Source organism: Lichenibacterium ramalinae (genome assembly GCF_004137085.1).
GTDB lineage: Bacteria > Pseudomonadota > Alphaproteobacteria > Rhizobiales > Beijerinckiaceae > Lichenihabitans > Lichenihabitans ramalinae.
In genome coordinates, this window is record NZ_QYBC01000027.1 from 1 (window position 1) to 56,212 (window position 56,212).

Below are 56,212 nucleotides of genomic sequence, written 5' to 3' on the forward strand. Positions count from 1 at the left end.
GCGGGGTGGAGCAGCCCGGTAGCTCGTCAGGCTCATAACCTGAAGGCCGCAGGTTCAAATCCTGCCCCCGCAACCACATCACCGAACCGACCCTTCAGCCCCGCGCCCGACAGCGCGGGGCTGAAGGCGTTCGGGACACGGCATGTGGGGGAGGGCGCTCGCACCCGCGGCGGCGCGGTCTCCATGGGAGGGACGGCCGAAGGCCTGCGGCTGATCCGCCGGCCAGCTCTCGTTTCCCGCCAAACGTCCCGCGCGCCGGACGGGCGGCCCCACCCCCCGAACCGCGGCAGTCACCGCGGACACGCTCACCGTCGGACATCATGGGTCTTGCAGGACACCGCCCGGACTGCTACGCAAAACTAGTCAACAAGTTCGCAGGACCCAGAGCATGGTGTCGATCGTCGTCGACGAGCCTCTTCACCTCCGCGTCGCGCCCGGCACGGATCCGACCGGCGCGCCGGCATCGGGGCACGTGATCCTGCGCGTCCTCCGCGCGGGCATCTGCGGGTCCGACCTCCACATCCTGCACGGGTCGAACCCGTTCGCCCGCTACCCTCGCGTCATCGGGCACGAGTTCGCCGGCGTGATCGAGGAGGTCGGCGCGGGCGTCGAAGCCCTGCGGGCCGGGCAGCGGGTCGTGGTGGATCCCGTCGTCGCCTGCGGCCACTGCTACCCGTGCCGCATCGGGCGCTCCAACGTTTGTGGCAACCTCGAGGTCTTCGGCGTTCACCGGGACGGGGGCTTCCGCGATCGCCTCGCCGTCCCGGCGGCCAACTGCGTCCCGGTTCCGGACGGCGTCTCCACCGAGGTGGCGACGCTGGCCGAACCCCTGTCCATCGCCGCCAACGTCCTGGCGCGGACCGGCATCGACGCGATCGACACCGTGCTGATCTACGGCGCCGGCACGGTCGGGCTGACGGTGCTGCAGGTGGCCAAGCTGCATGGCGCCCGTTGCCTTGTGGCCGACATCGACGCGGCGCGTCTCGAGCGGGCGCGCGGCTTCGGGGCCGACGTGGTGATCGATTCGTCCCGCGACGACGTCCCGGCCCGTGTCGCGGCCGAGAACGACGGCCTCGGCCCGACCCTGGTCATCGACGGGGCGGGCGTGCCGGCGCTGCTCGCGGAAGCCTGCCGCGTGGCCAGCCCGGCCGGGCGGATCGGCATCCTGGGCTTCTCGCCGGCACCCAGCCCGGTCAGCCAGCAGGAGATCGTCAAGAAGGAACTGGCGCTGTTCGGCTCGCGCCTCAACAGGAAGCTCCTACCGCGGGTCATGGACTGGTTGGCGTCGGGGCGGCTCGCGCCGGGTGCCATGATCACCCAGACATTCGCGGCCCGGGACGCGCGCGAGGCCTTCGACCTCGTCGAGCGCCACCCGGAGCGCACCGTCAAGGTGCATCTCGACTTCGCCGGCTGAGCGGAGCCGCCGCCGATGCGTTCGCGCGCCTCCCGGAATGCCTGACGACATGGCGTCGTCCCCTCCTCCCGCCCTCGGGCCGGCGCCCGGCACGGCGCCGACCTCCCCATCGCGCCCCGGCGTGCTCGGGTCCTCGCCCCCGCCGACGACGCGCGCCATCTACGCGGCCCTTCGCCGCGAGATCGTCACACTGGCCCTGATGCCGGGCACGAAGCTGTCGGAAAACGAACTCTCCCTGCGCTTCGGCACGAGCCGCGGCCCCGTGCGCGAGGCCTTGATCCGGCTCGGCGAGGACGGGCTGATCGAGGTCCTGCCCCAGCGCGGCAGCTTCGTCGGTCGGCTGTCCCTGCCCGCCATCGAGCGGGCCCGCTTCGTGCGGGAGGCGCTCGAGATCGCGGTCGTGCGCCGCGCCGCCGAACTGGGCCTGTCGCCCGGACAGGGCCGGCGGGCCGAGGCTTCCCTCGACGCCCAGGGCGAGGCAGGCATCGATGCCGAGCACTTCATCGACCTCGACGACGCCTTCCACGCGGGCTTCGCCGAGGGGATCGGCCTCGGCGGCGTTTGGGCCATCATCGAACGCGAGAAGACCCAGTTCGACCGGATCCGCTTCCTCAGCCTGCCGGCCGCGACACCGATCGACGTCCTCATCGACCAACACCGCGCCATCCTGCGCGCCGTGCTCGACCGCGACCCCGCGGCGGGCGAGCGGGCCGTGCGCGACCACATGGCGGAAGTGCTGAAGATCGTCAGCGACCTGCCGACGCGCCACCCCGACCTGTTCTGAACCCCGCACCGAGACGGAGACCCCCCATGGAGCAGACGTGGCGCTGGTTCGGACCACGGGACGGCGTGACCCTGGCCGAGGCCAGGCAGGCAGGCGCCACCGGCATCGTCACGGCCCTGCACGACATCCCCTACGGGGTCGTGTGGAGCGTCGAGGAGATCCGGGCCCGTCAGGCCGAGATCGCGCGCGACCCCGCGCTCGGGCTCACCTGGAGCGTCGCCGAGAGCCTGCCGGTGCACGAGGCGATCAAGATCGGCGACGGCGACCTCGAACCCCTCTTCGAGGCCTACCGCACCTCGCTGCGCAACCTCGCCACCTGCGGCGTCCGCACCATCTGCTACAACTTCATGCCGGTGCTCGACTGGGCCCGGACGGAGCTTCGGCACCGCCTGCCGCACGGCGGGCTCGCCCTGCGGTTCAATGCCCACGAATTCGCGGCCTTCGACTGCTTCATGCTGGAGCGGCCCGGTGCAGGCGACGACCATCCGCCGGAGGTGGTGGACCGCGCGCGGGCGTGGTTCGACCGGAGCACGGCGGCCGACCGGGACCAGCTGCTCGCCACCGTGATGGCCGGCCTGCCGGGTGCCTTCGACCGTTACGACATCGAGGGGCTCCGGCGCATGCTGGCGCTCTACAGCGGCGTGACGTCGGACCGCCTGCGCGAGAACCTCGTGCGCTTCCTCGAAGCCGTGATCCCGGCCGCGGAGGACGCCGGGATGCGCATGGCGATCCACCCCGACGATCCGCCGCGCCCGCTCCTCGGCCTGCCCCGCATCGTGTCGAGCGCCGAGGACCTCGCCTTCATCACCGGCGCGGTCGACAGCGTCGCCAACGGCATCACGCTGTGCAGCGGATCGCTCGGGGCCGGGCCGGACAACGACGTCGTGGCGATCGCCCGCCGGTTCGCGCCGCGCATCCACTTCGCCCACCTGCGCAACGTCTCGAACGAGCCGGACGGCTCGTTCATGGAGGCCGACCACCTCGAGGGCGACACCGACATGGTCGCCCTCGTCGAGGTGCTGCTCGACGAGCAGGGTCGCCGGCATGCGGCGGGAGACACGCGCTGGCGTATCCCGATGCGTCCCGACCATGGCCACGAACTCCTCGGCGACATCGGCCGGACGGGACATCACCCGGGCTACTCGGCGACCGGTCGCCTGAAGGGTCTGGCGGAACTTCGGGGGGCCATGCGCGCGCTGTCGCGCCTGCGCGGCCTGCCGCTGTGAGACGAGGCCCGACCGCGGACAAGCGCGGCGGGTGACGGAACGACAACAGGGAGGATCAGACCATGGCACAGCTACGGACTTCGGTGGGGAGCACCGCGCTCGGCGCCCTTCTCCTCGCCGGCACCGCGATGATGCCGGCCGGCGCGCGCGCGGCCGACGGGCTCGCCAAGGGCGACACCAGCGACAAGACCATCGCGTTCAGCAACTCCTATGCGGGCAACTCCTTCCGCCAGGTGATGATCAAGAGCTTCGAAGAGGCTGGCGCTCAGGCGGCCAAGGACCACGTCATCAAGGGCACGACGGTGGTCAGCGCCAACAACTCGGTCACCGAGCAGGCCGCCCAGATGCAGAACCTGATCCTGCAGGGCTACAGCGCCATCATCGTGCTGGCGGGCTCGGACACGGCGCTCAACGGCGTCGTCAAGGATGCCTGCGATGCCGGCATCGTCGTGGTGGCCTTCGCCAGCGGCGTGACCGAGCCCTGCGCGTATCGCGTCGACTACGACCTCGACAGCTACGGCAAGGCGGAGCTCGACTATCTCGCGGGCCGCATCGGCGACAAGAGCGCGAACCTGCTCGAGATCCGCGGTGCGGCGGGCGACGGCTTCGACAAGCGGCTGCATGCCGGCGTCGAGAAGGCCATGAAGGACCACCCGAGCTACAAGATCGCCAACGAGGTCTACGGCGCCTGGACGGCCGCGGTCGCCCAGAAGGAAGTTTCGGGCGTGCTTCCGTCCCTCCCCAAGATCGATGGCGTTCTGACCCAGGGGGGCGACGGCTACGGGGCCGCCATGGCCTTCGAAAGCGCCGGCCGGCCGCTGCCCGTCATCATCATGGGCAATCGCCAGGACGAGTTGGCGCTCTGGAAGAAGCAGCACCAGGCGAACGGCTACGAGACCATGTCGCTCGGCGCGACCCCGAGCGTGTCACAGGTCGCCTTCTGGGTCGCCCAGCAGATCCTGGCCGGCAAGAAGGTCCCCAAGTTCGTCGAGGTGCCCCTGCTCCGCATCGATCAGCCGGACCTCGATGCTTGGCTCGCCAAGGTCCCGGAGGGCGGCGTCGTCAACGCGACCTACGATCAGAAGCTCGCCGGCGACATCATCGACGCCAACATCGACCACAAGCCGCTGCCCGGCGTGCCGGCCCCGAAATGAGCGCGGCGGCCCTCCTCTCGGCTGGTGCTGCTGCCCGGGCGGAAGGGTCCGGGCCGCCCTTCGTGCAGGTCCGCGCCCTGCACAAGCACTACGGCGCCGTCCAGGCCCTGCGCGGCGTGGACTTCGCGGTCGGGCCCGGCGAGGTCGTCGGCCTCGTCGGCCACAACGGCGCCGGCAAGTCGACGCTCATGAACGTGCTCGCCGGCACCGTTCAGCGCACCGGCGGCGACTTCTCCGTCGCCGGGGCCCCGGTGGAGGCCTGGAGCCCGCACCGGGCCCAGGCACAGGGCCTGCGCTGCGTCTTCCAGGAACTCTCGCTGTGCGCCAACCTGACCCTGGCCGAGAACACGCGCGTGATGCACCGCGCGCTCCGCGGCTTCGGCTGGCGCCGGCGGGCCGAGCGGGTGATCGGCCAAACGCTCGACGCGATCTTCCCGGGCCACGGCATCCCGGCCGGGGCGCGCGTCGCCGACCTGCCGATCGGGGCGCGGCAGATGGCGGAGATCGCCCGCGCCTTCAGCGTCACCGACGAGCCTTTGCGCTGCGTCATCCTCGACGAGCCCACCTCGGCGCTCGGACACGAGGCGGCCGAACAGCTCCTGGCCTACATCCGCAAGGTGTCGACCGAGGGCGTCGCCTGCATCCTCATCACCCATCGCCTCGACGAGATCATGGCGGTCTGCCACCGGGCCGTGGTGATGGTCGACGGTCTCGTCACGGCCGAGCGGCCGATCGTCGACCTGTCGCGCGCCACCCTGGTGAGCCTGATGGGGACCATCGAGGCCCCACGGGAGCGGGAGCGCGCCGCCAAGTCCGACCTGACATCGACCGGCCTGACATCGATCGGCCTCGTCGTCGACGATCCGGGGCGAGGCGCCGGAGACCTGCCGATCAGGGCCGCGGCGGGGGACATCATCGGGTTCGCGGGGCTCGACGGCCACGGCCAGCGCGAGCGCCTGCGCGCCCTGTACGCCAAGGGCCGCGGCGGGCCCCATCCCGTCGCCTACGTGGCGGGCGACCGCGGCACCGAGGGCGTCTTCGCACTCTGGTCCATCGCCGACAACCTGACGATCCGCAGCCTCGACGCGCTTCGCCGCGGCGGCCTCCTGTCGCGGTCGGCCGAGCGTGCGCTGGCCCAGACCTGGGCGGAGCGCCTCAAGGTCAAGGCGCCTTCGGTCGACACGCCGATCCTGAGCCTCAGTGGCGGCAACCAGCAGAAGGTGCTCTTCGCCCGGGCGCTGGCCTCCGACGCCGTCGTCATCTTCCTCGACGACCCCATGCGGGGCGTCGACGTCAACACCAAGCAGGACGTCTACCGCCTGATCCGGAGCGAGGCCGCCAAGGGCCGATGCTTCGTCTGGTACACCACCGAACTCGAGGAGCTGAACAATTGCGAGCGCCTCTACGTGTTCCGCGAGGGCCGTGCCGAAACGATGTTGTCGGGCGCCGAGATCGAACCGTCCCGCGTCCTCGAAGCCTCGTTCGGAGGCGGCCATGAGTGACGCCGTCGACGTCGGCCGGGCCTCCGCGGCGCGGCGCGGCGCGCCGGCGCGCCCGGCCTGGCTGCGGGATGCGATCGGGGTGGGCCTGCCGGCCCTGGCACTCGCCGCCATGCTGGCCGTCATCCTCCACATCCGCCCCTCGGCCATGAGCTACTTCGGCTTCACGCTGCTGTTCAAGCTCGCGACGCCGCTCGTCTTCGCCGCCCTGTCGCAGATGCTCGTCATCATGCTGGGCGACATCGACCTCTCGAATGGCAGCTTCGTCGGCCTCGTCACCTGCGTGACGGCCCTCTACCTTTCCGACGCGCCGGGCGAAGCCGTGCTGATCTACGCCCTGGCGATCGCCGCCTATGCGGGTTTCGGCCTGCTCATCTACGTGCAGCGCCTGCCCTCGATCATCGTGACGCTGGGCATGTCGTTCATCTGGCTCGGCACGGCGGTGATCCTGTTGCCGGCTCCGGGCGGCGCGGCGCCGGACTGGCTGCATGGGTTCATGAACTGGAAGCCGCCGCTCGTGCCGCTGCCGATCTGGATCGCCGCCCTGGCGGCGGGGGCGGGGCACCTGATCGTGACGCGCTCGTCCTACGGTGCCGTGCTGCGGGGTGCCGGCGCCAACCCCCGGGCCGTCGAGCGGGCCGGCTGGTCCCTGCTCGGCATCCGGGCCGCGGTCTACGCGGCTGCCGGTCTCCTGGCGGTGCTCAGCGGCCTCGCCCTGACGGGACTCACGACCTCCGGCGACGCCAACATCGCACCCGCCTACACGCTGCTCGGCGTCGGTGCCGTGATCCTCGGCGGAGGCTCGTTCACCGGCGGGATGGTGTCGCCTGTCGGGACCGTCGTGGGCACCCTCACCCTGTCGTTGGCCGGCTCGCTGCTGAGCTTCCTCCAGGTCCCGCCGACCTGGCAGATCGGCGCGCAGGGCGTGATCCTGTTCCTGGTGCTGGCGGGTCGCGTCGTCGTCGCGGAGAAGACCCCATGAGCCCGCTCGCCGGTCGCCGCTCCCTCGGCCGCCTGTCCCTCGCGCCCTGGACCTACGGGTTCGTCGTCGCCCTGGCCATGTGGATCGCCACCACGGCCTATGCGGGCCTCGGCAGCGCCGGTGCCACCGCCGCCTCGGCCCTGGCCTTCGGGGCCTTCAGCGTCGTGGTGGGCACCGGCCAGATGCTGGTGATCGCGTCGGGCCCCGGCAACATCGACCTGTCGGTGCCCTCCGTCCTGACGCTCGCCGCCTATGTCGCCATGGCGGTGATGCACGGCAGCGACGGGCTGATCCTGCCCGGCCTGGCCGCCGCGCTCGCCGTCGGGGCGGTGGCGGGCGCCCTCAACTACCTCGCCATCACGGCGCTGCGCCTGCCCCCCATCATCGCGACGCTCGCCTGGAGCTTCGTCTTCCAATCGTTCGCCTACAACTTCGGCGGCGACGCCACCCTGAAGCCGCCTGCCGTCCTGTCGTCCTTCACGGCGCTTCGGATCGGCGACGTCCAGGTGATGCCGCTCGCCGTCATGGTGTTGACGGGAGTCGCCGTCGTGCTGCTGCGGCGGACCCTGTTCGGCCGTCGCCTGCTCGCCACCGGGCAGAGCGAGCGCGCCGCGAACCTCGCCGGGGTCCGGGTCGGCCGCGTCCGCCTTCTGGCCTACATGCTCTGCGGCACCGCCGCGGCGTTGACGGGCTTCCTCCTGTCGGGCTTCACCGGGGGGGCGTCGCTCAACATGGGTGACGCCTACCTCATGGAATCCATCGCCGTCGTCGTGCTGGGCGGCACCAGCGTGGCCGGCGGGCAGGCCAATGCGGTGGGGATCTGGGGCGCCGCGCTGTTCTTCAACCTGATGGCGACGATGCTGAACACGTTCCACTTCCAGGCAGGCGTGCGGTTCCTGCTCACCGGGACGCTGATCATCCTCATCGTCGCCATCGTCCCTCGCCCTCGCGCCGTCTGAGGTTGCCATGACCATGCCGCCGGACCGGCCCGAGCCGGTCGACCTGCTCCTCGACGCCGTCGGGCGCTCCGACCTCGTCGACCTCACTCACCCGCTCGTTTCCGGCATGCCGGTGTGGCCGGGGCACCCCGACTTCTGTCAGACCGCCATGTCGTCGCTGGCGCGGGGCGACGCCAGTTGCTGGCATGCGCTCTCGCTCGGCGAGCATACGGGCACGCACTTCGATGCGCCGTCCCACTTCGTGGAAGGCGGCTGGTCGATCGCGCAGGCGCCGCTCGGGCGGTTCTTCGGTCGCATGGTCACCATCCCGGCCAACGGCCTCGCACCCTGCTCGGCCGTGCCGGCCGACGCCATCGTCGCCTGGGAGGCAGAGCACGGGCCGATCGCGCCGGGCGACGCGGTCTTCTTCCACTTCGGGTGGGATCGGTTCTGGACGGCCGAGCCCGAGGCCTTCCTGGCCGGCTGGCCGGGCCTGTCGCGCGGCGCGGCCGAGCTTCTCGTCGAGCGCGCGGCTCGCATCGTCGGCTCCGACTGCCTGTCCGTCGATCCCTTCGGCAGTCCCGACTTTCCGGCCCACCTGACCCTGCTCGGAGCCGGCATCCTGATCGGCGAGAACTTCGCCCGGCTCGGCACCCTGCCGCCGGTCTGCTCGCTGGCGGCGCTGCCGTTGCCCATCGTGGACGGCTCCGGTTCCCCGCTCCGCGCCATCGCCTTCGTGCCTCGACGGGAGTGACCGGAGGATCCGGTGACGCGCAGCGGGGACCGCTGCCGGAGCCGGCGGGGCACGGCACGAAAACCACAAGACAGTCAGGGGAGAAGGCCATGAAGAAACGCCATCAGGTGCTGCTGCTGCTCTTCGTGGCCGGCATCATCAACTACCTCGACAGGTCGGCCCTGTCGGTGGCGGCACCGCTGCTGCAGAAGGATCTCGGCCTCTCGTCGGCCGACCTCGGCTTCGTGTTCTCGAGCTTCTTCGTCGGCTACGCGGTCTTCAACTTCGTGGGAGGCTGGGCGGCGGACCGGTTCGGCGGCAAGCGCGTCTACGTCGCGTCGATGGCCGGCTGGTCGCTCTTCTGTGCGCTCACGGCCGCGGCGACCGGCCTCGCCTCGCTCCTCGTCATCCGCGTCCTGTTCGGGATGGGCGAAGGACCGCTGTCGGCGACCAACAACAAGATCGTGTTCACCTGGTTCCCCAAACGCGAGGCGGCGAGCGCGGTGGGCATCGCCAATTGCGGGACGCCGCTCGGGGGCGCCATCGCGGGCCCGATCGTCGGCTTCGCGGCCCTGGCCTATGGCTGGCAAGCCGCCTTCGTGGCGGCGGGCCTGCTCGGCCTTCTCTGGCTCGTCGCCTGGCAGCTCGTCTCGTCCGAGACGCCGGCGACCCATCCCACCATCTCGGACGGCGAGCGTCACGCCATCGCGGTGGACCGTGTCGAACCGAGCGCCGCGAGCGACGCCGTGCCGCTCGGCTACTACCTGCGCCAGCCGACCGTGCTGGCGACCGCCATGGCCTTCTTCGGCTACAACTACATCCTGTTCTTCTTCCTGACGTGGTTCCCGAGCTACCTGACGCAGGCGCGTCACCTCAGCATCAAGGACATGAGCCTCGCCAGCGTGCTGCCCTGGGTTCTCGGGTTCGTCGGCCTCGCCCTCAGCGGGATCCTGTCCGACGCGATCTTCCGCCGGACCGGCCGGGCGCTGCAGGCGCGCAAGCTCGTCCTGTGCGTCTGCCTCGGCATCGCGGGCGTGTCGGTGGCGCTCGCCGGGCTCGTCGAGACGACCGGAAGCGCGCTGGCCCTGATGTCCTGCGCGGTGTTCTTCCTCTACCTCACCGGCGGAACATACTGGGCCATCATCCAGGACACGGTGCCGGGAGCCCGCATCGGCAGCGTGGGGGGCTTCGTCCACGCTTTGGCCAATTGTGCCGGGATCATCGGCCCGACCGTCACGGGCCTCCTGGTGCAGGGCACGGGCGCCTTCACCAGCGCGTTCGTGCTCGCCGGCGGGGTCGCGGCAGTGGGGGTCGCGGCAGTCGTCGTGTGCGTTCATCCGATCGCGGGCTCGGGAGGGCTCGAACCGGCGGCGTCCTATCGGCGTGCGACCGTCTGATGGACGCGCGGCGCTCGCGTCGGCCCCGCGACCGGCGAGGGCCGCCGAGCCTTTCCGGAAAAGACCTGTGGCGTGCCCGGACCTTGCGCGGCCGACGGCCCGGCACGATCGGCGTCGGGGCTCGTGTCGAGCCGTCCCTGGACTGGCACCGGCCTTCTCGGAACCGCCTCGGCGGTTCCAAGCCGTGAACTGCTCTCGACGCGCGTCGGCAAAGCGAAAACAGCCTCGCCGCCCATCACGGCGCGAGCGGTCGCGCCTATCAGACGGGTTCGTCGCCGGCGCTTGCCGGTCCCAGCCGCGTCCATGATCCTCCCGCGGTCGAGGAGCGAACGGCAGCGTCGATGAACGCGAGGCCGGCGACGCCGTCCGTCACGGACGGAAACGGCGGCTCGCCCGGGGCCGACGACCCGGTCCGCGCCGCCACGATCGCGTCCGCGGCATCGGAGTAGATGGTGGCGAAACCTTCGAGATAGCCTTCCGGGTGGCCGGCCGGCACGCGGGAGGCCCGCCGATTGGCCTCGCCGGCCCCTGCGCCGTTGCGGGTGAGGATCTGCCGGACGCCGCCGAGCGGCGTGTAGGCGAGCCGGTTCGCGTCGCTCTGGCACCAGTCGAGCCCGCCCGCCGTGCCGTAGACGCGCAGTCGGACCTCGTTCTCCTCGCCCACCGCGACCTGGCTGGCCCAGAGCGCCCCGCGCGCGCCGCCGGCGTAGCGCAGCATGGCCCTGACGTCATCGTCGAGCCGTCGCCCCGGCACGAAGGTGGTCAGCTCGGCGCTGACCTCCTCGGCGGCAAGGCCCGTCACGAAGGCGGCGAGGTTGAAGGCATGGGTCCCGATATCTCCGATGCAGCCGCCGGCCCCGGCCCTGGCGGGATCGGTGCGCCAGCCCGCCTGCTTGTTGCCGGTGTCCTCGAAGGGCTCGGCGAGCCAGTCCTGGGCATATTCGACCTGCACGACCCGAAGGGTGCCGAGCTTCCCCGCGCGGACCATCTCACGGGCCTGCCGCACCATCGGGTAGCCGGTGTAGTTGTGGGTGAGGGCGAAGACGAGGCCGGAGCGGCGGGCGTGGTCGGCGAGGGCGCGGGCCTCCTCCAGCGTCGTCGTCAGCGGCTTGTCGCAGATGACGTGGATGCCGGCGTCGAGGAAGGCGTGGGAGGCGGCGGCATGGAGGTGGTTCGGCGTGACGATCGACACCGCCTCGATGCCGTCGGGGTGGGCGGCCTCCTCCCGTGCCATGCTGGCGAAGTCGGGATAGGAACGGGCGAGTCCGAGCGCCGCGGCCGAGCGGGCGGATTTGTCCGGAGTGGAGGACAGCGCGCCTGCCACGAGGTCGTAGCGGTCGTCGAGCCGCGCCGCGATGCGGTGCACGGCGCCGATGAAGGCGCCCTCGCCGCCGCCCACCATGCCGAGCCGGATGCGCCGGCCGTCGTGCTTGACTGTCATGGTCGTATGTCGCTTCCGGTTCGGGTCAATCGAGGCCCAGCATGCGGCGGTTCCGCCCCTCGTCGGGAGCCGACCCGGCGAAGTCGTCGAAGGCGCGCTCCGTCACCCGAATGATGTGGGCCGCGATGAAGGCCGCGCCCTCTCGCGCGCCGTCCTCCGGGTGCTTCAGGCAGCACTCCCATTCGAGCACAGCCCAGGACGCGTAGCCATGCTGCGCGAGCTTCGCGAAGATGCCGCCGAAGTCGACCTGCCCGTCGCCGAGCGAGCGGAACCGCGCCGCGCGCTCGATCCAGGGCCGGAAGCCCGAATAGAAGCCCTGCCGTCCCGTCGGGTTGAACTCGGCGTCCTTGACGTGGAAGGCGCGGATCCGCTCGTGGTAGATGTCGATGAAGGCGAGGTAGTCGAGGCCCTGCAGCAGGAAATGCGACGGGTCGTAGTTGATGGCGAGCCTCCGGTGCCCGCCCGCCGCCTCGAGGAACTGCTCGAAGGTCGCGCCGTCGAAGACGTCTTCGCCCGGATGCAGCTCGAAGCAGAGGTCGCAGCCGTTCTCGTCATAGGCGTCGAGGATCGGCCGCCAGCGGCGCGCCAATTCGGTGAAGCCCGTCTCGACGAGGCCGGCCGGGCGCTGCGGCCACGGGTAGACAAAGGGCCAGGCCAGCGCCCCCGTGAAGGAGACGCTGGCGTCGAGCCCGAGCCGGCGCGACGCCCGTGCCGCCATCGTCACCTGCCCGACCGCCCAGGCCTGTCGGGCTCGCGGGTCGCCCCGCAGGCTTTCGGGCGCGAAGGCGTCGAAGGCCGCGTCATAGGCCGGGTTCACGGCCACGAGCTGGCCCTGCAGATGCGTCGAAAGCTCGGTGATGGCGAGCCCATGCGCCGCCACCGTCCCGGCGATCTCGTCGCAGTAGGTCTGCGATTCCGCGGCGCGCGCGAGGTCGAACAGGCGCCGGTCCCAGGTCGGGATCTGCACGCCCTTGTAGCCGAGTGCCGCCGCCCAGCCGCAGATCCCGTCGAGCGTGTCGAAGGGGGCGGCATCGCCGGCGAACTGGGCCAGGAACAGGCCGGGGCCTTTCAGGGTGGTGGGCATGGAGGCTCCCGTCCGTTTCACTGCGGCGGCTGCAGGACGCCGCGGTCGATCGACCCGGCCATGGCGCGAGCGGCGGCGGCGTCGGGGTGGATGCCGGCGGCGGCGAGGAGCCTCGGGTGGCGGCGTGTCATGACGATGTCCTCGCCGAGGGGGCGCCGCGCCGGGCCACGATATGCTCGGCGACGCGCCAGGCATTGGCCATGATGGTCAGCGTCGGGTTGGCGCCGGTGCCGGTCGGGAAGGGCGAGCCGTCCACGGCATAAAGGTTCGGCACCGCATGGGCGCGACACCAGCGGTCGAGCACCGACGTATCGGGGTCGTCGCCCATCCGCGCCGTGCCGTGCTGGTGCGAACAATTGCCCGTCACCCGGTCGGCGTAGACCTTTGTCACGGATCGGGCGCCGCTGGCTTCCAAGATGTCGGCGCCGCGGTCGATGAGGTAGCGGCCTTGCGCGAGGTCGTTGGCGTGAGGCTTCAACGTGGTGCGGGCCACCGGCAGCCCCCAGGCGTCGACGAGGCTGTCGTCGAGGTCGATGCGGTTGGAATGCTGGGGCATGTCGTGCAGCACCATGGCGACGGCGAGGGAGTGCGAGTAATGCTCGCGGTCGATGCGCTTGGCTTCCGCACCCCAGGCTGGCGTGCCGGGCAGGCGCCAGTTGATGGGCAGCGGGATGCCGACGCCCGCCACGGCGATATGCCCACCGCTGACGAAGCCACGCGCGGCGTCGTGGCCGTAGTGCTGGAACGTCGAGGCGCTGACATAGCCGCCCCCGGCCCAGGCATAGACGGGGTCGTCGTAGAGGCCCACGGCCGCCGAATATTCGTGGAACGTGACGTTGCGGCCGACGAGGTCGGAATCGTTGGCGAGGCCGTTCGGAAAGCGTCCCGAGCGCGACAGCAGCATCAGGCGCGCCGTCTCCATGGCGCCGCAGGCGAGGATGAAGACGTCGGCTTCCTGCTCGAACACGCCGCCGTCCTCGTCCTGGTAGACGGCGGCCCGGATCCTGCCGTCGCCGTCGAGCACCAACTCGCCGACGGTGCTGTTCGGTCTCAGGTCGTAATTGCCGGTCGCGACCGCGTCCGGCACGAAGACGTTGAGCGCCGAGGACCGCGTCCCCGTCGGGTCGCCGTGCTGCTGCGCGAAGGCCGACACCACGGTGGCGCGCCGTCCGTTGAAGGGGCGCGACAGGGCCGCCTGCGGGGTCGGGAAGGAGTTCCAGCCGAGCGCGTCGCAACCCTGCCGGAACTTCTGCGCGTAGCGCGACACCGGCATGGGGGGACAAGGATAGCCGCCGGAGCGGTGCGACTCGAAGGCGTTGGCGCCGGCCTCGCCCGACACGCCGAAGGCCCACTCGACCTTGAGGTAATAGGGTTCGAGCTCGTCGTAGGTGATGGGCCAGTCGGCCAGCGATGCGCCCGGCAGGTCGCCCGCGACCGTCCGCATGCGGAAGTCGTCGGCGGTGAAGCGCGGCAGCCAGCCCTGCCAGTGGACCGTGCCTCCCCCCACCATCTGCGGCACGGGGCAGAACATCTCCTCGCGCGCCGCATCGTCCTCGGTTTCGCGCCAAGTGCGCGGGTTGAGGAGCGGGTCCGGCCACAGGTTGTAGCGGTTGATGTTGGCGAGTTCATCGCCCCCGAAACTTTCCCGCCGGCGCCACGGGCCCTTCTCCAGGGCCACCACCTTCACGCCGGCCTCGCACAGGACCTTGGCGGCGGCGGCGCCCGAGGCACCCGCGCCGATGATGCAGACGTCGGCCCGTCGCGGCTTGGTTTCAAAGGCCATCGTGGAATTCCTTGACCTTCTCGGCCTCGCCCTCGGCGAAGTAGCGCAACGTCGTGTAGGTGCCGTCGTGCACCGCCTTCAGGGAGGCCGGCCCGGGAAAGCCGATCACGTCCCAGCCGACCCGTCCGCGGTTGCCGCCGTAGATCGGGTCCGCGTAGAAGCCCTGGCGCGTGTGGGTGACGAGCAGCGGCAGGAAGTCGAGGTCGGTCTCGGTCGAGGTCTGCTGCAGCGCCGGCTCGGCCGACACGGGACCGGCGAGCCCGGTCGATACCGTCGCGGTGGTGGGGGCGGCAGCCGCGTCGCGCTCGACGGCGCGCAGGACCTCGTCCTGCCGCTCGGGATCGAGGCTCGCGAAGTCGCGCGCGCCGAGGCCTTCGGCGCGCGCGTCGAGGTCGCGGATGCCGTCGGCGTATTTGGTCCGCATGATGTCGAGGCGCGTCTGCCACGCCCGCGCGCTGCGGCCCTCCAGCACCTCGAAGCCGGAACCGTCGGGCTTGGCGAACAGGTAGTCGAGGCCCGACAGGGTGCGCTCGAGGAAATCGATGCAGCCCGCCTCGCGGGCGCCGGGCGTGTCGTCCGTCGGGATGATGCGCGCCATGGCGGCCTCGATCGTCGAGCGCTGGTGGGGGTCGAAGAACGTGTCGGGCATGATGGCTCCGGCTCGTGGGGAGAGAAGGATCGGACGGGAGGAAGGTCGTCAGCGCTTGCGGGTCTGGCTGATCGCCACCGCGACGATGATGATGGCGCCGCGCGCGATGAGCTGCTGCGAGAATTCCAGCCCCATCAGCACGAGGCCGTTGTTGATGAGGCCGATCAGCAGCGCGCCCATGATCGAGCCCACCACCGTGCCGGCCCCGCCGAACAGGCTGGTGCCGCCCAGCACCGCCGCGGCGATGACCGACAGCTCGTCGCCTTCGCCGAACTGGAAGCGGCCCGAGTGGAGGCGGCCCGCGTAGAGCATGCCGGCCAGCGCCGCCGCGACCGACGACAGCATCAGCACCTTGAACTTGATCGCAGCCGTGTCGACGCCCGAATAGCGCGCCGAGGTCTCGTTGCCGCCCGTCGCCAGCACGCGCCGCCCGAAGGTGGTCCGCCGCAGCACCACATGCCCGACCGCGCCGACGGCGACCATCCACAGCAGCAGGCTCGGCACCGGGCCGAGGTTGCCGCCGCCGAACACCGCCGCATAGGGCTTGTCCAGGATGGGGATCGCCGCCGTGGCGCTGATCCACATGGCGACGCCGCGCGCGATGCCCATCATGGCCAGCGTCGTCAGGAAGGACGGGATGCCGATGCCGGTGGTGAGCCAGCCGTTGACCGCGCCCACCGCCACGCCCGTGCCGATGCCGCACAGGATGCCGCCCGCGACCCCGAAGTGGTCCATCCCCATGGCGGTGGCGACCGAGGCCAGGCCCGCGACGGCGCCCACCGACAGGTCGATCTCGGCCGTCCCGAGCACGAACGTCATGGCGACCGACACGACCGCGATGATGGCGGTCTGGCGCACGATGTTCAGGAGGTTGTTGGGGTCGAGGAAGCCCCGGTCGCCCAGCGTGGCGGCGAAGACGGCGAAGATCACCACGAAGCCGATGTAGATGATGAACTCGCGCCAGGCGGCCAGCGGCGATGGCCCCTTGCGGGCGGGAACGGCTGCGGCGTCGGTCATCGGTCGGGCCCTCCCCGGGCTTCCTGCATGGCTTGGTTGAGCTTCTGTTCGGCGTGCTGGAGGGCGTCGACCGGGTCCGGGTTCTCCGGATCGTCGAGCTCGTGGCGGGCGATGTCGCGCACCACGCGCCCGTCCGACATGACCAGGATGCGGTCGCAGGCGGCCAGCAGCTCCTGGAGTTCGGAGGACAGGACCAGCACGGCCTTGCCGGAGCGGGCGAGGTCGCGGATCAGCGTCACGATCTCGGACTTCGAGCCGATGTCGATGCCCGCCGTGGGCTCGTCAAGGATGAGCACGTCCGGCTCGGTGGCGAGCCACTTCGCGATGACGACCTTCTGGGCGTTGCCGCCGGACAGCGTCCTGACCGCGGCACGGCGCGAATCCGTCTTGATGCGCAGCCGCTTGATCGCCGCCTCGGCGAGCGCCGCCACCCGGCCGCGATCGACGAGGCCGCCCTTCGACACCGCGCCGAGGTTCGGCAGGGCGATGTTGTTCTCGACCGAGTGGAAGGCCACGAAGCCCTGGCGGGCGCGGTCCTCCGGCACCAGCGCGATGCCGGCTCTGATCGCGTCGCGCGGGCTCGCGATGGTGACGGGCCGCCCCCTGACGCGGATCTCGCCCGAGGCAGCCGGCTGCACACCGCAGAGCAGCCGCGCCAAGGACGACCGGCCCGAGCCGAGCAGCCCCGCCACGCCGACGACCTCGCCGCGGTGCAGCGCGAGATCGACGTTTCGCGGCTTCGCCGCGCCCGACAGGCCCCGGGCCTCGAGCAGCGCCTCGCCGACCGCGGCCGCGCCCCGCGCCACATCGGAGAAGCCGCGCGAGCGCCGGCCGATGATGGCGGCGATCATGCTGTCGAGCGTGAAGTCCGCGAGCGGCGCCGTGACGACGTGCACCCCGTCGCGCAGCACCGTGGCACGGTCCGCGATGCGGAAGATCTCGTCCATGCGGTGCGACACGTAGACGATCGCGACCCCGCGCGAGCGGAGCTGGCGCACGTAGTCGAACAGCCGCGTCACCTCGTCGACCGACAGCGCCGTCGTCGGCTCGTCGAGCACCAGGACCTTGCAGGGCTGGGAGGTCGCCTTGACGATCTCGGTGAGCTGGCGGTGCCCGGCGGGGATGTCGGCGACGCGCCGGGTCGGGTCGATGTCGACCCCCATGGCGGCGAACAGCTTCCGGCTGCTGGCGATCAGCGCCCGGTCGTCGATCAGGGCGCCGCGCTTGATCTCCCGGTCGAGGAAGACGTTCTGGGCGACGGTGAGCGTCGGCACGAGGCTCATCTCCTGGAACGCCATGGCGACGCCCGCGGCGCGCGCGGCCTCGGCCGTGAAGGTGGTGAGCGGCACCCCGCCGATCGCCACCGCGCCGGAGGTCGGCGGCTGCACGCCGCGCAGGATCTTCAGGATGGTGGACTTGCCGGCGCCGTTCTCGCCGAGCAGCGCGTGGACTTCGCCGGGCCGCACGTCGAGGCTGACGCCGTCGAGGGCCCGCACGCCGCCGAAATGTTTCGAAACGTCGGTCATGCGGACGGCATCGGGGAGGGCTGTCGCGGTCATGGGGACGTCTCGGTATGGGGAAATCCTGCCGGCCCTCCTTCCGTGCGGAAGCAGGGCCGGCGCCGCCTCACATGCTCTTCTTGATCTTCGCCGTGACGGGTTGGTGGTAGACCTGGCTCCAGGCCTCGGCGAGGTTGGCCTTGGTGACCGGCAGGGCGGGAAGCGCCACGTAGGCCGGCGCCGCCTTGCCCAGCAGCCCGTAGCCGGCCAGCATCGCCTCCGTGACGCCCTGGTCGTAGGGGCGCTGGGCCGACAGGCCCTTGATGACCCCGTCCGACGCCATGGTGATGGCGACGTTCTCACCGAGGTCGCAGTTGGTGACGATCAGGTCGTCGCGGCCGTTGGTCGAGGCCGCCGCGACCACGCCCTCGGCCGGCACGTCCCACACCGCCCAGATGCCCTTGATGGAGCGGTGGCTCACCAGCATGGCGCCGGCCGCCTTCTCGGCGTCGCCCGCGAAGTCGGGGCCTCCGATGCCCTGCTCCGCCACCACGTGGATGTCGGGGAAGGATTCGGCGAGGGTCTTCTTCACGGCGTCGTAGCGCTGCTTCGTCACGAAGAAGTCGGCCGCGTGATAGATGAGGCCGACGTCGCCCTTGCCGCCCATCGCCTGGCCGAGCAGCAGCGCGGAAGCGACGCCGTTGCCGTAATTGTCGGCCGACACGACGCTGACGTAGTCCACCCCCGCCTTCATGCCCTTCGGCACGTTGTCCATGAAGACGAGCTTCACGCCGGCCGCGGCGGCCGCCTTGTACTCGTTGGCGGTGGCGGTGGGGTCGCTCGGGATCGACACGATGATGTCGGGCTTCTGCGCCAGCACGGTCTCGATGTCGCTGACCTGCTTGTCGGGCTTGAAGCCCGCGTCGGTGACGGCGATCACGTCGATCCCCATCTTGGCGAACTCGGCCTTGAGGCCCTGGATCTGTGCCTGCGACCAGTCGTTGCCGGCGTAGTGCATCACGATGGCGGCCCTGGCGTGCTTGCCCTTGATGGCGGCGAGTTCGCCGTCGGTCAGCGAGACCGAGGAGGCCGGCTCCGGCTTCTCGCCGTTGGGCCCGAGGCTCATCACGTGGTCGCCGACGGCCGTGAGGGCCGCGGCCGCGTCGGCGGCGCGGGCTGCGCCGGAAGCCGACAGGGCGAGCGCGAGCCCGAGCGCAGTGGTGGCGAGAAGCCGGTGGTGGCGCATGCGTCGTCTCCCTTTATGGTTCTGGTTCGGCGGCTTCAGAGCGCCGCCATCTCGCCGTCCACGAAGGCCCGGCTCTGCCGTGCGCCCTCGGCCGGATCGGGCCAGGCGTCGAGTTCGTTGCAGATCCAGCCGGCGTAGCCGATCTCGCCGAGCGCCCGGATCACCGCGGCATTGTCGCAATCCCCGGTCCCGACCGGCGTGAAGGCGAAGGGCTGGCGCCGCCACCCCTTGAGGTGGACGTAGGAGATGCGATCGGCGTGCTCGCGCACCAGGGCGGCGGGATCGCCGCCCGCGGCGGCGAGATGCGCCGTGTCGGGGCAGAAGCCGATGCCGGTGCGGGCGAAGATCCGGCGCGCCTCCTCGGGCGTCTCGACGATCGTCGACAGGTGCGGGTGGTAATGGGCGGCGAGGCCCCGCGCCCGGGCGATCTCGACCACGCGGTCGAGCCCGGCAGCCAGCGCGTCGTAGTCGGCGTCGCGGGTGCCGTCGAACCGCCGGGCGCCACCGCCCACCACCAGATGCTCGGCGCCCAGCGCCCGCGCGGCGTCGGCGGCCCGCGCGATGCGATGCAGCTCTTCGGGCAGCACGTCGGGGAAGATGAAATTGGCGCCGCTGTAGACGGCGACGAGCGACAGGCCGGTGTCCGTCAGGGTCCGGCGAAGAGCGGAAAAGCCGTCGGCTTCGCCGTCGAGCACATTGCCGTCGAAGAGCTCGATCCCCTCGTAGCCGGCGTCGGCGATGTCGCGCGCCGCGGCAGCCATGTCGCCGAACGTCCGGTAGCCCAGGCGGGAAATCGACGTCACCCCGACGGCGTCGCCTCCGAGCGGCCCCCAGCAATTGGCGTGGTAGGCGAGCCTCCAACGCGCCATGGCGTCTTCTCCCCCGATGCCGCATCCGTCGCGGTGTTTCGCCCGGACTTGGGTCCGGTTGTCGCGATCCCTTATGAAACCGGTTTCATAAGCCGTCAACAGCTGAATGGTAACGGTTTCATTTTCGGTCGTCCTGCGCTCGTAAGCGCAGTAGCTTGGCGGTGCGGCAGGAGGCATGGGATGCGGGGCAAGGTCGGTCCGGCCACGATGCGCGAGGTGGCAGAGCGCGCCGGCGTGGCGCTCACCACGGTGAGCCGGGCTTTCTCGAACCCCGACAAGCTGTCGCCCGACACGCTGCGGCGCATCGCCGACGCCAGCGCCGAACTCCAGTACACGGTGAACCTCAGCGCCCGGTCCCTGCGCAAAAGGTCGTCCGGCATGCTGCTCGTGCTGCTGCCCGACATCGGCAACCCGTTCTTCTCGCTCGTGCTGAAAGGCATCGAGGAAGGCGCACGGGAGGGCGGTCGCGTGCTGCTGATCGGCGACACCGGTTCGGACGCGACGTTAGCCGACGCCTATGCCGGGCAGCTCGACGCCGGCACGGTCGACGGCATGATCCTGATCGACGGCCGGGTGCCGTTCCCGCACGGCTCGCCCGCGCGGGCGCGGCTCATGCGGGCGCCGGTGGTGGCGTTGAGCGAGCACGTCGACGATCCCTCGATCCCCTTCGTCGGCATCGACAACCGGGCGGCGGGGCGCGACGTCGCCCATCTTCTGGCCGACCTCGGCCATCGCCGGCTCGGCCATATCGCCGGCCCGGCGGCGAACGGCCTGACGACGCTGCGGGAGCAGGGCTTCGCCGAAGGCGCGCGCGAGCGCGGCTGCGACCTGCTGGGCACGGCGACGGGCGACTGGTCGATCGGCTCCGGTCAGGCGGCGGCGGCCGACATCCTGTCCTGGCCCCATCGTCCGACCGCGATCTTCGCCGCCAACGACGAGATGGCGATCGGCGCTGTCCATGCCCTCGCGGCTGCGGGCGTGTCGGTGCCGGGCGAGCTGTCGGTGGTGGGCTTCGACGACATCGATTTCGCGGCCGTGGGGTCGCCGGCGCTCACCACCATCCGCCAGCCCCGCTTCGCCATGGGCCGGGCCGCCGTCGAGGCCGTCACGGCGCGGATCGAGGGCCGGACGACGGCCGAGCCGGCCAGGATCCTGCCGTTCGAGCGCGTCATGCGGGCCAGCACGGGTCCGCTCGGTTCCGGGCAGACCGCTGCGGGGCGCGGCTGACATCGCCTCGGCGTTCGGAGCGCCGGGCGACGCGCCGGACGGGTCAGTAGGTGGCGCGTCCGCCGGACACGTCGAAGACCGCGCCGGTGCTGAAGGAACATTCCGCGCTGGCCAGCCAGGCCACCAGGGCCGTCACCTCCGCGATCGCGCCGAACCGGCCGAGCGGGATCTTGGACAGCATGAAGTCGATGTGGGCCTGGGACATCTGGTCGAAGATGGCGGTGCGCACCGCGGCCGGCGTGACGCAGTTGACCCGGATGTCCGATTTGGCCAGCTCCTTGCCGAGCGACTTCGTGAAGCCGATCACCCCGGCTTTCGAGGCGCTGTAGGCCGAGGCCGTGGGGTTGCCCTCCTTGCCGGCGACGGAGGCGATGTTGACGATGCGCCCGTAGCCGCCGCGCTCCATCACGGGTACGGCGGCCCGGTTGCAGTAGAACAGGCCGTTGAGGTTGACGTCGATGACCCGCCGCCAGGCGTCGACCGGATAGTCGCGCACCGGGGTGTTGGGGCCCGTGATGCCGGCGCTGCAGACCAGCACGTCGAGCGTCCCGCCGAGGGCCGCCACGCTCTCGTCCATGGCCCGGGCGACCTCGCCGGCGTCCGAAATGTCGAGCGCCCGGGTGTGGTGGGCGCCGGCCTTGGCCTTGGCCTCCGCCAGCACGCCCGCGTCGAGGTCCCACAGCGACACCGTGGCGCCCTCGGCGGCGAGCCGGGCGGCGAGGTCGAGCCCGATGCCGGAGGCGCCTCCCGTCACGATGGCGGTGCGGTCGCGGAAACGTTCGGGGAACAGCATGTCGTAACCTCCATCTTGCGCCAGCGCTCGCCATCCTGCCGACGTTCGCCCGGGCCGTCGATCCCGGCCCGCCACATCACCCGCGCCGCGCGCGGGTGATGTGGCGGGCAGACGTGTCGGGATCCGCCTTCGGGGCCTGGCCGGGGTGGCGACATCCGCCCGGGCGGAGCCAGGATGGCATCGCGGCGCGGCCGCCGAGTGCGGCGCCAGGGACGGCGCATCGCATCGACGGCGGTGCGGACGAGCGAACCGAGAGGGAGCCGCACGGCTTCGGCCGAAGCCCCTTGTCCGAAGCCCCTTGTCCGAAGCCCCTCGGCCGAACCCTGGACTTCGGCGGACCCCGCCATTATCATCTCCCCGTGACGTCGGATCGGGCGATCCGGGACAGGCCAAGGGTCGGGACGCATCGCCGCCTTCCGCCGTTCCGTCGTCGAAACCCGCATGTCACGCGCCGTCGCCGGACCGCCTCGCAGGCGCGCACCGTCCGGAACCCGCCGTCGAGGTCATGCTCGCGGGCGGGTCGGGCGCCCCGGCACGGCGCTATGCTTGTCCCGTTTGCCCAGCCGGTGGAACACGATGGCCGACCTGATCCGTTACGACCTGCTCGTCCAGGACGCCCTGCGCGGGGTCGTGCGTCAGGTCCTGACCGACGTCGCCCGCAACGGGTTGCAGGGCGAGCACCACTTCTTCATCACCTTCAAGACCGCCACGGCCGGCCTGCGCCTGTCCAACCGCATGCGCGAGCGCTATCCGGACGAGATGACGGTCATCCTGCAGCACCAGTTCTGGGGGCTGACCGTCACCGAGGCGGGGTTCGAGGTCGGGCTCTCGTTCAACAACATGCCCGAGCGGCTCTTCGTCCCCTTCGCCGCCATCACCATGTTCCAGGACCCTTCGGTCACCTTCGGGCTGAAGTTCGACGTCAAGGACGGCGACGGCGCGGCGGAGGGTTCCGCCAAGCCGGGCGCGGAGACGCCCCGGCCCGCCCTGGCCGAGGCTCCGAAGGGGCTGCGCGCGCTCGCCACCGTCGACACCAACCTGCCGGCCCGGATCGGCGACGGCACCCCCAAGGGCGAGGATCGCAAGGACAGGGCCGCCGACAAACCCAAGGCCGACAAGCCGAAACCCGTGCTCGCCAAGGTCGAGGACGAGGAGGAGGACGACAAGGGCGGCGGCACCGACAAGGGCGCCGGCACCAAGGTCGTCTCCATCGACGCCTTCCGCAAGAAGCCCTGAGCCGCCGGGAGGCCGCCCGTGGGAGAGGTCGTCAACCTCCGGCGCGCCCGCAAGGCGCGGGACCGGCTCGTCAGGGCCGAGGAGGCGTCCCGCAATCGCGCGGCCTCCGGCCGCTCCGCGGTCGAGCGGGCCGGCGCCGCCGAGGAACGGGCGCGCCGCGACGCGGCGCTCGACCGGCACCGCATCGAGGCGCCCGGCGATGGACCGACCGACTGAAGCGGCGGCGACCGTCGCCAAGCGGTCCCTGAGCATCGCGGGGCACCGCACCAGCGTGTCGCTCGAGGATGATTTCTGGACCGCCCTCGCCGAGATCGCCCGGGCGCGCGGCCTGTCGCTCGCCGCGCTCGTGTCCGAGATCGACAGGGGGCGAGGCGACGCCAACCTGTCGTCGGCCATCCGGGTCTTCGCGCTGCGCTTCTTTCGCGCGGGCGGCGCCTCCGGCCCGCGCGCCGGGGCGCCCGAGGGCGGAGAGCCGACCGGGCATCCCCGGCCTGCCGCGTCCTGAGCCGGATCGGCCCGACCGAGCCGCCGACCGCCGGCCCGCATGTCCCGGCTTCCCGCACGGCACGCGGCGTGCAATGCTCGGCGCGAGACGGCCCCGACGGGGCGGGCCACGCGAGGGAAGTCACCATGGCGACGGGCAGGTTTGCGGCACTTCTGGCGAGCGCCAGCCTCCTGGTCTCGGGGGCGGCCCTGGCCGCCGACATCAAGCCGGCCCTGATCTACGACATCGGCGGCAAGTTCGACAAAAGCTTCAACGAGGGGGCCTTCGACGGCGCGGAGAAGTTCAAGAAGGAGACCGGGGTCTCGTTCCGCGACTTCGAGATCCAGAACGACGCCCAGCGCGAGCAGGCCATGCGCAAGTTCGCCAAGGACGGCATGACGCCCATCGTGGCGATCGGCTTCAGCCAGGCCAGCGCCATGGAGAAGGTGGCGGCCGAGTTCCCCAAGACGCAGTTCGTCATCGTCGACGCCGTGGTCGACAAACCCAACGTCCAGTCGGTGCTGTTCAAGGAGGGCGAGGGCTCGTTCCTGGTCGGGCTGCTCGCCGCCAAGGCGTCCAAGACCGGCAAGATCGGCTTCGTCGGCGGCATGGACATCCCGCTGATCCACAAGTTCTCCTGCGGCTACGTCCAGGGTGCCAAATACGCCGACCCGAAGGTCGAGGTGCTGCAGAACATGACCGGCACGACCGGCGCCGCCTGGACCGACCCGGTGAAGGGCGGCGAACTCGCCAAGTCGCAGATGGACCGCGGCGCGGACGTCATCTACCACGCGGCCGGCGCCACCGGCGTGGGCGTGCTGCGGGCCGCAGCGGATGCCGGCAAACTGGGCATCGGCGTCGATTCCGACCAGAACGGCCTGTTCCCCGGCCACGTCCTGACCTCCATGCTGAAACACGTCGACGTCGCCGTGGAGGACACGTTCAAGGCCGCCAAGGCCGGCACCTGGAAGCCCGGCATCCTGGTGCTGGGCCTCAAGGAGGACGGCGTCTCCTACGCCCAGGACCAGTACAACAAGAGCCTGCTGACCCCCGACATGCTCAAGGCCGCCAAGGCCGCGGCAGACGACATCGAATCGGGCAAGATCAGCGTGCACGACTATATGGCCGACAACGCCTGCCCCAGCTGAGCGCCGGTGAATGGATGCCCTTCTGCTCGAAAACCAAGGGAGCTTTTCCGATGTTTTCAGGGGGCATCCGGGCACGCGTTCGATACGGTCTCGGCGTCTGAACCATCCGAGGCCGATGAGCACGCCGTCCCGCACCCGGACGCCCGAGGCGCGGCCGCGACCCGGTGCCGCCCGAGCGCTTTCGCCGTCGGCGGATCCGCTTCCGCTCCGCATCGAGGCCCGGCCCGCGTGACCGCCCCGGCGCTCGACCTCGTCGGCATCGCCAAGAGCTTCGGCCCGGTGCAGGCCAACCGGGACGTCGACCTGTCGGTGGCGGCCGGCACGATCCACGGCATCGTGGGCGAGAACGGCGCCGGCAAGTCGACGCTGATGTCCATCGTCTACGGCTTCTACGAGGCCGATGCCGGCGAGATCCGCGTCAAGGGCCGGCCGGTCCGCATCGCCTCCTCGCGCGATTCCATCCGCCACGGCATCGGCATGGTCCACCAGCACTTCATGCTGGTCGACACGCTGAGCGTGCTCGACAACGTCATGCTGGGCGCCGAGGGCGGGCCCTTGCTGCGGCGCGGCGCCGCCGGGATCCGCGCCCGCATGGCGGGGCTGGCGCGCGATTACGGCCTCGCCGTGGACCCCGACGCCCGCGTCGGCGACCTCGGCGTCGGCCTGCAGCAACGCGTCGAGATCGTGAAGGCGCTGCTGCGCGGCGCCGACGTGCTCATCCTCGACGAGCCCACGGCCGTGCTGACGCCGGCCGAGGCGGACGGCCTCTTCGACATGCTGCGCACGCTGCGGCGCCAGGGCGTCACCGTGGTGCTGATCACCCACAAGCTGCGCGAGATCATGGCGGTGACGGACCGCGTGTCGGTGATGCGGCGGGGCACGATCGTCGAGACCGTGGACACGGCCGCCACCACGCCGGCGCGGCTCGCCGACGCCATGGTGGGTCGCCGCGTCGCCCTCACGGTGGCGCGGAGCCCGGCCCGGCCCGGGCCGCCGCGCCTCGAGGCCCGCAACGTCACGGCGATCGACGCCCACGGCGTCAAGCTGCTCGACGACGTGTCGTTCACGCTGCATGCCGGCGAGATCGCCGGCCTCGCCGGCGTGGCGGGCAACGGCCAGTCGGAACTCCTCGAAGTCCTGGCCGGCCTCCGCCCCCTGGCGGGGGGCGAGATCCTGATCGACGGCCGCCCCGTCGCGCCCGCCGACCGCGCGCCGCGCGCCCTCGGCCGCCTCGGCCTCGTCCACATCCCGGAGGATCGGCACCGCATGGGGCTGGTCACGGCGTTCGAGGCCGCGGAAAGCGCCATCCTGGGCATCCACCGCGAGCCGCGGTTCGGCCGCGGGCCCTTCCTCAGCCGGCGGGCCGTGCTCGGCGACATGGCGCGCAAGATGGCCGACTACGACGTCCGCCCGGCGGCGCCGCGGCTCAAGACCGCGAATTTCTCCGGCGGCAACCAGCAGAAGATCGTGCTGGCCCGCGAGATGGAGCGCGAGCCCCGCATCGTGCTCTGCGGCCAGCCGACCCGCGGGGTCGACATCGGCGCCATCGAATTCATCCACCGCCGCCTCGTGGCGCTGCGCGACCGGGGGGTTGCCATCCTGGTCGTGTCGGTGGAACTCGACGAGGTGCTGGCTCTCGGCGACCTGATCCTCGTCATGTGCGGCGGGCGGATCACCGGGCGGCGTCGGCCGCCGCCCGGCGCCGCCGACGACCCCGCCATCGTGAGCGCGCTCGGCCTGATGATGGCGGGCGTCGAGGACGGGACGGCCGGGGCGGCCGAGCCATGAGGGCGTCGAAGGCGAGCATGACACGACACACGGACGCGACACCGAAGCCGCCACGGCGCGGGGTCTCCTGATGGACCAGCGCATCACCATCGTGACGCTCGGCGTGGCCTCGGTGCCGACGGCGCGGCGCTTCTACGAGGCGCTGGGCTGGACGGCGTCGAGCGCCAGCCAGGGCGACGACGTGGCTTTCTTCCAGATGAACGGCATGGCGCTGTCGCTCTTCGGCCGGGCGGCGCTGGCGGCCGACGCGGCCGTGGTCGACCCGCAGCCGGGCTTCCCGGGGATCTCGCTCGCCCAGAACCTCGCCAGCCCGGACGCCGTGGACGCCGCCTTCGCCAAGGCGCTGGCGGCCGGCGCGCGGGTGCTCAAGGCCCCCGAGACGGCCTTCTGGGGCGGCTATTCGGGCTATTTCGCCGACCCGGACGGCCACATCTGGGAACTGGCCCACAACCCCTTCTTCCCGCTCGACCCCGCCGGCAACCTGGTGCTGCCCGCATGAGCGGCATCGGTCGCGCGCGGCCGCGCCCCGCAGGGCCGGGGAGGCGCGCCTGAGCGCCGCCCGCACCCTTCCGGCCTGGGCCGACATCGTGCTCGTGCCGCTGCTCAGCGTCGCCACCGCCTTCCTGGCGGGCGGCCTCGTGCTCGGCGCCATCGGGGTCGATCCGTGGAACGCCCTGCGCGAACTCGTCGGCGGCAGCCTCGGCTCCGGCGAGGGCCTGGGCTTCACGCTCTACTACGCCACCGACTTCATCTTCACGGGGCTGGCCGTGAGCCTGGCCTTCCAGGGCGGCCTGTTCAACATCGGCGCCGACGGGCAGGCCTATATCGGGGGGCTCGGCTGCGCGCTCGTGTGCCTGCACGGCGGCGCCCTGCCGCCCTGGCTGGTGATCCCGGCGGGCATCGCGGCGGCCGCCGCCTTCGGCGCCGCCTGGGCCACCGTGCCGGCCGTGCTGCAGGCGCGGCGCGGCAGCCACATCGTCATCACCACCATCATGTTCAACTTCCTGGCCTCGACCCTGATGGCCTACGTGCTGGTGAACCTGCTGCGGCCGACGGGCGACATGCAGGCCGAATCGGCGGCCTTCCCGCCCGCCGCCATCGTGCCCTCGCTGCAGTCCGTGCTGGCCGCGGTGGGGATCGCGGCCCCGACGACGCCGCTGAACCTCAGCTTCGTCCTGGCGCTCGCCTGCGCGCTCGCCGTGTGGGTCTTCGTGTGGCGCACCCGCACCGGCTACGAGATCCGCACCGTCGGGCAGAACCCGCAGGCGGCCGTCTACGGCGGCATCTCGCCGGCCCGCGTCACCGTGCTGGCCATGGCGCTGTCGGGCGCGCTCGCCGGCGGCGTGGCGGTCAACGAAATCATGGGCGTGCAGGGCCGCCTGCTGCTCGACTTCACCTCCGGCTACGGCTTCGTCGGCATCGCGGTGGCGCTGATGGGCCGGGGCCACCCGCTCGGCGTGGTGCTGGCCTCGTTCCTGTTCGGCATGCTCTACCAGGGCGGCGCCGAACTCGCCTTCGACGAGCCCAAGGTGACGCGCGACATGATCGTGGTGGTGCAGGGCCTGGTGGTGTTCTTCGCCGGCGCCCTCGAAGGGCTGTTCCGCCGCGGCCTCGCCCGGCTGTTCGACGCCGGCCTCCGGCCGCGCGACACGGGCGAGACCAGCCTGCCGCCCCGCGTCGCCGAACCCGGCGGGGAGATCCCGTGATGGCGGATGCCGTCGCGGCCGCGGCCCTCATCCTCGCCTCCAGCCTGCGCCTGTCGGTGCCGCTGATCTTCGCCTGCCTGGCCGGGCTCTGGTCCGAGCGCGCCGGCATCTTCGACATCGGCCTCGAAGGCAAGATGCTGGCGGCCGCCTTCGCCGCCGCCGCCGCCGCGGACGCGTCCGGCAGCGCGGCGGTGGGGTTGGCGGCCGGCATCGCGGCCTCGCTGGCCTTCGCCCTGGCCCACGGTTTCGCCTCCATCGACGCGCGGGGCAACCAGATCGTCTCGGGCGCCGCCGTCAACATGCTGGCGGCGGGGCTCACGGCCGCGGTCGGCAACGCCTGGTACGGCCAGGGCGGCCGCACCCCGCAGCTCACCGCGCCCGCCTCGCGCTTCGGCGACATCGCCTGGCCGGGGGCCGAGGCTGTGCGCGCCGTGCCGGTGCTGGGGCCGCTCTACCGCGACCTCGTTTCGGGCCACGACGTCCTGACCTATCTCGCCCTCGCGGCCGTGCCGCTGACGGCCTTCGTGCTCTACCGTACCCGGTTCGGACTCCGGCTGCGGGCCACGGGCGAGAACCCCGCGGCGGTCGACACGGCCGGCGTCTCGGTGCGGGGCATCCGCTACGCCGCCGTGCTCATCGCGGGCGTGCTCTGCGGCTTCGCCGGCACCTACCTGTCGGTCGGCCAGGCCGCCGGTTTCCTCACCGGCATGACGGCCGGCAAGGGCTTCATCGCGCTCGCCGCGCTGGTCTTCGCCAAATGGCGGCCCTGGCCGGCGCTGGCGACCTGCTTCCTGTTCGGCTTCCTCGATGCCGCCGCCATCCGGCTGCAGGGCACGGTGCTGCCGGGCATCGGCGAAGTCCCGGTCCAGGCCATCCAGGCGCTGCCCTATCTCTTGACCGTGGTGCTTCTCGCAGGCTTCATCGGCCGGGCGGTGCCGCCGCGGGCGGGCGGCATCCCCTACACCAAGGAGCGGTGATGGCCGTCATCGAGGACCTGTTCGCGGCGGCGCGCGCCGCGCAGGAGAATGCCTACGCGCCCTATTCGCGCTTCCGGGTCGGCGCCGCCGTGCTGACGCCGTCGGGCCGCATCTTCCCGGGCTGCAACGTCGAGAATGCCGCCTACCCGCAGGGCTCCTGCGCCGAGGCCGGCGCCATCGCCGCCATGGCCCTGGCGGGGGAGCGCGCCATCGCGGCCGTGATGGTGGTGGGCGACGGGGACGCGCTCGTCACCCCCTGCGGCGGCTGCCGCCAGCGCATCCGCGAGTTCGCCGCGCCCGGCACGCCCATCCACATCGCCGGGCCGGAGGGGCCGCGCCGCAGCTTCACACTCGACGAGCTCCTGCCGGCGAGCTTCGGGCCGGACCATCTCGCGGCGGGAGCCTGACACCCATGGACGACACCGACACCGCCCTCGCCGCCCTCGCCGGACGGGGCATCACGGGGCCGTTCGAGACCGCCGTGGTGCTGGGCACCGGGCTCGGCACCATCGCGGAAGCGCTGGAGGGCGCCATCGCCGTGCCCTACGGCGACCTCCCGGGCTTCCCGGCGGCCGGCGTTTCGGGCCACGGCGGCCGCCTCGTCGCCGGAACCTGGGAAGGCTCGCGCGTCCTCGTGCTGCAGGGGCGCAGCCATTATTACGAGACCGGGAACCCCGCCGCCATGCGGGTGCCGCTGGAGGTCGTGGCCCGGCTCGGCACCCACCACCTGCTCCTGACCAATTCGGCGGGGTCCCTCCACCCCGATTGGTACCCGGGCTCGATGGCGCTGATCTCCGACCACATCAACTTCTCGGGCCTGAACCCGCTGGTCGGCATGGCGGGCGACGACCGCTTCGTGCCGCTGGCCGATGCCTACGACCGCCACATCCGCCTGCGCCTCAAGCGCGCCGCCGTGCAGGCGGGCGTCACGGCGCTGCGGGAAGGCGTCTACATGTGGTTCTCCGGCCCGTCCTTCGAGACGGCCGCCGAGGTGAAGATGGCCAAGCTGCTCGGCGCCGACCTCGTCGGCATGTCGACCGTGCCCGAGGTCATCCTGGCGCGGCGCCTCGGGCTGCGCGTCGCGGGGCTTTCGGTCATCACCAACTTCGCGACCGGCATCGGCAGCGGCAACCCCAGCCACGGCGAAACCAAGGAGGTGGCGCTCGGCGGCTCCATCGGGCTGAAGCGGCTGCTGCGCAGCTACTTCCGGGCGCGGGACGATGCCTGACCCGTCGCGGCCCTCGGCCCTGCCGAGCGAGATCATCCGCCGCAAGCGGGACGGCGCCGCGCTGGCCCCCGTCGAGATCGAGCGTTTCGTGGCCGGCATCGCCGACGGCAGCATCGGCGCCGAGCAGATCGGCGCCTTCGCCATGGCGGTCTATTGGCGCGGCATGGACCGGGCCGAGACGGTGGCGCTGACGGAAAGCATGACGCTGTCGGGCGCCGTGCTGGACTGGCGCGCCTGCCGGCTCGGCGGCCCCGTCCTCGACAAGCATTCCACCGGCGGCATCGGCGACAACGTCAGCCTCATCCTGGCGCCGGCGCTGGCCGCCTGCGGCGCCTTCGTGCCGATGATCTCGGGCCGCGGCCTCGGCCACACCGGCGGCACGCTCGACAAGCTCGAAGCCATCCCGGGGTTCCGCACCGCCATCGACGTGCCGGAACTGCAGGAGATCGTGTGCGGCTGCGGCTGCGCCATCGTGGGCGCCACGGCCGATGTCGCGCCGGCCGATGCGCGGCTCTACGCCGTGCGGGACGTCACCGCCACGGTCGAATCCGTCCCGCTCATCACGGCCTCCATCCTGTCGAAGAAGCGGGCCGCGGGCCTCGACGCCCTGGTGATGGACGTGAAGACCGGTTCGGGCGCCTTCATGACGGACCCCGAGGACGCCCGCGCCCTGGCGCAAAGCCTCGTCGCGGTGGCGGCGGGCGCCGGCCTGCCCACCACCGCGCTGCTCACCGACATGGACCAGCCGCTCGCCGACGCCGCCGGCAACGCCCTCGAGGTCCGCCACGCCGTCGCGGTGCTGACGCAGGGCCGCTTCGATCCCCGGGTCGACGCCGTGGTGACGGCGCTCGGCGGCGAGGCCCTGGCGCTCGGCGGGCTCGCCGACGACCCCGCCGACGGCGCCCGCCGCATCGCCGAGGCGCTGCGCTCCGGCCGGGCGGCCGAGCGCTTCGCCGCCATGGTGCGGGCCCAGGGCGGCCCCTCCGACCTGCTGTCGCGGCCCGACCACCACCTGCCCCGCGCCCCGGTGTGCCGCGACGTCTTCGCCGACACCCATGGATCGCTCGCCGCCATCGACGTGCGCCTGGTCGGCATGGCGGTCGTGGGCCTCGGCGGCGGCAGGACGCGGGCCGGCGAGGCCGTCGACCCCTCGGTGGGCTTCTCGGGCCTGGCGCCGCTCGGCGCCACGGTCGGGCCCGGGGGGCGCCCGCTCGGCACCGTGATGGCGCGTTCGGAAGCCTCGGCCGATGTGGCGGCGGCGCTGCTGCGGCGCGCCTGCCGCATCGGCGAGGCACCGCCGGCCCGCGCGCCCGTGATGGGGCGCATCGGCGCCGATGCCGTGGGAGCTCGCCCATGACCCCGGACGTGCTGCTGGTGTCGGTCGGCGGCGACCGCCGCGAGGCCGTTCCCTGGATCGAGGCCTTCGGCCGCCGCCTGCCCGGCCTCGCCGTGGCGGCGCTGGGCGACGCGGTCGACCCGGCGGCCGTCCGCTACGTCGCGGCCTGGAAGCACCCGCACGGCAGCCTCGCCGGCCTGCCCGCGCTGGACGCCGTCTTCTCGCTCGGCGCCGGGGTGGATCACCTGCTGGCCGATGCCGCGCTGCCGGCCGGCGTGCCGGTGGCGCGCGTCGTCGACCCGGATCTGACGAACCGCATGAGCGAATGGGTCCTGCTGCAGGTGCTGGCCCATCACCGGCAGGCGCGGCGCTACGCACGCCAGCAGGCGGAGGCGCGCTGGGCCGACGATCCCCACCAGCCGGCGGCCCGGGCCGTGCGGGTGGGCGTGATGGGGCTCGGCGTGCTCGGCATCGACGCCGCGACCAAGCTCGCCATGGTGGGCTTCGACGTCGCGGGCTGGAGCCGGTCGCCGCGCGACGTGCCGGGCCTCGCCTGCTACGCGGGCACCGGCGCGCTCGACGCCTTCCTGGCGCGCACCGACATCCTCGTCGTGTTGCTGCCGCTGACGCCGGACACGGAGGGCCTGCTCGATGCGCGCCTCTTCGGCAAGCTGGCGCGGGGCGGCCGGCTCGGCGGCCCGGTCCTGGTCAATGCGGGCCGCGGCGGGCTGCAGCGCGAGGACGACATCCTCGCCTGCCTCGACGACGGCACGCTCAGGGCCGCGACGCTCGACGTCTTCACCCGCGAACCGCTCGAGCGCGCCTCGCCGCTGTGGCGCCATCCCGGCGTGACGGTCACGCCCCACAACGCCGCGCTGTCCGACCCCGAGGCCATCGCCGACCTCATCGCCGGCCAGATCCTGGCGCATCGGCGCGGCGAGCCGTTGCGCCATCTCGTCGACCGCGACCGCGCCTATTAGGCGCCGGCCCGGCACCGTCCCATGATGGTCTCATGAACGCCTTCGCCCTCCACCCCCGCCTCGCCGCCGACACCCTGCCGGTCGGCGACCTGCCGCTGTGCCGCCTGCTGCTGATGGGCGACGCCCGGTTTCCCTGGCTGATCCTGGTGCCGCGCCGGCCGGAGCTGCGCGAGTTCACCGACCTGCCGCCCGGCGAGCGGGCCGTGTTGATGGAGGAGATCGCCCTGGCGTCGCAGGCGCTCGCGCGGGAGACCGGCGCCGAGAAGCTGAACGTCGGGGCGCTCGGCAACGTCGTGTCCCAGCTCCACGTCCACGTGGTGGCCCGATCCGCCGGCGACGCCGCCTGGCCCGGCCCCGTCTGGGGCCACGGGACCCCCCTGCCCTATCCGCCCGGTGCGGCACGGGCGCTCGCCGGCCGGATCGGCGCGGCCGTCGGCTTTCCCGGCGGGGAATGAGCCGATAGAAAGCCGGCAGACCGCACGTCGTCGAAGGACCCGCATGACCCCCGCCGATTTCGCGAAGAGTTCAGCCTCCCTCGGCTTCGCCCACAACGCGCTGGACCGCCTGGCCAACCGTCGCGACGACGAGGACTTCCAGCGCGACGCCGCGACCGCCCCGGGCGCCCGGACCCTCGCGGTCCTGGGCGAGAGCGTCGCGGTCAAGCGCGGGGCCGGCAGCGCGCTGGACCTCTGGTTCGGCTTCGGCGAGGCGGAGGCCCTGGGCCGCACGGGCCAGCGCGTCTTCCTCGGCACGGACGCGCGCGGCCCGGCCTTCGCCGTTCAGGTCGAGAGCGAGACCGAGGCGCCGCTCGCCGCGCAGGACGGCCTCGAACTCCTCAACCTCCGCCAGGTCGCGGCCGAGGGTGGCGTCGCGCCGGACGACGTCGGCGCCCTGGCCGAGGGCAAGTCGCTCCTGTCCTGGCATGCGAGCCATCGGTTCTGCGGCCGTTGCGGCACCGCCACGGAGAGTTCCACCAGCGGCTGGAAGCGCATCTGCCTCCAGTGCGGGCTGCACCATTTCCCCCGCACCGACCCGGTCGTCATCATGCTGGCGGTCGACGGCGAGCGGTGCCTGCTGGGCCGCCAGCCGCGCTTCCCGGCCGGCATGTATTCGTGCCTGGCGGGCTTTCTCGAGCCCGGCGAAACCATCGAGGAGGCGGTGCGGCGCGAGATCGGCGAGGAGGCGGGCATCCGCTGCGGCGCCGTGACCTATCTCGGCTGCCAGCCCTGGCCCTTCCCCTCCTCGCTGATGATCGGCTGCGTCGTGGAGGCGGCCTCGACCGAGATCACGATCGACCGGGACGAGCTGGAGGACGCCCGCTGGTTCACCCGCGACGCCGTTCGGGCGATGCTGGACGGCCGGCATCCCGAGGGCCTCACCTGCCCCATGCCCATGGCCATCGCGCACCACATCGTGCTGGCGTGGGCCGGGGACTGATCCCGCCGGCCGGGGCGCTCGGGTCCTCGGTGACGTCGCTCCGGCGGGTGTGAGGCCGCCGCCGGCGATCGCCGTCTCGCCATGGCGAGCCTGTTCGCGGGCTCCGGCCCGGACACCGGGAGCGGTGCCCACCGGGTCGGGATCAGGGCGGCGCCGGTTCGCCTTCGGCGTAGGTGGGGGGCTCGACCCAGGCCCCGTCCAGCGTCAGCGACACCACGTAGCGGACGCGCCGCTCACGGCATTTGACCACGGCCTTGAACGTGTGGTGGTCGCCGTCGGGCAGCACGTCCCGGGCGACGTCGGGCAGCAGCGCGATAGCCTGGTCCCGGGCCGCGTAGAGGCTTTCCAGCTCGATGCCGTAGTCGTCCTGGAACAGGTTCTCGTTGTCGTAGATGTCGAAGTAGTATCGGGGCACGGCTGAGGCCCTTCCGTTCCTGGCGCGAGCTCGGGGATGTCTTCGATGCGGAAACGGCAGCCGCGCGGCCCCGCCTCCGTCACGCCTCGGACGCGCCCGGAGATCTGATCCCAACGCGCCGGCCTTTTCAAGCCGCGCGGCGGCGCCGGATCCGGGTCTTCACATCGACAGGGCCTTGAGGCCGCCCCGGATCAGCGCCGCCGTGGCGGCCTCGGCCCCGAGCGACGCGACGGCGGCGGCGACCGCCCCCGCCGCCTGCGGACGGCCGTAGCCGAGGTTGACCAGGGCCGACACGGCATCCTCGACGTTCTGCGGCAGGGGGGAGCCGGGCTCGTGGCCGGGCATGACGATGGCGTCCGCGGCGCCGCCCGGCCCCTTGTCCTTGAGCTCGAGGACGATGCGGGCGGCGAGCTTCGGCCCGACGCCCGGGGCCCGTGCCACCGCCGCCTTGTCGCCGCCCGCCACCGCCTGGGCCAGGGCGCCCGTGGATAGCACGCCGAGGATCGCCAGCGCGAGCCGGGCACCGACGCCCTGGACGCCCTGCATGAGCCGGAACCATTCCCGCTCGGCCTCGGTGACGAAGCCGTAGAGGCGGATCATGTCCTCGCGGACGTGGGTGTCGACCAGCAGCGACACGGGCTCGCCCGGCGCCGGCAGGGCCGAAAGCGTGCGGGGCGAGCAATGGACGAGGTAGCCGACCCCGCCGACGTCGAGCACCACGGATTCGACGCCGGCGCTGTCGACGGTGCCGCGCAGCTTGCCGATCATCGCCCGCCCGCCACGGCCCGCACGATGGCGGCCTGCACGCTGGCGGGGCGACGGTGGTTGGCGTGGGTGATGGCCACCGCCAGCGCATCGGCGGCGTCCGGCGTCGCGGCGTGGCTGCGCGGCAGCAGCACCTTCAACATGGCGGCCACCTGCGCCTTCTCGGCATGACCGGTCCCGGTCACGGCCTTCTTGACGATGTTGTTGGGATATTCGGCGACCGGCAGGCCCGCCAGCGCCGGCACCACCATGGCGATGCCGCGCGCCTGGCCGAGCTTCAAGGCGCCGCGCGGATCGCTGTTGACGAAGGTCTCCTCCACGGCGGCCTCGTCGGGCCATTCGGCCTCGATGACCTGGCTGAGCCCGACGTGGAGCACCCGCAGGCGCTCGCTGAGCGGTGCGTCGGCCTCGGTGTGGATGGCGCCGGAGGCCACGTAGGAGAGGCGCGACCCTTCGGCCGTGATGACGCCCCAGCCCGTGTGGCGCAGGCCGGGGTCGATGCCGAGGATGCGGACGGGGTTGGCCAAGCGGTCAGGCGTTCATCTTGGCGACGAGCGCGTCCGACACCTCGAAGTTGGCGTAGACGTTCTGGACATCGTCGTTGTCCTCGAGCGCGCCGACGAGCTTCAGGATCTTCTCCCCCGCCTCGTCGTCCACCGCGATCGAGGTCTGCGGCCGCCACACCAGGGCGGAGCGGCGCGGCGCCCCGAGCGGGCCTTCGAGCGCCTTCTCGACATCGCGCAGCGCTTCGAGCGAGGTCAGGACCTCGAACCCGTCCTCGCCCGTCACGACGTCGTCGGCGCCGGCCTCGATGGCCGCCTCCATCACGACGTCCTCCGAGCCGGCCTCGCGCGCATATTCGATGCGGCCCACGTGGTCGAACATGAAGGACACGGCCCCGGTCTCCGCCATGGCGCCGCCCGCCTTGGTGAAGTAGGAGCGAACCTCGCCGGCCGTGCGGTTGCGGTTGTCGGTCAGGGCTTCGATGATGATGGCGACGCCGCCCGGGGCGTAACCCTCGTAGCGCACCTCGTCGTAGTTCTCGGCATCGGCACCGGACGCCTTCTTGATGGCCCGGTCGATGTTGTCCTTCGGCATGTTCTCCTGGCGGGCCGCGATCACGGCCGAGCGCAGGCGGGCGTTCATGGCGGGATCCGGCAGGCCGAGCTTCGCCGCCACGGTGATCTCGCGGGCCAGCTTGGAGAAGAGCTTGGAGCGGACGGCGTCCTGCTTGCCCTTCTTGTGCATGATGTTCTTGAACTGGCTATGGCCGGCCATTCTCGGGGTCTCGCAGCGGTGGGCCGGGGGGTGCCGGGAGGCACCCGCGCCCGGGGCGTGAAAGGGGGACCCCGTCCTTACATCCCTTGGGGCGGAGAGGGAACCGGCAAGCGCGTGTCACGCCGGGGCCGACACACACACCGGCCCTGAGACGCGAAGCCCGTCGCGGGCCGAGGCCGAAGCTCGGCGTCGGCGACCGCCCGGCGGGCTCGGGACAGCGTCGCGCCCCGCGTCAGTGCCGGCCGCGGGGCCGGTTGCGCAGCTTGGCGGTGGCGGCGAGCGGGTCGGGCGCGCGCCGCTTGGGCTTCAGTCCGTCCATCACGCGTTCCGCCTGGACCCTGAACTCGTCGCGCGCCTTGCGGGCCTTGAGCCGGATCACGAGCTTCAACCGGTCGCGCTTCTCGTCCCCGCGCGGGTCGGGGCGGGACGCGAGTTCGAGCCGCACCTTGGCGCCGTCGCGCGCCCGGATCAGCGCCGGCGTCTCGGCGGCCCGGTAGATCCAGACGCGGGCCGGCGGCAGGTTGAGCCACACCGGGGGCGAGACTTCGGCCTCGAAGCAGGGATGGTGGCCGGCGCGCAGCGGCATGGGCGAGGCGATGCCGTAGGTGAACTGGACGAAGCTGCCGCCGGGCTGCAGCACCGCGAAGGCCTGCTCCAGCAGCGACAGGCGATGGCGTTCGGGCTGGTTGCGCAGGGGCAGGCTGGACACGACGGTGGCGGCGGGCGCGTCGAGCACCCCCTCCAGCGTCGCGGCGAGGTCGTAGGCGTCGCCCTGGATGACGGTGGCGCCGGGGTAGCGCCGCTGCAGCAGCTTGCAGAACTGCGGATCGAACTCCACCAGGACGAGGCGCTCGGGCGCGATGCCCCGCGCGATCAGCGCATCCGTGACGGGGCCGGTGCCGGGGCCGAGTTCGACGACCGGGCCGGGACGTTCGGGGTCGACCGCCCGCGCCATGGCCCGGGCCAGGTAGCGGCCCGACGGGGAGACGGCCCCGGTGCCGACCGGGTTTTCCAGCCAGGTCCTGATGAAGCGGGCCTCGTCGGCCAGGCGTTCGTCGAGCGGCTTCTTGTGACGGGCCGAGGGCATTCCCCGGGGTTCAAAGCGCAATGTGACCCTCGGCCATGGTTCCACCCTGCGGTTCTGAACGCTCAGGTCCCGCTTCGGGTTCTGGCGTGCTGGCTTTGTGGGTCATTGAACGGTCATAATCAAGGCAGGGCGCGCGCGGGCGCCCCCCTTCCGCCCCCTCCCCCGCCGTCAGGTGCTGAGGTTGTCGAAGAAGTCCCGCATCTTGCCGAAGAAGCCGGCCGCCTCGGGATGGGTCTTCTGCGACGAGATCGACTCGAACTCCTGGAGCAGTTCGCGCTGGCGCTTCGTCAGGCTCTGCGGCGTCTCGACGACCGCCTGGATGTAGAGGTCGCCGACATCGCGCGAGCGGAGCACCGGCATGCCCTTGTGCTTGATGCGGAACTGCTTGCCCGACTGGGTGCCCTCGGGGATCTTCACCTTGGCGTCGGTGCCGTCGAGCGTCGGGACGCTGAAGTCTCCGCCGAGCGCCGCCTGGATGAAGGAGATGGGCACGCGGCAATAGAGGTCGGCCCCGTCGCGCTGGAAGAACGGATGGGGTTTCACCGACAGAAAGATGTATAGGTCCCCCGCCGGGCCGCCGCGCAGCCCCGCCTCCCCTTCCCCGGCCAGCCGGATGCGGGTGCCGTCCTCGACGCCGGCCGGCACGTTGACGGACAGGGCCCGCTCGCGCGTGACGCGGCCGGTGCCGGCGCAGGCCGGGCACGGGTTGTCGATGACTTCGCCGCGGCCGCCGCAGGCCGGGCAGGTGCGCTCGATGGCGAAGAAGCCCTGCTGGGCGCGGACGCGGCCGTGGCCCGCGCAGGTCGCGCAGGTGCGGGGCTTCGATCCCGGCTTGGCGCCCGAGCCCGAGCAATTGTCGCAGGCGACCGAGATCGGCATCTTCACCGTGGCGGTCTTGCCCTTGAACGCGTCCTCGAGGCTGATCTCGAGATTGTAGCGCAGGTCCGAGCCGCGCTCGCGCCCACCGCTGGCCCGCCCGCGCGAGCGGCCCATCATGTCGCCGAAGAGGTCGTCGAAGATGTCGGCCATGGAGGACGGGAACCCGTCGCCCCCGCCGCCGCCACCGCCGCCCCCATGCTCGAAGGCGGCATGGCCGAAGCGGTCGTAGGCGGCGCGCTTCTGCCCGTCCGACAGCACCTGATAGGCTTCGTTGACCTCCTTGAACTTGGCTTCCGCGTCCTTGTCGCCCGGGTTGCGGTCCGGATGGCACTGGAGGGCGGCCTTGCGGAAGGCGGATTTGAGCTCGGCATCCGTCGCCGTCTTGCTCACGCCCAGGAGGTCGTAGAAATCGCGTTTGGCCATCGAAGGCGGATCCAGGTCGGAGGTCGCGCGGCCACCGGGCACGGCGCGACGAGATCACGGAGAAAGTTCCGGCGGACGAGGAAAAAGACCCGCTCAGCCTCAGGTGGCATGTGCGGCGGCGAGCGGCAAGGGCGCCGTTCCCACCGAAGGGCGGGCCGTGGTCGCCCGGACACGCGACCGGCCCGGACGGGGCCGGGCCGGTGCTTGTCGACCGTGTTCGGGAGGGGCGGGCCGCCGGCCCGCCCCGGAAAGCCCCGTCAGGCGCGACGCTTCTTGTCGTCCTCGCCCACTTCCTTGAAGTCGGCGTCGATGACGTCGTCGTTGCCGCCCGCGGCCTGGGGCTCGGCGCCGCCCTCGGCGCTGCTGGCCTTGTACATGGCCTCGCCGAGCTTCATCGAAGCCTGCATGAGGTCGTTGGTGCGGGCCTTGATGGCTTCCACGTCCTCGCCTTCGAGGACCGGACGCAGGGCCGCGACCGCGCCTTCCACGGCCGAGCGGTCGGCCGCCGAAACCTTGTCGCCGTAATCCGCCATCGACTTCTCGGTCGAGTGGATCATGGCCTCGGCCTGGTTCTTGGCATCGATCAGCTCGCGCCGCTTCTTGTCATCGGCGGCATGCAGTTCGGCATCCTTGACCATCTTGTCGATGTCGGCGTCCGACAGGCCCCCCGAGGCCTGGATGCGGATCTGCTGCTCCTTGTTGGTGGCCTTGTCCTTCGCCGTCACGTTGACGATGCCGTTGGCGTCGATGTCGAACGTCACCTCGATCTGCGGCACGCCGCGCGGCGCCGACGGAATGCCGACGAGGTCGAACTGGCCGAGGATCTTGTTGTCGGCCGCCATCTCGCGCTCGCCCTGGAACACCCGGATCGTCACGGCGGTCTGGTTGTCCTCGGCGGTCGAGAAGACCTGGCTCTTCTTCGTCGGGATCGTGGTGTTGCGCTCGATGAGGCGCGTGAACACGCCGCCGAGCGTCTCGATGCCGAGCGACAGCGGGGTCACGTCGAGCAGCAGCACGTCCTTGACGTCGCCCTGCAGCACGCCGGCCTGGACGGCGGCGCCGATGGCCACGACCTCGTCCGGGTTGACGCCCTTGTGGGGCTCCTTGCCGAAGAACTGCTTCACGATCTCCTGCACCTTCGGCATGCGGGTCATGCCGCCGACCAGGACCACCTCGTCGATCTCGCCCGCCGACAGGCCGGCGTCCTTGAGGGCCTTGCGGCAGGGCTCGACGGTGCGCTGGATCAGGTCCTCGACCAGGGCTTCGAGCTTGGCGCGCGTCAGCTTCAGGGTGAGGTGCTTCGGGCCCGAGGCGTCCGCCGTGATGTAGGGCAGGTTGATCTCGGTCTGGGTGGCCGAGGAGAGCTCGATCTTGGCCTTCTCGGCCGCCTCCTTCAGGCGCTGGAGGGCCAGCTTGTCCTTGCGCAGGTCGACGGTGTTCTCCTTGCGGAACTCGTCGGCCAGGTATTCCACGATGCGGTTGTCGAAGTCCTCGCCGCCGAGGAACGTGTCGCCGTTCGTCGACTTCACCTCGAAGACGCCGTCGCCGATCTCCAGCACCGAAACGTCGAACGTGCCGCCGCCGAGGTCATAGACGGCGATCGTGCCGGCGGTGCGCTTGTCGAGCCCATAGGCGAGGGCCGCCGCGGTCGGCTCGTTGATGATGCGCAGGACTTCGAGACCGGCGATCTTGCCGGCGTCCTTGGTGGCCTGGCGCTGGGCATCGTTGAAATAGGCCGGCACCGTGATGACGGCCTGAGTGACGGTGGAGCCCAGGAAGGCTTCCGCGGTCTCCTTCATCTTCTGCAGGGTGAAGGCCGAGATCTGCGAGGGCGAATAGGACTTGTCGCCCGACTGCACCCAGGCGTCGCCGTTGGGGGCCCGCACGATCCGGTAGGGGACGAGGCCCATGTCCTTCTTGGTCATCGGGTCCTCGAAGGGACGGCCGATGAGGCGCTTGATGGCGAAGAAGGTGCGCTCCGGATTGGTGACGCCCTGCCGCTTGGCGGGCTGGCCGACGAGCCGCTCGCCGTCCTCGGTGAAGGCGACGATGGAGGGCGTGGTGCGGGCCCCTTCCGCATTCTCGATCACCTTGGGCGTCGACCCTTCCATCACGGCGACGCAGGAGTTGGTGGTGCCGAGGTCGATGCCGATAACTTTAGCCATTGGGATGATGTCCTTTCCTTCGCGAGACCACCGGGTCCCGTAGCGACCCGGCTCCTGGGCGGTGGGGCCGAAAGGTCGTTTCCGCCGCCGGCGAGGCCCGAAGCCTTTCCCGGCGCCGCGAAACACCCTCGGACGGCCCGCCTCCGCCCGGTCCCCGATTGCCATTTTGAGATTGTGTCGACGTCCCCGCCGCGCAAGTTCGCGGCCGATATAGGGGCGCGAAAAATAGCGCGCAAGCCACGGCCGGCCGCGGGCCGGGCTTCCCGCGGCGGGTGGCACTTGCGGCCCCGCGGGCCCGCGTCCAAGCTCGGGCCGGGCCGTGGCGGTCCGGCGGGAGCGCATATGACGGCGGCAGTGATCGGCATCATCGGGGGCTCGGGCGTCTACGACCTTCCCGGGCTCGAGGACGCCCGCGAGGAGCGGGTGTCGACGCCCTGGGGCGAGCCGTCGGACGTGCTGCGCTTCGGGCGGATCGGCGGGCGCGACGCCGTGTTCCTGCCGCGCCACGGGCGCGGCCACCGCCTGTCGCCCTCCGGCATCGACTATCGCGCCAACATCGCGGCCCTGAAGGCGGCGGGGGTGACGGACCTCGTCTCCGTGTCGGCCTGCGGCTCGTTCCGGGCCGAGTTCTACCCCGGGCTGTTCGTGCTGGTGGACCAGTTCGTGGACCGCACCGTGGGCCGGGCCTCGTCCTTCTTCGGCGACGGCTGCGTGGCCCACGTGTCCATGGCCCATCCCGTGGCGCCGCTCCTGGTGGACCGCATCGCGGCCGCGGCCCGGGAGGAGGACATCGCCTTCGTCAAGGGCGGCACCTACGTGTGCATGGAGGGGCCGCAGTTCTCCTCCCGCGCCGAGTCGCTCGGCTACAAGGCGCAGGGCTACGACGTGATCGGCATGACGGCGATGCCGGAGGCCAAGCTGGCCCGCGAGGCCGAGATCTCCTACGCGACCATCGCCATGGTGACGGATTTCGACTGCTGGCATCCCGAACACGACGAGGTGGACGTCGCGGCCGTCGTCAAGGTGGTGCGCGAGAACGCCGGCAAGGCCGCGGCCCTGCTGGCGCGCGTCATCGGCGGCTTCCCGGCCGAGCACGAGCCCTGCCCGGTCCGCTCCGACCGCGCCCTCGACAACGCCATCATGACGGCCCCGGCGATGCGCGACCCCGCGCTGGTCGAGAAGCTCAGGGGGATCGCGGGCCGGGTCCTGTGACGCCGGGCCTGCCCGCCGCACCGGCCCCGCCGCAGGGTGGCCAAGGGCCTGCGGCGGAGCCGGACAGATGGCGGTCCGCCAACCATCTGCGGCGACGGAATCACGCCGGCCCTGCGATGCGCTATGGCGATCGGGCCACAGGTGAGGCCGATGCGGCACCGGTCCACCGGAACCGGCGGCCGCGCGTGCGATGAGGGCGGCCGGGCCGAAAAGCTCGCGTGATCAGGACGGATCCACTAAACCCTGTCGCCGAACCCCGGCCCGAGGCCCTCGATGTCCAGCGACCTGCGCTCCTCCATCCGCTCCATCCCGGATTATCCGAAGCCCGGGATCGTCTTCCGCGACATCACCACCCTGCTGGGCGACGCCCGCGCCTTCCGCCGCGCCATCGACGAATTGGTGCAGCCCTGGGCCGGCACCAAGGTCGACAAGGTGGCGGGCATCGAGGCGCGCGGCTTCATCCTCGGCGGCGCGGTGGCGCACCAGCTATCGGCCGGCTTCGTGCCGATCCGCAAGAAGGGCAAGCTGCCCCACGCCACCGTGTCGATCGCCTATTCGCTCGAATACGGCATCGACGAGATGGAGATGCACGAGGATGCCGTGGCGCCGGGCGAACGGGTGATCCTCGTCGACGACCTCATCGCCACCGGCGGCACCGCCACGGCGGCGGTGGCGCTCCTGAAGCGCATCGGCGCCGAGGTCGAGGCCGCCTGCTTCGTCATCGACCTGCCCGACCTCGGCGGCGCCCGCAAGATCCGGGACCTCGGCGTGCCGGTGCGCACCCTGATGGAGTTCGCGGGCCACTGACGGGCTTCGCCTGGCGAATGCCAGGCCGTCGCCGACACGCGCCAGCCCTGCCATCCGCGCCTTCGACGCCATGGCGGCGCGCGCATTCCACCCCATCCCCAGGCCGCACGCCGGTGTCGCCGTGATGGAGCAGGACTGCCCGTTCCCCGCATCGCGGGCCGCGATCCCGCGGCGCGGGTGCCGGGCAGGCGCGGCGCTCGGAAACCTTCGGCACATCACGGCCATGGTCGATTCGAACGCGTCGGCGTGCAAGGCTCAGAAATGTCCCCGGGGATGCCTCCTGCTTCGATCAGCTTGTCGAACGTGAGATCCGCGATCGCCTCGAGATGCCGGCTGTCCTCGATTTCCAGTTTCTTCATCAGCTCAGCATGGTCTTCAGCCCACCATGCTTCTGCCGCCAACGACAGTACGTGACCTCCATCACCCCGATGCTGCGGCAACTCGTCTTGGAGGTGGACGTGGAGGTGGACGTAGAGGTCGACGTCTGAAGCGTCGTCGGACAATCCAGTCGTGAGCGACCCTCCCGAAGCAACGGCCCCCACCTGTGATGATCGGCAAGCTGGCGGGCCAGACTGCCTGCTACGTCCAGGTGGATCGGATCGGGCCTCCGGTCACCTTTCGACGTCGTGAGCCGATCCCAGCGCAATGACCGAGGCCACCACGCGGCCTGGTGAGCCTCCCGTGGATCACCCATCTGGTTCTCACCGAGGTAGTGGGGGTTGCGAAGCTCCAGTGCCACGGGAGGTAGCGGATCGGCCTGCACAAGACTGCCCGTTCGACACCCATCGGTCGAGAGCGACTGGTACGGCTGATGGGGAGCGGACAGACGCCGGAGGCCGCCGCACAGGCCGCAGGCGGCTGGCCGACACCCCGCGGAGGACGTTCCTCTGCACGCCCTCGTCGTGCTGGTGGCTCGATCCTGTCGAGGCCTCGCTGTCCAGGCTGACCTGTCAGGCGCTCCCGGCGCGGCAGCGCGCGCTGGCCGCTCGGGCCAGCGCATATGTTTGCCCGGGCGAACGACGCTCCTGTGGCCAGCACCGCTTTCGCTGACCCCGCTATCTTCATGTGCCCAAGCAGTGCTAGTTGGCGCGCGTGCAGGGGTCGACGCCACGCGCAACGCCCACGTCAGCCGAACGGCCGCGGACCGAGGATCGTGCTGCAGTGAACCGATCACGGGCGCCGCTGGTTCGAGGAACGGTGACGGGAGACGGCATGCTAAGAGGATATGAGCGCCCTGTGCCGTCCGTCGCGTCATCGTCCCGACCGTCCTGGAAGGCGGCATTCGCATCAGCGCCGTCGCGGCCTCATCCCAGCGGGGTTGATGCTGCCGTGTGCCGGACGCCGCATGCATTTCGGATACCCGGTTGCGTTTCGGCCATCGTCCCGGTCGGGCTGCCGAAGCGTCCCAGGCATCGGGCCGCAGTCTGAAGACCGCCGTCCTTCGCACGGCCTGCCGGTTTTCCTTCGCCTTGCGCAACTTGCCTCTCACCACAAGACCTTCAGGTAGACACCCCTATGTCGATGCCGGATCAAGACTACGTGCAGTGGCTGGTGGACCAGTCCATGCTGAGGAACGCCAAGCTGAGTGCCAGGAAGTATGCGGGACAGAGCCGTCAATGGCAGCGTCCCTACGGGGAGGCGAAGGCCCGTGCGGCCACGGCCATCGCTTCGGTCTGGTTCAATGCCTACCCACCGTCCATCGTCACGGAGAAGGGCGCCTCCGTCCTGAAAACCCTCGGAGATGCCAAGCTCTGGGACGCGCTCGCCTCGCTCGGGATCCAGGCCATCCACACGGGTCCGACCAAGCGCGCAGGCGGGATCGTGGGACGTGAGTTCACGCCGAGCATCGATGGCAATTTCGACCGCATCGGCCTGGATATCGACGCGAAGTTCGGCACGACGGAACAGTACGTCGCCATGAGTCGGATGGCATCCGCCCACAATGCGATCGTCATCGACGACGTCGTTCCTTCCCATTCCGGCAAGGGAGCCGACTTCCGCCTGGCCGAGATGGCCTATGAGGACTATCCCGGCATCTATCACATGGTGGAGATCCGGGAGGCGGACTGGAACCTTCTTCCGCTTCTGCAAGACGGGCAGGAGGTCGTGAACCTTTCGCCCCCCGCGGTGGACGCGCTTGCGAAGAAGGGCTACATCGTCGGGCAGCTTCAGCGGGTGATATTCTTCGAACCGGGCGTCAAGGAGACGGACTGGAGCGCAACGGGCCCGATCGTCGGCGTGGATGGGCATACCCGCCGCTGGGTCTACCTGCACTACTTCAAGGCCGGGCAACCGTCCCTGAACTGGCTGGACCCGACCTTCGCGGCGCAACAGATGATCATCGGCGACGCGCTGCATGCCATCGACAGCTTGGGCGCCGTCGGGCTTCGGCTCGACGCGAACGGTTTCCTCGGGGTGGAGGTCAGAACGGGCGGCCTCGCATGGTCCGAAGGGCATCCCCTGTCGTTGGTGGGCAACAGTCTCCTGGCAGGAGCGATCCGGAAGGCGGGCGGCTTCAGCTTCCAGGAGTTGAACCTGACCGTGGACGACATCGCGGCGATGTCCCAGGGAGGCGCGGACCTTTCCTATGATTTCATCACTCGGCCCGCCTATCATCATGCGATCCTGACCGGGGATACCGAGTTCCTGCGTCTCATGCTGCGGACCATGCATGAGTTCAAGATCGATCCGGCAAGCCTCATCCATGGACTCCAGAATCATGATGAGCTGACATTGGAGCTGGTGCACTTCTGGACACTCCATGCCGACGAGATCTACACCTTCCAAGGCAAGACGTGGCAAGGCCGCACGCTCCGCACGCACCTGCGTGAGACGATGTACTCCAAGCTGTCGGGCGAACATGCGCCCTACAACCAGAAATTCGTCACCAACGGCGTCGCCTGCACGACGGCGAGCGTGATCGCCGCTGCTCTGGCGATCAGGAACCTCGACGAGATCAGCGAGGAGCAGATCGCCCAGATCCAGAAGATCCATCTGCTGCTGGCGATGTACAATGCCTTCCAGCCGGGTGTTTTCGCGCTCTCGGGCTGGGACATGATCGGAGCCCTTCCCCTCCCGGCATCCGAGGTGGAAGACATGATGCAGGATGGCGACACGCGCTGGATCCAGAGAGGTGCCTACGACCTGATGGACGTCAATGCGGATGCACGCGTCTCGTCGGAGGGCATGCCGAAGTGCCGGTCGCTCTACGGTTCATTGGCCGAGCAACTCAAGCGGCCGGACTCGTTCATCTCGCAGCTCAAGCATCTCCTTTCCGTCCGGCAATCGTACGGCATAGCGGGCAGCCATCAAACTGCCGTGCCGGACGTGAAGGCAGCAGGCCTGCTCATCATGATCCACGAGCTCCCCGATGGGCGTGGGACCCAGATCACCGCCCTGAATTTCGGGGCAGACGAGATCGACGAGGTGCTTGCCATGCCCGAGATCCCGCGGGGTCCGATCGTCGACATGCTGCATGGTGTCCCGGCCGGCGACGTCTCCGAGGAGGGCGAGATCCAGATCCAGCTGGCCCCGTACGAAGGCAAGTCACTCCGTATCGTGACGCACTATCACGCTCCCACGTGAGCTGAAGGCCATCGCAGCAAGCCTCCTTGCCGACGACGCATGGGAATCGCATTTGAGATTTTGGGGTAGCGTTTCGAGGCATCGAGTGGTTGGGAGACGGCCAAGGGAGGCCGTCGCTGAATGTTCTGATCTCGATGCATCGGGACGTTCCCGACCCGCGCACCGGCAACGGGACGCGCCACAGCCTGCTCGATGTGCTGACGATCGCGCTCGTGGCGTCGATCTGCGGCTGCGAGAGCTGCGTCGACGTCGCTGACTTTGCCGAAGACCGAGAAGAGCTGTTCCGCCAGTTTCTGGAGCTGAGCCACGGCATTGCGACCCTGGGCGTGTCGGCACGAGTTGCGAGACGCACCGTCGGAAGCTCGAAAAACGAGTAGAATGGGTAGTTGGACTCTTTCGCATTCCATAGAATAGATTATGTTGCGAATGTGATTTGGAACGAGAAACTGTAAGCCGCTCGACTCGGTGAAGCCTACCGGACTGGAATCTGAAAGCCGGACACCCGGAAAACGTACTGTTCTGCTGTTCAAGCCAGGTCGGAGGCGCATGGCCAAGCTTGCAGGCGACGACGCTCCGCCCGAGCGTGGCGACCTTATCGAAGCGAATGATACCAGCGGTAAAAGTTTTGACCGCTGGCGAGTGGGAACGCGCGCCGCCGCTCCTGCGGCGCAACGTGACGGAGATGCATCAGCATTTCCGTCGCCTGTATGACTGAAGGGACCTCCAGGCCTGTTCCGGGATGCGGAGCCAAAGGTGCCATGTCGGATCCGGTCCAGGGCCGCGAAGTGATGAAGCACATCACAAGATCCTGCCGCCGATCATTGTCACGTGGATCACGGCGGCAGCATCGGCCAGCACCACATGCACGTCCCCGTCAGGCCACGTCAAAGCGTCAACAGCATCGGAGAAGCTGCACGAACCGCTCGCCGATGGCGTGGGTCCCTGCACCCCAGCACGGTACCCGGTCAAACGCACGGGCACGGTCCATGCAGCTTTCAACCTTGACGGTTTCACTCGCCGTCAAAGGGAGCGCGGTCAGATGTCGGCACCGAAACGAGAGACGGCCCCCTCGGACAGGGACTGACGACAGCGACCGAGAGCGGTATCGGCTTTCTCCGAGTCGCCTTGGCGACTCCAAGCCGGTGAAACTGCTCTCGATTCGAAGCTGGAGCGAATTCGCCCAAGGCGAAAGCGCTCCAGCGGCGAGCGGGAATCGAATATTTGAAACGATGAGATGCGGTGCACCGCAGAGCTGAAACGCTCGCTCATATCGACTACAAGCCCGTCCCGTCCGGCGTTCAACCGGCCCACGTTCTCACCTTCCACACGTCGAGGTGGGTGAACCCGTCGTAGAGCCCGATGCCACCGCGCGCGAAGAACGAGGCCGCGAGCGCGATCGCGCGCGGGCTGTAGCCCGGCGCCCGGAGGTCCGCCGCATAGCCGTAAAGGTGCATCGAGTTGCGGGCCGCGCCTTCCAGCGCGGCGTTGTGGGCTGGTGTCCGATAGCCGCTGAGCAGCACGAGCGGAAGCGGCCCGCCGTGCACCAGCGACATGCCCGACTGCACGGCCGCCACGAGGTCGAACAGCCGCGGCTCGATCCACACGGCGCGATCCGCGTCGACCAGATCCCGCATGAACCAGGACAGCATCAGCACCTGCGCGGCGTCGAAGCCGTCCGCGCCTCGGAAGCGCGCTTCCACCTCGGCGCCGGTCGTGCGCCGGAGCCACAGCCGGTCGCGGCCGACGCGCGCCGGCTCCGCCACGGCGGCCCGCGCCGCCTCGGCCGCGAAGGCCCGCTCGATGGGGCTCGCCCCGGCGAACAGCGCCGCCGCGCCCGCGCAGGCGGCGCGGCGCGTGAAGGTCGACGCCGTCACCGATAGGCCTTGGGCAGCGCGGCGCGGAAGCGCGGCGACACTTCCAGCGTGACGATCTGCTCGCCCACGAAGGCCCGCCGGCCGTCCGCCGCCACCCGCACCGCTTGGCGCGAGCGCGCGAGGGTCGGCACGCTGAGCGCGCCCTGCGCGGCCAGATGGTGGTACAGCTGCATGCCGACATAATCCCGCTCCAGCCGGTCGAGATCCTCCTCGAACGAGGCGCGGGCTTCTCCGACGCCGACCGCCACGCCTTCCGCGTAACTGGCATCGTAGATCTTCTGCTCGTCGCCGCCGTCCGGCTTCAGTGCCGGCTGGATCGCACGATGGTCGGAGGGCGCGAGGTCGAGGTAGTCGCGCCAGTCGGGCGGCGACAGCACCAGCCGGGCCTGCACCACGATCTGGTAGGCGCCGAGCGTGAGGTAGAGCAGGCGGCTGCTCCCGAGCTGCTTCACGTCCTTCAGCTCGCCGATCACGGGTGGCACGAGGTTGGCGCCGATCATCATGCGCCGGAAATCGTAGCGCGCGTCGAGCCGGGTCGCTTCCCCGTCGAGGGCGGCGACGAGCCGCGCGTTCTCGTCGAGGAAGCCCTGCCGGATGCCCTCGCCCCGGGCGTGCTGGGCCAGCACCTGCGGGCGCAGCTCCGACGTCTCCGGCTTGACACCCTCGTAGCGGTGGTAGACCGGCGAGCGCGGGTCGCGCATCAGCTCGTAGGACGCGTCCGGCGGCGCGCTGCCGCCCGCCTGGGGCACGGCGCCGTTGTTCGAGCCTCCTCCGCCGCCCCCTCCGCCGCCGGCTTGAGAGCCGCCGCCCGTCATCGAGGGAAGCTGGCTTTGGCCGGGCTGGGCGGGCTGCGAGCCCGGCGGCGGGCTGGCGATGGTCTGCACCGCCTGATTGTTGTTGCCATAGGGAGACGGAGGGTAGCCGCCGTAGGAGCTCAGCCCGTAGCCGCCGTAACCGGCATATCCACCATAAACCGGCAGTCCGAAATTGATGTTGGTGCCGTAGGTCGGCTGGGCCGTGGCCGACACCGTTTGGGCCCGGCACGGTGCGACGAGCAGGACCGCGCCGAGCAGGACCGCGCCGAGCAGTGCCGTGGCGGCCTGCAGCCGAGGGGGAGGGGCGCTCACAGCCCGTGCCGCTCCAGCTGTCGATGGACGAAGGCGACTGTCCCCTCCCGCGAACCCTCGGTCTCGCCGGCGCAGGCCGCCAAGCAGAGCATGCAGAGCAGAAGCAGGATCGTGCGCGTCACCGGCATGGATGCTGCTCCGACAGACCCCGTGACGGGACGGGGCAGGCGATGAGCGGATCGTCAAACATCGGCTGCCTACTGGATCGAGATTGGTCAGACGGTTCCAGTCCATGCCAATAATACGCCGGACGTTACGTCAGATCGACAAGCTTTGATGGAGGCAGGATGAGGCCGGTCCACCGTCGAGTCCAGGGTGAGACTGTTCACGCCCCGTCAGATACAGACGTTATGTGACAAGCTTGCCACAAGCCCGGTGCTTTCAGCTGTTCGCCCCCGCTTCCTGGCCGATGGGCATGTAGACGCGGAGTTGCACATGGGTTAGCCCTGGGTCGCGGATCCTCCGCGTGCAGTTCAAAGGGCGATCGATGCCGACGCAGCGATCCAGTATTGACGGTCGAAGGCCGATGTATCGCCTCGTCGTCACGACGGCTTCGGTAGCTTCCCTTCTTGCCGCCCCTGCCCTCCTTGCCGCCCCTGCCCTCGCGGGCGGACCCGTCACCCTGGCGTCGCTGATCCCGGGCGCGGCGACGATCCTGCCGTCTGGGCCCGCCATGTCCGCGCCACCCGGCTCCGCTCCACCCGTCTCCGCTCCACCGGTATCGGCTGCGGCCGCTCGGCGCCCGAAGCCGGTCCGCCAAGCCCAGGCCGTCCCGGCGCCGTCCCCCGCCGTTGCACCCGCCGCTGCACCCGCCGCTGCGCCCGCCGCACCATCCCCCACTCGGCCCGTGCCGGCCGCCCAGGCGGCAGCCCGCGCCTCGGCGGGGGGCTCGCCGCCGCCGCCGCGCGAGCTGACGCCCGCCGAGATCACCGCGCTGCAGGGCATCATGGCGGACCGCGCGCGCGGCGCGGTCTTGAGCCCCGGCAACGCCGACGCCATCCGCGACCGGGTGCTCGACGCGCAGCGGGGCGCCCTCCAGTCCGGCTACGGCACCGCGGCGCCACAGCCCCGCCCCCGCATGATGACGGTGGACCCGCAGGTGCTGCTGTCGACGCCCCCCAGCCTGCAGCTGGCGCTCGGCGTCGTCACGCCGATCACCTTTCTCGACGAGCGGGGCCGCGCCTGGCCGGTGGAGTCGGTGGCCTTCGACCCGCGCATGTTCGCCCAAGACGGCGTCGGCTGCGGATCGGGCGGGGGCGGGGTCGCCGTGATGGCTATGGGCGAACGGCCCTCCACCATCAACATCATGCCGTGCCGCCTCACCACCTGGGGCAACATTTCCGTCAAGCTGCAGGACTACCCCTTGCCCGTGGTGCTGATGGCGCGCAGCGGCGCCGGCGGGGCGGCCGTGGACCTGCCCGTGACGGTGCGGGTGCAGGGGCGCTCGCCCGGCACCCCGGCGCAGCCCTACGACACCATGGCGGCCTACGTGCCGCCGCCGATCCGAACCGCCGCCGCGCCCCGCCGCGCCCCTGGGCGCCGCGGCGAGGCGGAATCCGCGGGCTTCGAGGGCGGCCGCATGGTGCCGGACAGGCTGCTCGACGCCTTCGGGGCCGGCGCGCCGCCGAAGGGCGCCGAGCGCGTCGCGGTCGACGACCCCTCGGTCAGCGCCTGGACGCTCGACGGGCGCCTCTACCTGCGCGGCGCCGTGACGGTGATCAACCCGGCCCACGACGCCGAGGGCGAAAGCTTCGGCGGCATGAAGGTTTGGCGCTTCGACCACCCCGTGCCCCGGGTCTACGTGGTCGACCGCGCCGGCGCCGAGCGCGCCCTGACGATGCAGTTCTGACGGAGGCGGCGATGACACGGATCTCCCTCGTATTCGCGCTCGCCGCCGCGCTCGCCGCCGCGCTCGCCGCGGCGCCGGCCGCCGTCGCGGCCGAAGCCGGCGCGCCCCGCGGCGGCCTGCCGTCCGACGCCGTGCCCTCGGCCGGCGGGCGCTACGACCCGGCCATGTCGCCCGAAGCGCTGGCCCAGGCCCGCATCGAGGCGCAGATCGACGCGCTGCTCACCCCGCCCTCGGGCGGCTTCAGCATGAACTATTATCCCCGGCCCGCGCCGCCGCCGGCCGCGTCCGGCGCACAAGGCCAGCCGACCCCCCAGGCCGCGGCCCAAGCGAAGCTCGAGGCCGAGCGAGAGGCGCGCTCCCAGCCCAAGCTTTACGTCATCGCCAAGCCGGGCGACGCCACCTACGCGACGATCGACCGGGCTTTCGACTCGGACGATCCGCAGGGCCCCATCTTCGCCACTGTGCACGACATCGACGCCCGCGGCATGCGCGGCCCGCTCGACGGCGTGCGCCTGCTCGGTGCCATCACCTATTCTTCGTCGCAAGCCGCGCTGCAGTTCAACCAGGCCTACCTGCGGGACGGGCGCACGCTGCAGCTCCACGCCCTCGCGATCTCCGAGGACGATGCCCGCACCGGCGTCGCCAAGGACGTCGACCAGCACACGATCCAGCGCTACGGCTCGCTGCTCCTCGCGGGCCTGATCCAGGGCGCCGGCCAGGCCGGCCAGCAGCTGCTCCAGAACAACCAGCAGGTTTCGACCGACCCGACCACCGGCGCCGTCGCGGCGAGCGAGAACGTCGTGCCCTACCAGGTGGCGCTGACGGCGCTGCAGCCCGTCGGGCAGGTGCTCACCGCCGCGGCGGCGCGCAACTTCAACCAGCCCGCCACCATGACGGGGCCGGCCGGCATGGGCATCGGTGTCGTCTTTCTCGACCCCGTCGCGGTGCCGGGCGACCTGATCTTCCGGCGCTGAGGGGTTCGGCGTGGGCTTGGTGCTGAGGGCACTCGACGGCGACGGCGGCGAGCGGGCTGTCCCGGGCGGCAAGCCGTTCCTCATGGGCCGCGGGCCGGACAACGATTGGGTGCTCGACGACCCCGCGCGCGAGATCTCCAAGGTGCATTGCCGCATCGACGAGGACGGCCGCGCCCATCTCATCACGGACCTGTCGATCAACGGCGTCCACCTGGAGCGCGAGGGTCGCGTGCTCGGCCGCGGCAACCGCCACCGCCTCGCCGTCGGCGACGTGTTCGCGGTGGGGCCGCACCGCTTCGCCGTGGCCGAGGCCGACGCGGGGCGGGCGGAGCCGGCGCCTGGCGACACGCCGGGCGCGGTCGGCGACATCCTCGGCGGCCGCGGGGCCGGCGCGGAGGCGCGGGCCGCCGCGGCCCTGTCGGGCGAGGCGGAGGGCTGGCTCGGCGCATTGCCGGTGAAAGCCGCCGACGCGGGGCTCGCCCGCCCGCTCGGCTGGGACGGGCCGCCCGCGGCCGGGAGCGCGCACCTGCCCGCCGACTTCGACGCCCCCGCGAGCCCCTTGGCCGACGCGGCCGAACACGCGCCCGCGACCTCCACCGCGCTCCATGCGCCGCGGCCGGCGCAGGTCCCGCCGGCACAGTTCCTGCCGGCGGACTGGCTCGACGGTGCCGAGGACGGCTCCACGCCGGCCCACGCGCCGCCGCCCGCCTCGGCGATGCGTGACGCCGCCCCGGCCGCCGACGCCGGAGCGGCGCGGCGCGGCCTGCTCGAAGGCGCGCGGGTCGACCCCGCCGCACTGTCGGCCGCGCGCGACCCCGCGCTCTTCGGGCGGGCGGGCAGGCTGCTGCGGGCGCTGCTCGACGGGCTCGACGGGCTGGAAGCCGCGCAGGCCGCGGCCGAGCACGGCCTCGGCATCGCCCCGCCGCCGGACGCGTCGCTGTGGAACGATGTGCTGTCGTCGGCGCGGGACCCCATCGTGAAGCTGCTGTCGGACGACGAGGAGGACGCCCTCGGGGGCCTCGCGCGCCGGCTCGGCGCTTTGGCGGACCGCCAGCGCGCGCTCGGCGCCGCCATGGCCGAGGCGGCCGGCATCTGGGACCACCGGCTGGGTCCCGGCGCCCTCGCCGACGTCCCCGTGCCCTGGTTTGCGGCCGGCCCGATCGGGCGCGCGGCACTGTGGGACCGCTACGCCGAGGCCCATGCCGCGCTCTGCCGCGACGCCGCCGGCCCGGACGGCGCCGAGCCGGGCCATCCCCTCGCGGGGCTCGTGCGGCGCGCCTTCGCGCGCCGGCTGTCGGAAAGGTAGGGGGCGCATGCTGGAGGAGAACCGGGTCGCCTGGACCGAGGGCATGTTCCTCCGTGTCCACCATTTCCAGCAGGCGGACCGCTGGACCGAGCGGGTGGTGCGCGCCACCACGCGCGAGCTGCAGCCCTATCCCTGGGGCTTCGCCGAATGCGCGGTCGACCGCGAATCTCTCGCGGTGGGCCGCTTCGCCCTGTCCTACGCGCGGGGCCTGTTCGCCGACGGCACGAGCTTCGAGGCGCCCGGCGACGCCGACCTGCCGCCCCCGCTGGAGCTGGTCGAGGGCGCCCGCGACGTGCTGGTCCACCTCGCCCTCCCGTCGCGCCAGCCCGGCGTCGCCGAAATGGGCGACGGCCGCCCGGCCGACACCGGCACGCGCTACCGCCGCTCCGACTACGCGGCGGCGGACGCCAACGCCGACAGCTTCCTCGATTCGGACATCGCGGTGGGGAGGCTGCGCCTGAGCTTCGCGCCCTCGACCGGCCCGCTCGCGGGCCTGGAAAAGCTCCCCGTCGCGAGGATCGTCGAGGTCCGCTCGGACCTCGCGGTGGTGCTCGACGACAAGTTCATCGCCCCCGCGCTCAACTGCGCCGCCCAGGCGCCGCTCGCCGCCCTGCTCGGCGAGCTGCAGGGGCTGGTGTCGCACCGCGCCGAGGCCATCGCGGCCCGCATCGCCGACCCCACCGTGCGGGGCACGGCCGAGATCGCCGACTTCCTGCTGCTGCAGACCCTGAACCGCTACGACCCGCCGCTGCGCCACCTCGCCGCCCAGGCGGCCCGCATCCACCCGGAGGAGTTCTACCGCTTCTGCCTCGCGGCGGCGGGCGAGCTCAGCACCTTCACGGCGGCGTCCAAGCGCGCGTCGCGCTACCCGGACTACCGCCACGACGACCTCCGGGCGAGCTTCGCGGCCGTCTACGCCGACCTGCGCGCCTCGCTCAGCGCCGTGCTGGAGCAGACCGCAGTGCCCATCGAGCTGCAGGAGCGCCGCCACGGTGTGCGGGTCGGCACGGTGGAGGACCGCTCGCTGATCCTGCAAGCCGGTTTCGTCTTGGCCGTGCGGGCCAACATGCCGGCCGAGCAGCTGCGCCGACAGCTGCCGAACCAGATCAAGGTCGGCCCCGTCGAGCAGATCGCCCAGCTGGTCAACGTGGCGCTGCCCGGCGTGCCGGTGCGGCCGCTGTCGGTGGCGCCGCGCCAGCTGCCCTACCGCAACGGCACCGTCTATTTCGAGCTCGACACGGCCGCGGCCCTGTGGCGCGAGCTGGCCGCCTCGGGCGCGCTGGCCATCCACGTCGCAGGCTCGTTTCCCGAGATCGAGCTCGAGCTCTGGGCCATCAGGGGCTAGCCGATGTCGATCGAAGCGCGGCCCCCCGGCTCCGACACCACGGTCATCAAGCCGGGGGGCGCGCCCCGCCGCGCGCCGGTGCTGTCGATCCGCGGCGGCGCCCGCGCCCGTCGGCCGGAGCCCGGGCCGCAGCCGGCGCCGACGGGCGCCGGGGCGGCGCGCGGCGTGCCGCCGCTGGTGTCGGCGGCGCTGCCGCTCCTCAACGTGACGGCGCGGCTGCGCGAGCCCGGCGAGGCGCCCGACATCGAGGGACTGCGCGCCCGCACGGTCGCGGCCGTGAAGCTGTTCGAACAGCGCTCGCTCGGCGCCGGCGTTCCGATCGAGCGCGGTCGCGCCGCCCATTATGCGCTCTGCGCGACCGTCGACGACGTGGTGCTGAACTCCGCCTGGGGCTCCTACAGCGTGTGGGCGCGCCAGAGCATGGTGTCGACCTTCCACGGCGACGTGACGGGCGGCGAGCGCTTCTTCGACCTGCTGTCCCACCTCCACAAGGCCCCCGGCACCAACCGCGACGTGCTGCTGCTGATGTACATGTGCCTGTCGATCGGCTTCGAGGGCCGCATGCGGGTCCACCCGCAGGGGCACCTGGAGATCGGGCGGATCCGCGAAGGCCTGTACCGGACGCTGCGGGGCGAGGGCGAGCGCGAGCTGTCGCCGGACTGGCGCGGCGTCGACGCACGGCACCGGCCGCTGTCGACCCCGCTGGTGCTGTGGACCGCGGCGGCGCTCGCGGTGCTGATCCTCACGGGCGCGTGGTTCGGGCTCGGCGGCGCACTCGACCGCCGCTCGGACGCGACCTTCGCGGCCCTGCTGGCCGCGCCCCCGCGCGGCACGCCGAGCCTGCTGCGCTCGCCGGCCGAGAAGGCGAAGGACGCGGCCGCCGCGGCGGCCGACAGCTCGCTCGGGCCGCTCAGGGCGGCCCTGGCGCCCGAGGTCGCCCAGGGGCTGCTCGACGTCGAGAAGACGGACGGCGGCACGCTGATCCGCCTCCACAACAAGGGCCTGTTCGCCACCGGCAGCGCCACGGTGTCGACCGAGTTCGCCGGCCTCCTCGACCGCATCGGCC

53 protein-coding genes (1 of these 53 cut by a window edge) are annotated in these 56,212 nt (G+C 71.5%); 33 read left to right on the plus strand and 20 right to left on the minus strand.

The genetic code is table 11. The features are described 5' to 3' along the window. The first annotated feature begins 388 nt into the window (after positions 1-388). The 9 genes from D3272_RS23860 to D3272_RS23900 all read left to right on the plus strand — a co-directional run bounded on the left by D3272_RS23860 (position 389) and on the right by D3272_RS23900 (position 10,127). The gene (locus D3272_RS23860; protein ID WP_129221723.1) at positions 389-1,414 is read left to right on the plus strand and encodes a Zn-dependent oxidoreductase; all 1,026 of its coding nucleotides are present in this window, start codon (positions 389-391) and stop codon (positions 1,412-1,414) included. 49 nt (positions 1,415-1,463) lie between these two features. Further along, positions 1,464-2,198, plus strand: coding sequence for a GntR family transcriptional regulator (locus tag D3272_RS23865; protein ID WP_165361505.1), 735 nt, complete (start codon positions 1,464-1,466; stop codon positions 2,196-2,198). Positions 2,199-2,224: 26 nt separating this feature from the next. Beyond that, positions 2,225-3,424 carry a mannonate dehydratase gene (gene uxuA, locus D3272_RS23870; RefSeq protein WP_129221727.1) on the plus strand — a complete coding sequence of 400 codons (1,200 nt, stop codon included), beginning with the start codon at positions 2,225-2,227 and terminating at the stop codon, positions 3,422-3,424. A gap of 62 nt (positions 3,425-3,486) precedes the next feature. Then, complete coding sequence (locus tag D3272_RS23875) at positions 3,487-4,578, plus strand: ABC transporter substrate-binding protein (RefSeq protein ID WP_129221729.1); 1,092 nt, start codon at positions 3,487-3,489, stop codon at positions 4,576-4,578. Next, positions 4,575-6,080, plus strand: a complete 1,506-nt coding sequence (locus D3272_RS23880; protein WP_129221730.1) for a sugar ABC transporter ATP-binding protein — start codon at positions 4,575-4,577, stop codon at positions 6,078-6,080. Before D3272_RS23875 ends, D3272_RS23880 begins: the two co-directional genes overlap by 4 nt. A 109-nt stretch (positions 6,081-6,189) precedes the next feature. Beyond that, positions 6,190-7,059, plus strand: coding sequence for an ABC transporter permease (locus tag D3272_RS23885; RefSeq protein WP_428978018.1), 870 nt, complete (start codon positions 6,190-6,192; stop codon positions 7,057-7,059). After that, entirely contained in the window at positions 7,056-8,018 is a 963-nt protein-coding gene (locus D3272_RS23890; protein WP_129221732.1) for an ABC transporter permease, read from the plus strand. Before D3272_RS23885 ends, D3272_RS23890 begins: the two co-directional genes overlap by 4 nt. 7 nt (positions 8,019-8,025) lie before the next feature. Beyond that, the gene (locus tag D3272_RS23895) at positions 8,026-8,751 is read left to right on the plus strand and encodes a cyclase family protein (protein ID WP_129221733.1); all 726 of its coding nucleotides are present in this window, start codon (positions 8,026-8,028) and stop codon (positions 8,749-8,751) included. Between the two features lie 89 nt (positions 8,752-8,840). Further along, on the plus strand, positions 8,841-10,127 hold the full coding sequence (locus D3272_RS23900; protein ID WP_129221735.1) for an MFS transporter: 1,287 nt from the start codon (positions 8,841-8,843) through the stop codon (positions 10,125-10,127). 259 nt (positions 10,128-10,386) lie between these two features. Here D3272_RS23900 and D3272_RS23905 read toward each other — a convergent pair whose 3' ends face one another. The 8 genes from D3272_RS23905 to D3272_RS23940 form a co-directional block, all read right to left on the minus strand. Further along, complete coding sequence (locus D3272_RS23905; RefSeq protein WP_129221737.1) at positions 10,387-11,568, minus strand: Gfo/Idh/MocA family protein; 1,182 nt, start codon at positions 11,566-11,568, stop codon at positions 10,387-10,389. Between the two features lie 25 nt (positions 11,569-11,593). Further along, positions 11,594-12,652: a sugar phosphate isomerase/epimerase family protein gene (locus tag D3272_RS23910; RefSeq protein ID WP_129221738.1), complete on the minus strand. Its 1,059-nt coding sequence runs from the start codon at positions 12,650-12,652 to the stop codon at positions 11,594-11,596. 127 nt (positions 12,653-12,779) lie between these two features. Then, positions 12,780-14,435, minus strand: coding sequence for a GMC family oxidoreductase (locus D3272_RS23915; RefSeq protein WP_129221740.1), 1,656 nt, complete (start codon positions 14,433-14,435; stop codon positions 12,780-12,782). After that, positions 14,425-15,084, minus strand: coding sequence for a gluconate 2-dehydrogenase subunit 3 family protein (locus tag D3272_RS23920; protein ID WP_129221741.1), 660 nt, complete (start codon positions 15,082-15,084; stop codon positions 14,425-14,427). The genes D3272_RS23915 and D3272_RS23920 overlap by 11 nt, the downstream gene beginning before the upstream one ends. A gap of 48 nt (positions 15,085-15,132) precedes the next feature. Then, positions 15,133-16,101, minus strand: coding sequence for an ABC transporter permease (locus tag D3272_RS23925; protein ID WP_129221743.1), 969 nt, complete (start codon positions 16,099-16,101; stop codon positions 15,133-15,135). Continuing rightward, positions 16,098-17,660: a sugar ABC transporter ATP-binding protein gene (locus D3272_RS23930; protein WP_129221744.1), complete on the minus strand. Its 1,563-nt coding sequence runs from the start codon at positions 17,658-17,660 to the stop codon at positions 16,098-16,100. The genes D3272_RS23925 and D3272_RS23930 overlap by 4 nt, the downstream gene beginning before the upstream one ends. Before the next feature lie 67 nt (positions 17,661-17,727). After that, on the minus strand, positions 17,728-18,846 hold the full coding sequence (locus tag D3272_RS23935; protein ID WP_129221745.1) for a substrate-binding domain-containing protein: 1,119 nt from the start codon (positions 18,844-18,846) through the stop codon (positions 17,728-17,730). A 35-nt stretch (positions 18,847-18,881) separates the two neighbouring features. After that, positions 18,882-19,715: a sugar phosphate isomerase/epimerase family protein gene (locus D3272_RS23940; RefSeq protein ID WP_129221746.1), complete on the minus strand. Its 834-nt coding sequence runs from the start codon at positions 19,713-19,715 to the stop codon at positions 18,882-18,884. A gap of 180 nt (positions 19,716-19,895) precedes the next feature. Between D3272_RS23940 and D3272_RS23945 the strand changes: the two genes are divergently transcribed. After that, entirely contained in the window at positions 19,896-20,942 is a 1,047-nt protein-coding gene (locus D3272_RS23945) for a LacI family DNA-binding transcriptional regulator (protein WP_129221748.1), read from the plus strand. 43 nt (positions 20,943-20,985) lie between these two features. On the opposite strand, the gene D3272_RS23950 is transcribed toward D3272_RS23945, so the two are convergent. Next, a complete protein-coding gene (locus tag D3272_RS23950) occupies positions 20,986-21,735 on the minus strand; it encodes an SDR family NAD(P)-dependent oxidoreductase (protein WP_129221749.1) in 750 nt (249 codons plus the stop codon). Positions 21,736-22,311: 576 nt separating this feature from the next. Here D3272_RS23950 and D3272_RS23955 point away from each other — a divergent pair. The 14 genes from D3272_RS23955 to nudC all read left to right on the plus strand — a co-directional run bounded on the left by D3272_RS23955 (position 22,312) and on the right by nudC (position 34,055). Further along, positions 22,312-22,971: an SspB family protein gene (locus D3272_RS23955; protein ID WP_129221751.1), complete on the plus strand. Its 660-nt coding sequence runs from the start codon at positions 22,312-22,314 to the stop codon at positions 22,969-22,971. Between the two features lie 18 nt (positions 22,972-22,989). Beyond that, on the plus strand, positions 22,990-23,187 hold the full coding sequence (locus D3272_RS23960) for a DUF4169 family protein (RefSeq protein WP_129221752.1): 198 nt from the start codon (positions 22,990-22,992) through the stop codon (positions 23,185-23,187). After that, positions 23,171-23,476: a ribbon-helix-helix domain-containing protein gene (locus tag D3272_RS23965; protein WP_129221754.1), complete on the plus strand. Its 306-nt coding sequence runs from the start codon at positions 23,171-23,173 to the stop codon at positions 23,474-23,476. The genes D3272_RS23960 and D3272_RS23965 overlap by 17 nt, the downstream gene beginning before the upstream one ends. A 125-nt stretch (positions 23,477-23,601) precedes the next feature. Beyond that, positions 23,602-24,603: a BMP family lipoprotein gene (locus D3272_RS23970; RefSeq protein WP_129221755.1), complete on the plus strand. Its 1,002-nt coding sequence runs from the start codon at positions 23,602-23,604 to the stop codon at positions 24,601-24,603. A gap of 228 nt (positions 24,604-24,831) precedes the next feature. Beyond that, the gene (locus D3272_RS23975; protein WP_129221756.1) at positions 24,832-26,391 is read left to right on the plus strand and encodes an ABC transporter ATP-binding protein; all 1,560 of its coding nucleotides are present in this window, start codon (positions 24,832-24,834) and stop codon (positions 26,389-26,391) included. A 70-nt stretch (positions 26,392-26,461) separates the two neighbouring features. Continuing rightward, positions 26,462-26,890, plus strand: coding sequence for a VOC family protein (locus D3272_RS23980; RefSeq protein ID WP_129221758.1), 429 nt, complete (start codon positions 26,462-26,464; stop codon positions 26,888-26,890). A gap of 94 nt (positions 26,891-26,984) precedes the next feature. Then, positions 26,985-28,097 carry an ABC transporter permease gene (locus D3272_RS23985; protein ID WP_245496760.1) on the plus strand — a complete coding sequence of 371 codons (1,113 nt, stop codon included), beginning with the start codon at positions 26,985-26,987 and terminating at the stop codon, positions 28,095-28,097. Next, positions 28,097-29,074 (plus strand): ABC transporter permease, encoded by a 978-nt coding sequence (locus D3272_RS23990; protein WP_129221761.1) that lies wholly within the window; start codon positions 28,097-28,099, stop codon positions 29,072-29,074. The genes D3272_RS23985 and D3272_RS23990 overlap by 1 nt, the downstream gene beginning before the upstream one ends. Beyond that, positions 29,074-29,481: a cytidine deaminase gene (gene cdd / locus D3272_RS23995; RefSeq protein ID WP_129221763.1), complete on the plus strand. Its 408-nt coding sequence runs from the start codon at positions 29,074-29,076 to the stop codon at positions 29,479-29,481. The genes D3272_RS23990 and cdd overlap by 1 nt, the downstream gene beginning before the upstream one ends. A 5-nt stretch (positions 29,482-29,486) precedes the next feature. Further along, positions 29,487-30,302: a purine-nucleoside phosphorylase gene (locus tag D3272_RS24000; protein WP_129221765.1), complete on the plus strand. Its 816-nt coding sequence runs from the start codon at positions 29,487-29,489 to the stop codon at positions 30,300-30,302. Then, on the plus strand, positions 30,295-31,659 hold the full coding sequence (gene deoA / locus D3272_RS24005) for a thymidine phosphorylase (RefSeq protein WP_129221767.1): 1,365 nt from the start codon (positions 30,295-30,297) through the stop codon (positions 31,657-31,659). Before D3272_RS24000 ends, deoA begins: the two co-directional genes overlap by 8 nt. Then, complete coding sequence (locus D3272_RS24010; protein ID WP_129221768.1) at positions 31,656-32,618, plus strand: 2-hydroxyacid dehydrogenase; 963 nt, start codon at positions 31,656-31,658, stop codon at positions 32,616-32,618. Before deoA ends, D3272_RS24010 begins: the two co-directional genes overlap by 4 nt. Before the next feature lie 32 nt (positions 32,619-32,650). After that, the gene (locus tag D3272_RS24015) at positions 32,651-33,073 is read left to right on the plus strand and encodes an HIT domain-containing protein (protein ID WP_129221770.1); all 423 of its coding nucleotides are present in this window, start codon (positions 32,651-32,653) and stop codon (positions 33,071-33,073) included. 43 nt (positions 33,074-33,116) lie between these two features. Then, a complete protein-coding gene (gene nudC, locus D3272_RS24020; protein ID WP_129221772.1) occupies positions 33,117-34,055 on the plus strand; it encodes an NAD(+) diphosphatase in 939 nt (312 codons plus the stop codon). 142 nt (positions 34,056-34,197) lie between these two features. On the opposite strand, the gene D3272_RS24025 is transcribed toward nudC, so the two are convergent. The 7 genes from D3272_RS24025 to dnaK form a co-directional block, all read right to left on the minus strand. Next, positions 34,198-34,470, minus strand: coding sequence for a DUF6894 family protein (locus tag D3272_RS24025; protein ID WP_129221774.1), 273 nt, complete (start codon positions 34,468-34,470; stop codon positions 34,198-34,200). 159 nt (positions 34,471-34,629) lie between these two features. After that, positions 34,630-35,238 carry a Holliday junction branch migration protein RuvA gene (ruvA, locus tag D3272_RS24030; protein WP_129221776.1) on the minus strand — a complete coding sequence of 203 codons (609 nt, stop codon included), beginning with the start codon at positions 35,236-35,238 and terminating at the stop codon, positions 34,630-34,632. Beyond that, positions 35,235-35,762, minus strand: a complete 528-nt coding sequence (ruvC, locus tag D3272_RS24035) for a crossover junction endodeoxyribonuclease RuvC (protein ID WP_129221778.1) — start codon at positions 35,760-35,762, stop codon at positions 35,235-35,237. The genes ruvA and ruvC overlap by 4 nt, the downstream gene beginning before the upstream one ends. A 4-nt stretch (positions 35,763-35,766) precedes the next feature. Next, entirely contained in the window at positions 35,767-36,513 is a 747-nt protein-coding gene (locus D3272_RS24040) for a YebC/PmpR family DNA-binding transcriptional regulator (protein ID WP_129221780.1), read from the minus strand. Positions 36,514-36,745: 232 nt separating this feature from the next. Beyond that, on the minus strand, positions 36,746-37,600 hold the full coding sequence (locus tag D3272_RS24045; RefSeq protein ID WP_129221781.1) for a class I SAM-dependent methyltransferase: 855 nt from the start codon (positions 37,598-37,600) through the stop codon (positions 36,746-36,748). Positions 37,601-37,768: 168 nt separating this feature from the next. Next, positions 37,769-38,902: a molecular chaperone DnaJ gene (gene dnaJ, locus D3272_RS24050; RefSeq protein WP_129221782.1), complete on the minus strand. Its 1,134-nt coding sequence runs from the start codon at positions 38,900-38,902 to the stop codon at positions 37,769-37,771. Between the two features lie 257 nt (positions 38,903-39,159). Beyond that, positions 39,160-41,067, minus strand: coding sequence for a molecular chaperone DnaK (gene dnaK, locus D3272_RS24055; protein ID WP_129221783.1), 1,908 nt, complete (start codon positions 41,065-41,067; stop codon positions 39,160-39,162). Between the two features lie 342 nt (positions 41,068-41,409). On the opposite strand from dnaK, the gene D3272_RS24060 reads away from it, so the two are divergent. Together D3272_RS24060 and D3272_RS24065 are read left to right on the plus strand one after the other, a co-directional pair. Then, the gene (locus D3272_RS24060; protein WP_129221784.1) at positions 41,410-42,279 is read left to right on the plus strand and encodes an S-methyl-5'-thioadenosine phosphorylase; all 870 of its coding nucleotides are present in this window, start codon (positions 41,410-41,412) and stop codon (positions 42,277-42,279) included. Positions 42,280-42,552: 273 nt separating this feature from the next. Further along, complete coding sequence (locus D3272_RS24065) at positions 42,553-43,086, plus strand: adenine phosphoribosyltransferase (protein WP_129221785.1); 534 nt, start codon at positions 42,553-42,555, stop codon at positions 43,084-43,086. Positions 43,087-43,301: 215 nt separating this feature from the next. Here D3272_RS24065 and D3272_RS24070 read toward each other — a convergent pair whose 3' ends face one another. Beyond that, positions 43,302-43,589: a hypothetical protein gene (locus D3272_RS24070; protein ID WP_129221786.1), complete on the minus strand. Its 288-nt coding sequence runs from the start codon at positions 43,587-43,589 to the stop codon at positions 43,302-43,304. Between the two features lie 1,012 nt (positions 43,590-44,601). Here D3272_RS24070 and treS point away from each other — a divergent pair. Both treS and D3272_RS24085 read left to right on the plus strand, forming a co-directional pair. Continuing rightward, positions 44,602-46,671, plus strand: coding sequence for a maltose alpha-D-glucosyltransferase (treS, locus tag D3272_RS24080; protein ID WP_129221787.1), 2,070 nt, complete (start codon positions 44,602-44,604; stop codon positions 46,669-46,671). Between the two features lie 134 nt (positions 46,672-46,805). Beyond that, a complete protein-coding gene (locus D3272_RS24085; RefSeq protein ID WP_129221788.1) occupies positions 46,806-47,048 on the plus strand; it encodes a transposase family protein in 243 nt (80 codons plus the stop codon). Between the two features lie 921 nt (positions 47,049-47,969). On the opposite strand, the gene D3272_RS24090 is transcribed toward D3272_RS24085, so the two are convergent. From D3272_RS24090 to D3272_RS28260, 3 genes are read right to left on the minus strand one after another with little or no spacing between them, the layout of a single operon-like run. After that, positions 47,970-48,545, minus strand: coding sequence for a YcbK family protein (locus D3272_RS24090; protein ID WP_129221789.1), 576 nt, complete (start codon positions 48,543-48,545; stop codon positions 47,970-47,972). Further along, positions 48,542-49,672 carry a type IV secretory system conjugative DNA transfer family protein gene (locus D3272_RS24095; protein WP_129221790.1) on the minus strand — a complete coding sequence of 377 codons (1,131 nt, stop codon included), beginning with the start codon at positions 49,670-49,672 and terminating at the stop codon, positions 48,542-48,544. Before D3272_RS24095 ends, D3272_RS24090 begins: the two co-directional genes overlap by 4 nt. Further along, complete coding sequence (locus D3272_RS28260; RefSeq protein ID WP_281011011.1) at positions 49,669-49,800, minus strand: hypothetical protein; 132 nt, start codon at positions 49,798-49,800, stop codon at positions 49,669-49,671. Before D3272_RS28260 ends, D3272_RS24095 begins: the two co-directional genes overlap by 4 nt. Positions 49,801-50,519: 719 nt before the next feature. On the opposite strand from D3272_RS28260, the gene D3272_RS24100 reads away from it, so the two are divergent. The 5 genes in view from D3272_RS24100 to tssL are tightly spaced (at most 19 nt apart) and all read left to right on the plus strand, a layout consistent with a single transcriptional unit that may run on beyond the window. Further along, positions 50,520-51,521 (plus strand): DotH/IcmK family type IV secretion protein, encoded by a 1,002-nt coding sequence (locus D3272_RS24100; RefSeq protein WP_129221791.1) that lies wholly within the window; start codon positions 50,520-50,522, stop codon positions 51,519-51,521. An 11-nt stretch (positions 51,522-51,532) separates the two neighbouring features. Further along, a complete protein-coding gene (locus D3272_RS24105; RefSeq protein WP_129221792.1) occupies positions 51,533-52,495 on the plus strand; it encodes a DotG/IcmE/VirB10 family type IV secretion system protein in 963 nt (320 codons plus the stop codon). A 19-nt stretch (positions 52,496-52,514) separates the two neighbouring features. Next, positions 52,515-53,801 carry an FHA domain-containing protein gene (locus D3272_RS24110; RefSeq protein WP_129221793.1) on the plus strand — a complete coding sequence of 429 codons (1,287 nt, stop codon included), beginning with the start codon at positions 52,515-52,517 and terminating at the stop codon, positions 53,799-53,801. Positions 53,802-53,808: 7 nt separating this feature from the next. Further along, a complete protein-coding gene (gene tssK, locus D3272_RS24115) occupies positions 53,809-55,146 on the plus strand; it encodes a type VI secretion system baseplate subunit TssK (RefSeq protein WP_129221794.1) in 1,338 nt (445 codons plus the stop codon). Between the two features lie 3 nt (positions 55,147-55,149). Continuing rightward, positions 55,150-56,212 carry the 5' portion of a type VI secretion system protein TssL, long form gene (gene tssL, locus D3272_RS24120; protein ID WP_129221795.1) on the plus strand. It continues 278 nt past the right edge of the window, so only the first 1,063 of its 1,341 coding nucleotides appear in the window; its start codon is at positions 55,150-55,152; the stop codon falls past the right edge of the window.

What these genes read in the sequence shown, in the direction of transcription:
- D3272_RS23860 (WP_129221723.1), top strand. Translation starts at nt 389, where the DNA reads ATGGTGTCGATCGTCGTCGACGAGCCTCTTCACCTCCGCGTCGCGCCC.
- D3272_RS23865 (WP_165361505.1), top strand. Translation starts at nt 1,464, where the DNA reads ATGGCGTCGTCCCCTCCTCCCGCCCTCGGGCCGGCGCCCGGCACGGCG.
- uxuA (WP_129221727.1), top strand. Translation starts at nt 2,225, where the DNA reads ATGGAGCAGACGTGGCGCTGGTTCGGACCACGGGACGGCGTGACCCTG.
- D3272_RS23875 (WP_129221729.1), top strand. Translation starts at nt 3,487, where the DNA reads ATGGCACAGCTACGGACTTCGGTGGGGAGCACCGCGCTCGGCGCCCTT.
- D3272_RS23880 (WP_129221730.1), top strand. Translation starts at nt 4,575, where the DNA reads ATGAGCGCGGCGGCCCTCCTCTCGGCTGGTGCTGCTGCCCGGGCGGAA.
- D3272_RS23885 (WP_428978018.1), top strand. Translation starts at nt 6,190, where the DNA reads ATGCTGGCCGTCATCCTCCACATCCGCCCCTCGGCCATGAGCTACTTC.
- D3272_RS23890 (WP_129221732.1), top strand. Translation starts at nt 7,056, where the DNA reads ATGAGCCCGCTCGCCGGTCGCCGCTCCCTCGGCCGCCTGTCCCTCGCG.
- D3272_RS23895 (WP_129221733.1), top strand. Translation starts at nt 8,026, where the DNA reads ATGACCATGCCGCCGGACCGGCCCGAGCCGGTCGACCTGCTCCTCGAC.
- D3272_RS23900 (WP_129221735.1), top strand. Translation starts at nt 8,841, where the DNA reads ATGAAGAAACGCCATCAGGTGCTGCTGCTGCTCTTCGTGGCCGGCATC.
- D3272_RS23905 (WP_129221737.1), bottom strand. Translation starts at nt 11,568, where the DNA reads ATGACAGTCAAGCACGACGGCCGGCGCATCCGGCTCGGCATGGTGGGC.
- D3272_RS23910 (WP_129221738.1), bottom strand. Translation starts at nt 12,652, where the DNA reads ATGCCCACCACCCTGAAAGGCCCCGGCCTGTTCCTGGCCCAGTTCGCC.
- D3272_RS23915 (WP_129221740.1), bottom strand. Translation starts at nt 14,435, where the DNA reads ATGGCCTTTGAAACCAAGCCGCGACGGGCCGACGTCTGCATCATCGGC.
- D3272_RS23920 (WP_129221741.1), bottom strand. Translation starts at nt 15,084, where the DNA reads ATGCCCGACACGTTCTTCGACCCCCACCAGCGCTCGACGATCGAGGCC.
- D3272_RS23925 (WP_129221743.1), bottom strand. Translation starts at nt 16,101, where the DNA reads ATGACCGACGCCGCAGCCGTTCCCGCCCGCAAGGGGCCATCGCCGCTG.
- D3272_RS23930 (WP_129221744.1), bottom strand. Translation starts at nt 17,660, where the DNA reads ATGACCGCGACAGCCCTCCCCGATGCCGTCCGCATGACCGACGTTTCG.
- D3272_RS23935 (WP_129221745.1), bottom strand. Translation starts at nt 18,846, where the DNA reads ATGCGCCACCACCGGCTTCTCGCCACCACTGCGCTCGGGCTCGCGCTC.
- D3272_RS23940 (WP_129221746.1), bottom strand. Translation starts at nt 19,715, where the DNA reads ATGGCGCGTTGGAGGCTCGCCTACCACGCCAATTGCTGGGGGCCGCTC.
- D3272_RS23945 (WP_129221748.1), top strand. Translation starts at nt 19,896, where the DNA reads ATGCGGGGCAAGGTCGGTCCGGCCACGATGCGCGAGGTGGCAGAGCGC.
- D3272_RS23950 (WP_129221749.1), bottom strand. Translation starts at nt 21,735, where the DNA reads ATGCTGTTCCCCGAACGTTTCCGCGACCGCACCGCCATCGTGACGGGA.
- D3272_RS23955 (WP_129221751.1), top strand. Translation starts at nt 22,312, where the DNA reads ATGGCCGACCTGATCCGTTACGACCTGCTCGTCCAGGACGCCCTGCGC.
- D3272_RS23965 (WP_129221754.1), top strand. Translation starts at nt 23,171, where the DNA reads ATGGACCGACCGACTGAAGCGGCGGCGACCGTCGCCAAGCGGTCCCTG.
- D3272_RS23970 (WP_129221755.1), top strand. Translation starts at nt 23,602, where the DNA reads ATGGCGACGGGCAGGTTTGCGGCACTTCTGGCGAGCGCCAGCCTCCTG.
- D3272_RS23980 (WP_129221758.1), top strand. Translation starts at nt 26,462, where the DNA reads ATGGACCAGCGCATCACCATCGTGACGCTCGGCGTGGCCTCGGTGCCG.
- D3272_RS23990 (WP_129221761.1), top strand. Translation starts at nt 28,097, where the DNA reads ATGGCGGATGCCGTCGCGGCCGCGGCCCTCATCCTCGCCTCCAGCCTG.
- cdd (WP_129221763.1), top strand. Translation starts at nt 29,074, where the DNA reads ATGGCCGTCATCGAGGACCTGTTCGCGGCGGCGCGCGCCGCGCAGGAG.
- D3272_RS24000 (WP_129221765.1), top strand. Translation starts at nt 29,487, where the DNA reads ATGGACGACACCGACACCGCCCTCGCCGCCCTCGCCGGACGGGGCATC.
- deoA (WP_129221767.1), top strand. Translation starts at nt 30,295, where the DNA reads ATGCCTGACCCGTCGCGGCCCTCGGCCCTGCCGAGCGAGATCATCCGC.
- D3272_RS24010 (WP_129221768.1), top strand. Translation starts at nt 31,656, where the DNA reads ATGACCCCGGACGTGCTGCTGGTGTCGGTCGGCGGCGACCGCCGCGAG.
- D3272_RS24015 (WP_129221770.1), top strand. Translation starts at nt 32,651, where the DNA reads ATGAACGCCTTCGCCCTCCACCCCCGCCTCGCCGCCGACACCCTGCCG.
- nudC (WP_129221772.1), top strand. Translation starts at nt 33,117, where the DNA reads ATGACCCCCGCCGATTTCGCGAAGAGTTCAGCCTCCCTCGGCTTCGCC.
- ruvA (WP_129221776.1), bottom strand. Translation starts at nt 35,238, where the DNA reads ATGATCGGCAAGCTGCGCGGCACCGTCGACAGCGCCGGCGTCGAATCC.
- D3272_RS24040 (WP_129221780.1), bottom strand. Translation starts at nt 36,513, where the DNA reads ATGGCCGGCCATAGCCAGTTCAAGAACATCATGCACAAGAAGGGCAAG.
- D3272_RS24045 (WP_129221781.1), bottom strand. Translation starts at nt 37,600, where the DNA reads ATGCCCTCGGCCCGTCACAAGAAGCCGCTCGACGAACGCCTGGCCGAC.
- dnaJ (WP_129221782.1), bottom strand. Translation starts at nt 38,902, where the DNA reads ATGGCCAAACGCGATTTCTACGACCTCCTGGGCGTGAGCAAGACGGCG.
- dnaK (WP_129221783.1), bottom strand. Translation starts at nt 41,067, where the DNA reads ATGGCTAAAGTTATCGGCATCGACCTCGGCACCACCAACTCCTGCGTC.
- D3272_RS24060 (WP_129221784.1), top strand. Translation starts at nt 41,410, where the DNA reads ATGACGGCGGCAGTGATCGGCATCATCGGGGGCTCGGGCGTCTACGAC.
- D3272_RS24065 (WP_129221785.1), top strand. Translation starts at nt 42,553, where the DNA reads ATGTCCAGCGACCTGCGCTCCTCCATCCGCTCCATCCCGGATTATCCG.
- treS (WP_129221787.1), top strand. Translation starts at nt 44,602, where the DNA reads ATGTCGATGCCGGATCAAGACTACGTGCAGTGGCTGGTGGACCAGTCC.
- D3272_RS24085 (WP_129221788.1), top strand. Translation starts at nt 46,806, where the DNA reads ATGCATCGGGACGTTCCCGACCCGCGCACCGGCAACGGGACGCGCCAC.
- D3272_RS28260 (WP_281011011.1), bottom strand. Translation starts at nt 49,800, where the DNA reads ATGCCGGTGACGCGCACGATCCTGCTTCTGCTCTGCATGCTCTGCTTG.
- D3272_RS24105 (WP_129221792.1), top strand. Translation starts at nt 51,533, where the DNA reads ATGACACGGATCTCCCTCGTATTCGCGCTCGCCGCCGCGCTCGCCGCC.
- tssK (WP_129221794.1), top strand. Translation starts at nt 53,809, where the DNA reads ATGCTGGAGGAGAACCGGGTCGCCTGGACCGAGGGCATGTTCCTCCGT.